This is a genomic window from Bacillus sp. MBGLi79 (assembly GCF_002953915.1).
The window spans coordinates 2,836,238-2,885,980 of sequence record NZ_CP026521.1; the positions used below are offsets into that span (position 1 = coordinate 2,836,238).

The window sequence follows — 49,743 nt, forward strand, 5'->3', positions numbered from 1 at the left end:
ACCCATAATAGTTTATTCGTATCACACGATCCTTAAACCTAAAATTAATCATTTTATCACAATTTTTTATTATAATACAAACTTCGCAAAGAAGCTATTGTTTTTCATTATTCCCTTTTGGCATAGCCAAAAACCCAGGATAGAGCGTCCTGAGTTATAAGTTTTTTGTTTTGAGATGATGGATAATATTCGCTGTTTCTTCAACAGCTTTATTTGAAACATCAACAACCTGGCAGCCGATCCGATCCACAATCTTTTCGAAATACTCCAGTTCCTCTTTGATTCGGTTGATATTTGCATAAATCGCTTTATCATTAAGCCCGAGTGATTTTAAGCGTTCTTTTCTGATATGATTCAGTTTATCAGGGCTAATCTTTAAGCCGATGCATTTTTTCGGATCAACGTTAAAAAGTTCTTCCGGTGGATCAACCTCAGGTACAATCGGAACATTGGCAACCTTCAGGCGCTTGTGTGCGAGATATTGAGACAGCGGTGTTTTAGACGTTCTTGAGACGCCGATCAAAACGATATCAGCTTTTAAAATCCCTCTTGGATCACGTCCATCATCGTATTTAACTGCAAACTCGATGGCCTCCACTTTTTTGAAATAATCTTCATCAAGCTGGCGGACCCGCCCCGGTTCGTATTTCGCTGTTAAACCGTAGGCCGTTTCCATTTTATCAATTAACGGGCCGATAATATCATAATATAAAACATTTGCTTTTTCCGCTTCGGCTATCAAATATTCTCTGATTTCCGGCACTACGAGTGTAAAACAGATAATGCCCCCGTCTGCCTTTGCAAGTGAAATCACTTCATTGATAGTGCCTATATCTTCAACATAAGGAATTCTTCTTACATGTGTATCATCCGCCGATCCGTTAAATTGGCTGAGTGCTGCTTTTACTACCAATTCGGCCGTTTCACCGACGGAATCCGATACAACATAGATGATGCGGTTATTCATATTATCCCCCCGTTAGTTTGCAATCTTATAGGATTTCATTTTCCGATAAACTGACAAGTATTTTTGTCATATTTGTTTTTGTCACTCTGCCGATTACTTCAAAGCCTTTATCGGTATCTTTGATGACAGGCAGCGCATCAATTTGTTTTTCTATTAAGTGCTTTGCAATGTCCATTACATAATCCTCACGTCTGCACACCGTAATGTTCGGCATCCTTGTCATGATGATGTGAACAGGGACCGATGTAAGCTCCTGCTGGCCAATGCTCGCTCTGAGCAAGTCCTTTCGTGAAAGCACCCCGACTAAAACAGCATCGCGGTCCACCACAAACAGAGTACCTACATCTTCTAAAAACATGGTGCAAATCGCATCGTACACAGAAACGTTTTCGTGAATCACTACGGGGATAGATTGAAAGTCTTTCACCTGAAGCTTTTTGAGTTTATCCGCCAAAAGCTGTGTGCCGGTTTTTCCCGTATAGAAATAACCGACTCTCGGGCGCGCCTCGAGGAATCCTGACATGGTGAGTATGGCTAAATCCGGACGCAATGTCGCCCTGGTTAGGTTCAGCTTTTCTGCAATATGCTCCCCTGTAATCGGCCCGTTTTCTTTTACAATCTGCAAAATATGTTCTTGCCGTTTATTTAGTTCGATCGTACTCACCACCTTTTCACTTCATAGCTATGTAAAGAAATAATAATCCATATTATAGCGTAAATATCTTGTAATCAAACAAAAAACTTATAAATGGGGAAAAGACGATTACCGATCACACAGCAACCGCCTTTTCTCTCTTTATTTTACAATAAGGGCATTCATATTCGCAAAGGACTTGATCTCATCCGCCAAGCTTACCATTTGCGCTAAACGATTTGCCTTTAATGCCTCATTATCCGCTATAACCATTGTATGATCGAAGTAAGCATCGATCGGTTCTTTTAAGGCTGCAAGTGAAGCAAGCGCCGCCTCATAATCTTTTTTCCTGAAGTTTTCCTGCAGATTTTGCTTCGCTGTTTGGTAGGCATCAAACAGCTTTGCTTCGTATTCATTTTCAAACAGATCAGGCTGAATGTCTCCGCGGACTCCTTTTTTGCTGATAGAGATCACTCGGCCTAACGCTTCAGCTGTTTCTTTAAAGCCAGGTGCACCAAGCTTTTGTTCCAGTACTTGCGCTTTATGCAGCGCTGAGTATGGCTCAAGCTCAGAGCTTTCCAGCACGGCGTCGATGACATCATGTCTGATTTGTTCAGCATTCAAGACATATTTCAGGCGCTGAGTGAAGAAATCCAGCAGTTCATTTTCTTTATCAGTTTGAACAAAAGTAAGCAGCTCTTCAAATGAAATTCCCCAGTTGCGGTCAAGAAGAATCGCAACAATACCGCTTGCCTGGCGGCGCAGTCCGTAAGGGTCCTGAGAACCGGTCGGAATAACGCCGATTGAGAAGAATGAAGCGATAGTGTCAAGCTTATCCGCCATTGCTACAACAGCTCCTGTAAAAGTAGAAGGCGTTTCTCCGCCAGCTGATCTAGGCATATAATGTTCATTGACTGCCGCAGCCACAGCTTCATCTTCACCAAGCATTCTCGCATACTTTTCGCCCATAATTCCTTGAAGTTCAGGGAATTCATATATCATATGCGTGACAAGGTCGAATTTAGAAATTTCAGCAGCTCGCTTCACATGTTTTAACGTATCTCCATCAGCCTGGAGACGAACGGCAAGCTTCTCTGCGATTGATGTGACTCTTCTAACCTTATCAGCTAGAGAACCAAGCTCTTCATGGAACACAATGTTTTCAAGCTTCTTCACGTTTGCATCAATGTTCAGTTTCTGATCTTCCTTGTAGAAGAATGAAGCATCAGACAAACGCGCGCGCAACACCTTTTCATTGCCTCGGGCCACATTTTCGATCGCGTGGCTGTTGCCGTTTCGGACTGTGATAAAGTGAGGAAGCAAGTCACCGTTTTTGTCTTTGACAGGGAAGTAGCGCTGATGCTCTTTCATTGTCGTGACAAGCACTTCCTCAGGAATTGACAGAAACTCAGATTCAAATGAACCGTAAAGAGCTGTCGGGTATTCTACTAAATGATTCACTTCATCAAGAAGATCTTCGTCAACCGGAATGCTCCAATTGTGTTCTGCAGCCATTGCCTCCAGCTGGGATTGAATCATTCGCTTCCGGGTGGTAGGATCAGCAATAACATGCTGTTCTTTCAGCTGCTTTTCATAAGCTGAAGGTGATTCAATTGACACTTCTTGTCCGAGGAAACGATGTCCCTGTGTTGTCCGTCCAGATTCAACGTTTGTGATCGAAAATGGAATGACATCCTGTCCAAATAATGCGACAATCCATTTGATCGGTCGGATATAACGCAAATCTTCATTTCCCCAGCGCATGTTTTTCGAGAAATGCAAGCTTGTAATTAAACCGCTCAGTTCTGGCAGAAGCGATTTCGTTTCTTGGCCGGCTTGGAATTTTTGCACGAATACATACTCTGTGCCTTTTACTTCTTTGATGTACAGGTCTTCCACATTCGCGCCTTGGCCTTTTGAAAATCCGATTGCCGCTTTTGTCCAGTTTCCGTCTGCATCTTGGGCAATTTTTTTCGCAGGTCCTTTTGCTTCCTCTTTTATATCATCCTGCTTTTCTGCAACATCCTTAACGAAAACAGCAAGACGTCTCGGTGTATTGAAGAGCTTCACTTCACCGTGAGTAATATTTTTTTCTTTAAGCCAGCCTGTCAGCTTCTCGCCAAGCTGAACCATGCTTTCATTCAAAAAGCGCGCCGGCATTTCCTCTAATCCGATCTCTAAAAGTAAATCCTGTTTACTCATGAGAAGAACCCTCCCCTTTAAGCATTGGGAACCCTAGTTTTTCTCGTTCCTCATAATAGGTTTTTGCTACTTTTCTAGCTAAATTCCGCACTCTTGCGATATAGCCCGTCCGCTCGGTAACAGAGATCGCACCTTTGGCGTCAAGAAGATTGAAGGTGTGCGAGCACTTCAGCACATAGTCATATGCAGGATGAACAAGTCCGTTATCCATTTGCTTGATCGCTTCTTTTTCATATGTGCTGAACAGTTGGAACAGCATATCGACGTCTGACGTTTCAAATGTATAAACGGAATGCTCATATTCAGCCATCATGAATAAATCTTTTACTGTAAACCCTGTCGTCCATTCCAAGTCGAAAACATTTTCTTTATCCTGGATATAAGACGCGAGACGCTCGATTCCATACGTAATTTCTACTGAAACCGGTTTACATTCAAGTCCTCCGACCTGCTGGAAATACGTAAATTGTGTAATTTCCATTCCATCAAGCCATACTTCCCAGCCAAGACCCGCACAGCCTAAAGACGGATTCTCCCAGTTGTCTTCAACAAAACGAATATCGTGCTCAAGCGGATCAATTCCGAGAGCCCGCAAGGAATCTAAATACAGCTCTTGAATGTTATCAGGAGACGGTTTGATAATGACCTGGAACTGATGATGCTGATACAATCTGTTTGGGTTCTCCCCGTATCGGCCGTCTGCAGGGCGTCTTGAAGGCTCTACATAAGCCACTTTCCACGGCTCAGGGCCGATGCTGCGCAAAAATGTATACGGGCTCATCGTGCCGGCTCCTTTTTCTACATCGTAAGCCTGCATAAGCACACAGCCCTGACTGGACCAATGCTTTTGCAAGGTAAGAATCATGTCTTGAATATTCATTTCAAGCACCTCCACTTTTCTTTCATAAAATGACTGCGGCAGCAACCAAAAAACTCCCGTCTCTATGCTTGCCTGCCGCAAACATAGGGACGAGAGTTCTCCCGCGGTTCCACCCTAGTTGCTGAGAAGAAAACCCCAGCCTCTTTTTTAAAATTGCTCAAGAATGCCTTTCGTTGCGTGCTCATCCTTAGCTTACACCGCCCTAAGGTCGCTTTCATGAGGTAAACGCAAGTACTTCTTTCTCTCACTGCAACATATTTTATAATAAATGATCATATAAAAAGATGGACCAAATGTCAACTTTTGTTTTCACCCATAAGATGTTTCATGCTTTCCATTTGATCTAAAAAGCGCTTTGATTTTAAATATAACCCTGAATATTCTTCGTAATACAAATCAATCACTTGCTTTAATTCAGCTTTTGTTTCCTCTTTTAAGGACACATTGCCCAGCCTCGACAGATCGAAGTAATAAAAGAGTCTCAACAGCCTTGCTGTTTGCGGTTTAATCGGAATCCTGTAAGGATCTTTTTCAAAACAGCGATGGCATATAAAACCATTATCACGGACAGAAAAATGAAAGGTCCCGTCTTGGCTTTTACAATGCACACAATGATTCAGCTCAGGATACAGCCCCATGACACCGAGCATCTTCATTTGAACAATGAAGGTGATAACATCCGGATCTGTTCCTTCATTCAGCTGTTTTAGTGATTCTAATATAAATTCAAATAAATAAGGATTTGGCTTTCTTTCCTCTGTGCCTCTGTCGACTAATTCAGCAATATATGCGGCATAGGCTGTTAAAAACAAGTCTTCCCTGATGCCTCTCATGCTGAGGATCATTTCCCCCTGCTGAAGCGTTCCGAGGCCTGATGTTTTTTGCATTAAAAATGAACCATACAAAAAGGGCTGGCTGACTGCTGATAAACGGCTGTTCGGTTTTTTGGCGCCTCGTGCCATAACACCTATTTTTCCGTGTTCTCTTGTCAGTAATGTTACGATTTTATTCGTCTCTCCGTAATCATTTGTGCGAAGAACGATCCCTTCACATTTTGTCAGCATTTCCGCACCTTCCTAAAGCAGGAGCGGCCAAGAGGTTTATAAAATTGGATAATCAAATCGGGCTAGCTCATCTTCTAGTTCTTCGGGTCTTTCCATGTTCTCTTTTTCCAGTTCTTTAAAAAGAAGATACGTATCAACATTTCCTGTTTGAGAAAATACGTTCCAGGTAAAATTCAACACAAGAAACCCACCTTTCTGTAGTTAAACTAGCTTACCTAAATTCCAAATTCTTACCTTTATCTTGACCAGATGTCCTCCATTTCATGTTAAACAAAATTTGCTAATGTATCCCTGTTCCTGTGAGATAATGTCCCACACGGCAAGAGATTAATATTCGTCCTCTTTAAAGCCAAAATCGCGAAGCTGGGACATTTTATTGCGCCAATCTTTCTGCACTTTCACCCACAATTCAAGGTAGACACGGGAGCCTAACAGTGCTTCAATATCCGCCCTCGCTCTTTTTCCGACCTCTTTCAGAAGGCTTCCTTTTTTACCAATCACGATGCCTTTCTGGGAATCCCGCTCGACCACAATCGTTGCCGCTACATGCACAGAACCGTTGTCCTGCCCTTTGATGGATTCGATGGCCACCGCAATGCTGTGCGGGATTTCTTCTCTCGTCAAATGCAGCACCTTTTCCCTGATTAATTCAGAAATGATAAATCGCTCTGGGTGGTCGGTGACCTGATCACTCGGATAGAATTGCGGCCCTTCCGGCAAATACGCTTCAATCTGAGCGAGCAATGTTTCGATGTTATTTCCTTCTAGAGCAGAAATCGGAACAATTTCATTAAAAGGATAACGTCCGCGGTATTCGTCAATTAACAAAAGCAATTGGTCGGGATGAATTTTATCAATTTTGTTTACGATTAAAAATACAGGCGTAGACATCTGCTGCAATTTCTCAATGATGAATTCGTCGCCTTTCCCGTAGCCTTCCTCGGCATTGATCATAAACAAGATCAAATCAACTTCTTTTAATGTATTTTGCGCCACTTTCATCATAAAGTCCCCGAGCTTATGCTTAGGTTTATGAATCCCTGGTGTGTCAATAAAAATGGTTTGTGATGTGCCTGTCGTTAATACCCCTTGCACCTTGTTTCTCGTCGTTTGGGGCTTATCGCTCATGATCGCGATTTTTTGCCCTATGACTCTGTTCAAAAATGTAGACTTTCCTACGTTTGGTCTTCCAATAATGGATACAAATCCTGATTTAAAGCTTTCGTTCGTCATGTAAATCCTCCGATGAAAATGCGCCTGGCAGTAATTCTTCCACAGTCATTTCTTTTATTTGTCCTTGTAAATTAGTCAGTACGACAACAACGTCCTTTGTGCAAAGCTCAGAAATCACCTGGCGGCAGGCTCCGCACGGAGATACCGGTCCAGGGGTGTCAGCCGCAACGGCCAGCATCTGAAACTCTGTATCCCCTTCAGAAACAGCTTTAAATAAAGCGGTACGCTCAGCGCAATTGCACATGCTGTATGCAGCGTTCTCAATGTTGCAGCCTCTGTACACTTTTCCATCCTTGGTAAGAAGAGCGGCTCCTACTTGAAACTTGGAATACGGCGCATATGCCATATCACGCGCTTTTAAAGCTTCTGTTATTAATTCTTGTCTGTTCATGTGTACATTCCTCTCTTACCTATAATGGTACCGCTATCACTTTATATTTTACATAATCGCGCGCTTTTTTTCACGCCCATTTCTAAAAATGTAAAATAAATGTAAGAATTTTCAGCCATTACAGCTTTGGCAAAAAAATAAGTAAACCAATGATACACGAAATGACGGCAAAAACGCAAACAGCCCCGGCGGCAGCGTCCTTGGCCGCTTTAGCAAGAGGGTGATGTTTGTCAGTTATTAAATCAACCGTATGTTCAACGGCTGTATTTAAAAGCTCAAGCGAAAACATTCCGCCAATCAAAAGGAATATAATCACCCACTCTATCGTGCTGAGTCCTACAAGGAAGCCGCAAATGAGAACAACGCAGGCGGCTGCGGCATGAAATTGGAAATTCCGCTCCGTCCGCGCTGTTTTCCAGATTCCCCGGCCTGCATGCACGAAGCTTTTGTAGAATCGCTTCAGCTCATTTCTATGATCTCTTGAGTCCATAAGCGTCCAGCAAATCCTTTTGCTTAGTAAACATCTCCTCTTCTTCCTCTTTCGTCATATGGTCATATCCTAAAAGGTGCAGAAATCCGTGTACGGCAAGAAATCCGAGCTCTCTTTTAAAAGAATGATTATACTCCTCTGCCTGCTCTCTTGTGCGATCGGCACTGATGATAATATCACCTAAAACCGGAGGCATCTCCGCGCCCACGATTTCGACCTCGCCTTCTCCCTCTTCTTCAAGAGCAAATGAGATGACATCTGTCGGTGTATCCTTTCCCCGGTATTCTTTGTTAATCTGCTGTATGTCATCATTGGTAACGATCGTGACAGAAACCTCAGCCTGATCCTGAACGCCTTCACGCTCAGCAGCAAATTGAAGCAGATTTTCTACTTCTTTGAGCATCTCTTCTGAGACGCTTCCTGTTTCATCAACGATATCAATCAGTAAACTCATCTATTTCACCTTCTTAGTAGCCTCCGGATATTCAATCCGGGAGTGGAAAATTCCTTTTAATGTTGCACAGAGTGTTTTTGCGATTGTATCCAGCTCTTTAAATGTCAAATCGCATTCACTGAACTGTCCGTCCTGAAGCTTATCGGATATAATACCCCGGACAAGCTTTTCAATTCGTTCAGGATTTGGGTTATGCATGGATCTGACGGCCGCTTCAACACTGTCGGCCACTGATATAATTGCGGCTTCCTTTGACTGCGGCTTCGGCCCCGGATAACGGAACTCTTCCTCTGTAATCTGGTCGCCTTTTTCCTTCGCTTTATAGTAAAAAAACTTTAAAAGCGAGGTTCCATGATGCTGCTCAGCAATATCGACAAGCTCTTTCGGAAATTTATAGCTTCTCAGCATGTTCGCACCGTCAGTCGTATGCGAGATGATAATATTTTTACTCAGCTGAGGAGACAGTTTATCATGCGGATTGTCAATATTCATTTGGTTTTCAATAAAATATTGCGGGCGCTTTGTTTTTCCGAGATCGTGATAATATGCGCCGACTCTTGCAAGCAAACCATTAGCCCCAACCGCTTCACAGGCTGCCTCTGATAAATTGGCGACCATTACACTGTGATGATATGTACCTGGTGTTTCTGTCAGTATTTTGCGCAATAGCGGATGGTTAGGATTAGACAGCTCGAGCAGCCTCATGGTGGATAAAATGCCAAAGCCCGTCTCAAAAAACGGCATCAGGCCGATGATTAATACCGATGAAGCAAACCCCGACACAACCCCCATGAGCATTAACGTGCCGATTTCAAGACCCGAAAGCGCAGTGTTCTGGATCAATAATAAGGATAGAACGACAACCATATTAATAAACGCCACGAAAAGTCCGGTCTGCAAAATTTTTGACCTTGCATTATGTTTTCCTAAAAATAAAACGCCTGAAATACCGCTAATCAAATAATAAATCCCTATGACATAATTGAATGTTCCTGTCACACCCTGATTAAACATCATACTCCCGCAAATCGCAAGAATGATACTTCCCAAAATGGCAATGCGTTCATTCATCAGCAGTTTGATTAAGATGGCGCCGGCCGCAATGGGGACCAGATAGCCGATATTATTATATTCCATCTTCTGAAACAAACTGACAACCTCCATGATCACAAGCAAAAGTGTTGTGATAATAGAGAATAGCAGAATGGATTGGTTTTTAAACTTTAGGTTTTGTTTCTGTTTTTCAAAATAATATACAAGTGTTGCAATGAACAGTCCGATCATAATCAATAGCCCGCTGATCGGCTTAAAGAGATTTGAGTTATTTAATAACCCGGTCAGCTCAAGTTTTCTGTACACTTCCCGATCAATAAGGTCATTTTCTTCCACGAGCACTTGCCCCTGTTTGATTTGAACTTGCTGGACATTGTCTGACGCTTCCTGCCGCTTTGCCTCTGTTGCTTTCGGATCGAAGACGTAATTCGGAATAATAGCAAAACGCCCGATTTCTGTCGCAGCTCCCAAGTATTTAGATGGAATAGAATTGCTCTTTAGCTCTTTTTCTACTTTATCCTTTGCATCAGATAGCTTATCCGAAGGGATTTCACTGCTCATGACCGTATTTACCGCGGTAATGACCGTATCTCTGACAAAAGAAAAGTCTTCACTGTCTGCTTTCAGCAATGTCTTGATGGAGTCCTCGGATATGGAATCATTCACATCTGACGTCAATTTATCCTTTACGGATTTGACCATTGATTTTTCCGATGGGGATTTGCTGCTTTCTTCCGATGATTTTTTCACTTCACTGATACTGTCGAATATTGATGACACAAGGTCTATCCGATTATCTGTGTATTCTTTTTTTAATGTATATTGATCCTCAACCGCGTCCTCAGCGGCTTGCTTTTTTTCCTCCGTGGCTTTTTGATCTTCCACGGTTGCCGGAGCATAAATGGTCTTGTCGCTGACTGAAAACAGGTCTAAATCAAGTGTTTCCGGCTTAACATGTACAAAGAGCAAAGCAAACATAATGGCAGCCAGCAGAAGATACAGCAGTACATGCATGGAGCGGGCATTTTTAAAATTGCTCCATTTTTTTGAGCTGCTTTTGGTCTTAGCCTTCTTTTTCAACACAAGAACCTCCTCTTGAAACATCAAGCCCACAAGCAATCATAAAAATGACCCGATAACGCGCGATCGGGTCATTCAGCATTAATTTTGCTTATCGTATGCTTCAATAATTTTCGCAACAAGCGGATGTCTGACCACGTCTGTCTGGTCTAGCTCAATCATAGAAATGCCGTCTATTCCTTTCAGCATCTCCTTCGCTACTGCAAGTCCCGATTTGACGCCTTTCGGCAGGTCAATTTGGCTAACGTCACCTGTAATGATCATTTTAGAGCCAAAACCCAGTCTCGTCAAAAACATTTTCATTTGAGCAGGCGTGGTATTCTGTGCTTCATCAAGTATAACATAAGCATCATCGAGCGTCCGTCCCCTCATATATGCAAGCGGAGCAATTTCAATGATGCCTCTTTCCATCAGACGTTCTGTATGATCTGCACCAAGCACATCATGGAGAGCGTCATACAGCGGGCGCAAATAAGGATCTACTTTTTCTTTTAGGTCACCTGGGAGAAAACCGAGGCTTTCACCGGCTTCCACGGCAGGCCTTGTTAAAATGATTTTTTTAATATGTCCGTTTTTTAAAGCATGGACTGCTTTTACGACAGCCAGGTACGTTTTCCCGGTTCCCGCCGGACCAATGCCGAATACAAGGTCATTCCGCTTCATAGCGGCCACGTATTCCCGCTGTCCCATTGTTTTTACACGGATTGATTTGCCTTTTGCGTTTTTTGTAATTTCTTCTTCATACATGCTTTCATAGTATTCAAGTTCATTCTTCTTTGCCATTTTGATGGCGTAAATCACATCACGTTCAGAGATCTCTATCCCCTTGCGAATTAAAGCGAGGAGTGATCCCAGCAGCCTGTCTGCAATCTGAAACGATTCATCATCGCCTGAAACATAAATCGTCTCGCCGCGCGTAATGATATTTACATTCAGATCTTTCTCCATCAATTTCAAAAAAGAATCTTGGTTCCCGAAGAGTGAAAGCGCCTCGTCCGGGTTTTTCAGTTTTTGATTCATCGCAAGTAAATGTTCTGTCATTCTTCAGTCTCCCTGACAATAGGTGTGGTTTGAACGATATCTTCTATAACTTGGTAGAGAATAATCAACTTTACTTTACCATTCTCAACAGTCTGGTGCAAAACTTTTTCACTTTTCACCTCGCCGTTTTCGCCTATTTTATCCTCTACATCCTGTTTACCCAATTTAATGCCTTCTTGAACTGCTTCTTCTTTTGTATATTTTCGCAAAGCCTCTTCACTTTCTCTTGTTTGCTCTTTGACATAGGATACAGGGAGCTTAAATCCGAGAAAATGAAGCGAGTGCTTTTCTTGTTCTGTTTTTGGATGCTTCAATTCCTCTTTTTTAAACGTCATCCCCCAGATCGGGATTGCCAACGAGCCAAAAGAAAGCTTGTGCTTTGTCCTTACTTTGCCCGTATAGACGTTAAATAATGTTTCAAGCGGAACTGTCACTTCTGATCTATACCAGGTTTCTCCGTAAATTTCTGCTTTTGAGGCGACTTCCTGCTGATGGTCTTCACTGCCGATCAGCCCAGAAACAAGCAGCTGTCCCTTTTCAACATGGTCGTGTATGGCGGCCATGGGCTGCCCTTTTTGCACAAACATTCTCGTAATCGTTGCTTTCTTTTTGGCGACAATATTGCGCGGGCTAACATACTTTTCTTTTTCGGGCTCATTTTTCTCCACGACTTTCATGTGAATGGTCGTCCCCTTCAGATCAACGCCGACCCAGGTGATATTGTCTATTCCATTGGTTAATGATTTCTGTATTTTTTCGGGTGACATCATTAAAAACTGCAGACGGCCCTTTTTAACGCCGATTTCATTAAGATGCTGCCTCATTTGATGCTCTGTTTCAGGCTTAGCGCCTGTCACATCAATTTTCCACACCATATTGGAAAGCAAAAACGAAAGGATGAAAAAAATCGCAAAACCGATCGTAAACCCTATATTCAGCTTTGATTTCAGCAACAGGAAGGGAAAACCCTTCCGATTGATAAATCGGGCTTTACATTTAAATTTACTTCTCACCCGCCGAAAGGCATGTACATCCTGAAGCTGTATATATAACGATACGGCTTCTTTCTTTTTTTTGACATGAAAGACTGGAATCCCCTGTCTTGTGCATTCATTAAGGAGCCGCTCAATCCCTCTTCCCGTCAATTCAAGCTGGACCTTACCCGAAAAAAAAGACAGCCATTTATTTTTCACAACATTTCCCCCTCGGCTTTATGACTCAACATATCGAACGACATCAATCGTACCCTCCAAAAGTATTTCTTCCGGAAGAATCGCCTTGATGACAAAATTTTTACCAGATATGATGCACTGGCCCTGCTTCAGCATCAGCCTCACTTCATTCTCGCTGAAAAGCAAAAGACCTCTGTGGTTTTCTATGTAGATATGAAGTCTGCCAACCATTGTAATCCTCGGCAAATCCATCATAACGTCCGGGGGAATTTCCAATGCTCTTGTCAGCCAAGCTTTCACACGATTCTTTCTTTGCCCCATACAAAAAGAACCCCCTTTCATCTCATATGTATGATTTGAAAGGAGGTTCTAACACTTTAATTTTTACGGGCCGGGCGCATCGTATGATGAGGTTTTTTCGCCCTTGGAGGTCCGAATACCTCTCCTAGAACGATCCCCTGTACCACGGTGTCTTTATTCACCTGGAGCATTTTTTGTTTTGTGTATACTGCTTTTTGTTTGGCAGCAGTAAGATCTCGTTCCAGCCCTTTCAGATTTCTTTCTGTTTCCCTGCGTCTTTCTTCCGCTTCCCGTCTTGCCTGTTCCATGCGGTTAGGGATAGGTGCAGGAGCTTCTTCTATTGGCTGCTTCTTTTGAGGGGAAGCAGTTTGCACCTGTTGAGGTATTTTTCTTTTTTGGCTGTTTTGCTTTTCTTCTTTGCTCTTTTTGCCGAAAATCGCAGAAATAATTCCGATGATCGCTGCAATAATAAGCGGATTTGTCAGTAGATCTTCCATCAGCTTTCTCCCTTCTTAGAGAGATTATGATTTGCGGTCTTCATCCGACGGGTCTTTCGTCAGCTTGCCGAATGAATCACGCATATCTGTGTCAGCATCAATGTTCTTGATATTCATGTAATCCATGACGCCAATATTCCCTTCACGCAAGGCCTCCGCCATCGCAAGCGGCACTTCTGCCTCGGCTTCTACCACTTTCGCGCGCATTTCTTCTACGCGGGCGCGCATTTCCTGTTCTTGAGCGACAGCCATTGCACGCCGTTCTTCCGCTTTTGCCTGCGCGATGTTTTTATCAGCCTCGGCCTGATCAGTTTGTAAAATCGCACCGATGTTTTTACCGATGTCAACATCAGCAATATCAATCGAGAGAATTTCAAATGCCGTTCCTGAGTCCAATCCTTTTCCTAGTACCGTCTGAGAAATCATGTCGGGGTTTTCAAGCACTTTTTTGTGATTTTCGGATGAACCGATTGTAGAGACGATCCCTTCACCGACACGGGCAACAATGGTTTCTTCCCCCGCTCCCCCGACGAGACGTTCGATATTCGCTCTTACTGTGATTCTCGCTTTCGCTTTCACTTCAATCCCGTCCATGGCAACACCGGCAATAAATGGTGTTTCAATCACCTTAGGATTAACGCTCATTTGAACAGCTTCCAACACGTCCCGGCCTGCAAGATCAATGGCAGCACAACGCTCGAATGTGAGTTCAATGTTAGCTCGCTGAGCGGCGATAAGCGCGTTGACAACTCTGTCAACATTACCTCCGGCCAGGTAGTGGCTTTCTAGCTGATTTGTTCCGACATTAAGTCCCGCTTTATGCGCTTTAATCAGCGGGTTAACAACCCGGTTCGGTATGACGCGGCGAAGCCTCATCCCAACCAGGGTGAAAATGCTGATTTTCACTCCGGCTGCTAAAGCTGAAATCCAAAGCATTACAGGCACAAATGTAAAAAATACAGCCAAAACAATGATCGCGACTGCGACAATTGCCAGAATCATAAATGTTGACGGATCCATATAACTTCTCCTCGTTTCTATTTAAATTTCTCTCACGACAATACGTGAGCCTTCTACTTTAATCACTTTTACTTTCTTATCTTTTTCTGTAAACGATCCCTCCGAAACAACGTCAAGGCGTTCATCGTCAATAATGACGGTACCGGAAGGACGCAGCGGTGTAGAGGTTATACCCACCTTTCCCATTAGGTCCGTCCGCGTTTGATTTGATACGTAGCCGCTCTCCGTATTTGTAGAATCATTTAATATCAATTTTCTAAAGAATTTCATACGCTTTCCCAACACCCTTGTCAGTAAAATAAAAGCTGTAATTGAAACAGCTGTGGCGATCAAGAGAGAAACCGCCATGACAGTGAAGCTCCCCGCGGCTAAAAACAGGCTCACAATAATCGACCCCAAGCCAAGTAAACCAATGATTCCTCCAGGAAGGAAAATCTCAAGCAGGATGAGGATCACCCCTGCGATAAAGAGGAGAACCGTCTCATACCCGGCAAGGCCTGCTGCGAGATGACCGTAGAAAAACAGCAATAACGCAATGAATCCAGCCGTTCCAGGGAGGCCGACACCCGGGGAAAAAAGCTCTACTGTCAGACCTAAAAAAGCGATAGTCAGCAGAATGGGGACAATGACCGGACTCGTCAGCCATCTTGCTGTTTTTTCCGCAAAGCTTTCCTTTGCATAGCTGATCTGCGCTTTTTCGAACCCAAGCTTCTTTACGAGCGCGGATACATTGTCAGCCGTGCCTTCTGAATAGCCTACCTCCATCGCCTTGTCTGCGTTAAGTGTCAGCAGATCTCCCTTAGGCGCGCCGACTTCCTTGGCATCTATATCCGGGTCAGCCATTGCGAGCGCATATTTTGGATCGCGATTATTTTTCACTGCGGCATCTTCCATCTCTGCCAGCCAAAGTGATTCAGCTTTTTGGTCAGCGGCATTGCCTTGGCCATCAATAATCGCGGCGGCTCCCATTTTTCCGCCAGGCGCCATATAAATGTGATCGGCTTGCAGCGCAATGTATGCACCAGCAGACAACGCGCGTTTGTTTACATATGCAGTTACGGGGATCTCGCTTTCGGTGATCACATCCGCCATATCAATAGCAGATTTGACTAATCCCCCCGGTGTATTGATATCAAGAATAATGTGGGCTGCATGTGCATCCTTTGCATCTTGTAACGAACGGGACAAAAACGAGGCGAGATCCTGTTCGACATTTTTCTCAACCGGGATCACATATACAGTTTGTTTTTCTGCTTTTGCGTTCAGCTGTACGCCAAATAAAGAAAGTAAAAATATACTCAAAAGAACAGCACGGAATCCTTTGATTTGAAGCAAGGGCTGTGTATCCCTCCTTCCTTTTATAATAAGTGCCTTCTCTTCATACGTAACAAATGTATCAAAGGTTTCATTTTTTTATGTATAAAAAAAGACATCTCTCTTAGAAAGATGTCCTTTTCTTTGCCATTTAAGACAGTTGACTGCTCACAAGCTTATTAATTAAACTTCCGTCAGCTTTACCTTTTACTTTAGGCATAATTGCCCCCATCACTTTGCCCATGTCCGCTTTTGAGTTCGCACCGACCTCTGCGATGGTTTCATTTACGATTGTACGCAGCTCTTCTTCTGACAGCTGCTCAGGTAAATAAACTTCTAAAATGTCCAGCTCTTTTTGAACTTTATCTACTAAATCTAAACGATTAGCGTTTGAAAATTCCTGGAGGGAGTCTTTACGTTGCTTAAGTTCACGAGAAAGGACAGTGAGTTCCTCATCCTCGGTCAAACTGTCTTTCTTAAGCTTAATTGCTTCATTTTGAAGTGAAGCCTTAACCATTCGAACGACAGTCAGTTTGTCTTTCTCACGGTTTTTCATATACAGCTTCATATCCTGGTTGAGACGCTCAAGAAGACTCATAAATCCACCCTCTTTTAGAATTTGCGTTTTCTAGCAGCTTCAGACTTTTTCTTGCGCTTTACGCTAGGCTTTTCATAAAATTCACGCTTTCTTGCTTCTTGCAAAGTACCTGTCTTTGATACACTGCGTTTGAAGCGACGAAGAGCATCTTCAAGCGATTCGTTTTTTCTAACGACCGTTTTTGACATTCTCTTTCCCTCCCTCCGAATACACCAATCGACTACCTTTAAGTTACACATATAAACATGTACTTTGACATTATAATATAAGCCATCAGTCAGGTCAACTAAGTGAGTTCACTTTTCCGTCATGAGTGAGACTGCCTGTCTATATAATGATGGAAAGGGGTTGGTGAATAGGATGTTGATTCTGATCAGTTTTACAGCTCTTATATTATTCTTTCTCGCAGGCATGAATATGCTTCGAAAAGGCTTAATATCGATGGCGTACTCAAAAATTGAAGACCGTTTGCTATTATTTACGGACCACCCGTTAAAAGCGTTTCTTATCAGCATTGTATTTACGGGGATACTTCAGAGCAGTTCAGCCTTTATGGTCATTGTCATCGGCTTTGTCAGTGCAGGCGTTCTTTCTTTTAAGCGGACGATACCGATGATTCTGGGGACAAATGTTGGCTCTACTTTTACAACTGAATTTATTGCCATCAAAATGGATATTTTGATTTGGGTTCTTTTAATAGGCGGTTTATTGTTTTTTCTGACTGGCAGGTATCCTTTAAAACAGCTGGGAACAAGCTTCCTCGGATTGGGCATCATCTTCTTTTGCATCAGTGGATTCAGCCATCTTGCCGGGCCGCTGACAAAGCTGAAAACGGGAGCCGACGTTTTATACCACGTTAACGATTCAAACTGGTCAGCTTTGCTCATCGGAATGGTGTTAACTGCCATCATTCATTCCAGCTCTGTCTGTATCGGCATTTTAATGAGTTTTATGAATGAAGGGATTATCGGGCTGACACAGGCGATGAGCGTTGTGCTCGGGTCAAATATCGGGACATGCATTACAGCTGTCATGGCGGCTGTATCCGGCGGATATGCGGCGAAACAGACAGCGTATGCCCATGTGGTGTTTAATGTGCTAGGCGTGGCTCTAGTATTGCCTTTTCTGACCGCAGCGACTGGCTTTGTAGAACAGTTATCACCCGATCCCGCCCAAAGGATTGCTCATTTCAGCCTTTTATTTAATGTAGTGACAGCTCTTTTATTTCTTCCGCTTACAAACTTGTTTTACCGATTGATTCACCTTCTTATCCCAGCTAAATAAAAAACCGGGACATTTTAAATGCACCGGTTTTTTTAGGTTAAGAAGACAAACGCATATGTTCAGTTACTTCATCCTCTACAACACGGACAAATTGCCCTTCGTTGTAAGGATAACCTGCTTTTAGGATTTTGACTTTTACAATTTTGCCGATCATATCTTCCGTACCTTTGAAAACAACCTTCATATAATTGTCTGTGTAACCGACAAACATATTTTCTTCTTCTGTTTCCTTAAACGCTTCCTCAGGGATAATCTCAAGCACTTCATTTTCATACTGAGAAGCGTATTCCTTTGCAAGCTGGTCAGAAAGAGCAATCAGGCGGTGCACACGTTCGTTTTTCACGTTTTCATCCACTTGGTCTTCCATTCGCGCAGCTGGTGTTCCTGTACGTTTACTATAAGGGAAAACATGCAGTTCAGAGAATTTATGTTCTTTAATAAAGTTATAGGTTTCCATAAATTCTTCTTCTGTTTCACCAGGGAACCCAACAATAACATCAGAAGTAACGGCTAAGCCTGGCAGTGCTTTTTTCAATTTGTTTAAACGGTCTGCAAAGAATTCCATTGTATATTTGCGTCTCATCCGTTTAAGCACTGTGTTTGAGCCGGATTGGATAGGAATATGCAAATGATTCACTATCTTATCTGAGCGGTCTAAGACTTCGATCACTTCGTCAGTGATTTGGCTGGCTTCGATTGAAGAAATTCTGATCCGTTTCACGCCTTCTACACGAGAGTCTAATTCGCTCAAAAGCTTAGCGAAGTTGTAATCTTTCATATCTTCGCCGTAACCGCCCGTGTGAATACCTGTAAGAACAATTTCTTTATAGCCCGCATTGACAAGCTGCTGCGCTTGTTTAATGACTTCTTCAGGGTCGCGGGAGCGTAGCAGGCCACGCGCCCACGGAATGATACAGAATGTGCAGAAATTATTGCAGCCCTCTTGTATTTTCAATGACGCTCTTGTCCGGTCCGTGAAAGCAGGCACATCGAGCTCTTCATAGACTCTTGCTTTCATGATGTTGCTGACGCCGTTAATCGGCTGGCGTTCTTCACGGTATTGGTCAATGTAGCCAAGCATTTTTTCACGGTCCTGTGTTCCAACTACAATATCGACACCAGGGATCGCCATAATCTCAGCAGGTGAGGTTTGCGCGTAGCAGCCTGTGACACAGATGACACCGTCAGGATTTTGACGAATGGCGCGTCTGATCACTTGGCGGCTTTTTTTATCTCCAGTATTAGTTACTGTACATGTATTAATGACATATACATCAGCTGTTTGTTCAAAGTCTCTTCTTTCATAGCCCGCTTCTTTGAAAAGCTGCCAGATTGCTTCTGTTTCATAATGGTTGACTTTACAGCCAAGCGTATGGAAAGCAACAGTTGCCATTACTGATCACCTCTTAATAACTCTGTTTGATAAGAAATCGCACTCAACGCATATAGCGGAGCGGTTTCTGTCCTTAAAATTCTCGGCCCAAGGCCGCACGGCACACCGTCTTTCTCAGTGAGCCGTTCAACCTCCGCTTCTGTTAAACCGCCTTCGGGACCAAATACGATCAAAAGAGATGATCCTTTCGGAAGGCTGCTTACAACCGCGCTGAATGCGCTTATTTCCCCTTGCTTCGATGACTCCTCGTATGCAACGACACATTTATCGAAATCCTGCATCCTTTGAAGAAGCTGCTGAAAAGAATGGACATCCATCACTTGCGGCACTTCGTTACGGTACGATTGTTCAGCCGCTTCCTTCGCAATTTTCGTCCATCTTTCCCGCTTTTTCTTCGCCTTTTTGTCATCCAGCTTGACAACAGAACGCGCGGCTTGGAAGGGAATAAAGGCATGAGCTCCGAGCTCAGTCCCCTTTTGGATAATCCATTCAAGCTTATCTCCTTTCGGGAGGCCGCTCGCAATATAGATCTTTATCGGAAGCTCTCTGTTTTCATTCGTCCATTCTATCACAAGGCAGGACACTTTATCTTTGGAAACAGATTGAAGTTCACATTTTGCCTCGAAGCCGTCTTGAGAGCAGCAGATGATCTGATCTCCCTCATTCATTCTCATCACGTTTACAATATGATGAACATCTTCGCCGGTAATCGAAAAAGCCGGCGCTACCTCTATTTGCTGCTTCGTGAGCTCGATAAAATATCGTTGCATACGCTGTGACACCTACTAACTGTTATTTTTTCGCAATAATGCTGACCCAATCTTCCATTGAAAGGATTTCTACAATGGTGAAGCCAGCTTGTTCCAATGCTTCTTTTACTTCTTGTTTTTTATGGCCGATGATACCTGACGTAATAAAATGTCCGCCTTCTTTTAACAGACTGTACGCTTGTGAAGTAAAGCGAAGAATGACTTCAGCCAAAATGTTGGCCACAATCACATCATGTTCACCTTCAATCCCGTCTAACAAGTTGTTTTGCTTCACTTGTGCAATATCGCTCACTTTGTTCAGCTTGAGATTGAGGCGTGCACTTTCTACAGCTACAGGGTCAAGATCGTAGGCATGAACCGATTCAGCCTCAAGCATTGCAGCCGCAATACTTAAAATTCCGGAACCTGTACCAACATCAATCACCTTATCACCCTTTTGCACAATGCGTTCAAGCGCCTGAATGCAGAGCACGGTTGTCGGATGTGTCCCTGTGCCGAAAGCCATTCCCGGGTCCATTTCAATAATCAGTTCATCAGTATGGACCGGCGTATATTCCTCCCACGTCGGCACAATCGTAAACTTTTCAGAAATTTTCACAGGATGATAATACTTTTTCCAGGCAGTCGCCCACTCTTCTTCATTTACTTCAGAAATGGTGATGTGATTTCTGCCCAAATCAATATTGTAAAGAAGGAGATTATTAATCGTTTCTTTAATGCCGTCTACAGTTTCGCCTAGAAAACTGTTAACCGGCAGATATGCTTTGACAATGACACCCTCATCAGGATAATCATTGGGGTCGAGCTGGTAGATTTCCCCGTACACATTCTCACGTTCTTTAATTAAATCAAGCGGGTCCTCTATCACAACCCCACTTGCACCAGCTTCATGCAATATATTTGAGATAGGTTCGACCGCTTCATGTGTTGTGTGAATGCTTAATTCGGACCATTTCAAAACTACCAACTCCTCATCCAATAATTAATCGCCTTTAAACGCGCGTTTTACCTTGTCAAAGAAACTCATTTCCTGTTCATCAGGCAGGTTTCCGCTGACCTCGGCAAATTCGCGGATAATGTCTTTTTGTTTATCTGTCAGGTTTGTCGGCGTAACGACGCGGACGACGATATGCTGGTCACCCTGTCCATAGCCCCTGACATTTTGAACGCCTTTTCCTCTTAATCTGAATTTCGTTCCTGTTTGTGTACCGGCTGGAATTTTCAATTTCACTTTTCCATGCAGCGTCGGAACTTCTACCTCATCTCCAAGAGCAGCCTGAGCAAACGTTAACGGCATTTCACAGTAAATATCATCGCCGTCACGCTCGAAGAACTCGTGGGCGCGCACATGGAACACGACAAATAAATCCCCGGCAGGGCCACCGTTTACTCCTGGTTCACCCTGTCCCGAGAGACGAAGCTGCTGTCCGTCATCTACACCGGCTGGAATTGTCACGTTGATTTTTTTGCGTTTTTTGATTTTTCCTTTGCCGCCGCAATCCGCACACTTGTCTTTAATAATTTTGCCCGTACCTTCACAGTGGTGGCAGACCCGTCTGTTCACGACTTTTCCAAACGGCGTGTTTTGCTCCACGTTTAACTGGCCGGAGCCTCCGCAGTGGGAGCACGTTTCCGGGTTTGTTCCAGGTTTCGCACCTGAGCCTTTACATGTGTCGCACGTTTCCTCTCGCGGAATTTCAATCGTTGTTTCTTTACCGAAAGCGGCATCCTCAAACGACAAGGTCATCGTGTATTGCAAATCGGCACCTTGGCGCGGAGCGTTTGGATCTCTTCGTCTTGTGCCTCCGCCGAAAATACTTGAAAAAATATCATCGAAACCAAAACCGCCGAAATCGCCGCCGCCAAAACCACCGCCGCCGAAGCCCTGATTAGGATCAGTATGCCCAAATTGGTCGTAATGCGCACGTTTTTGGTCATCTGACAGCGCTTCGTACGCTTCTTTTACCTCTTTAAATTTTTCATCTGATCCGGCTTCTTTGTTAATATCAGGATGATATTTTTTTGACAGCTTCCGATAAGCTTTTTTAATTTCATCCTTTGAAGCGCTCTTACTTACTCCCAGCACTTCATAGTAATCACGCTTACTCATCTCGCTTCACTCTCCCGAATTTCTCACATAAATTAGATTGTATCATTTTGAATTATGATTTTTCAATTCCTTTTATCCCGGGCAAGAAAAAAAGTCAAAGCCAAGAGATGCCTGACTTTGACTTTCTAATCATTGAATCAGATTATGAAATGTTTTCTTTTCTGTCAGCCCCGGAAGCGGGACTGACTTTAAAAAGAATTTATTTTTTGTTTTGGTCGTCGTTTACTTCTTCGTATTCAGCGTCGACAACGTTGTCATCCGCTTTGCCTTCAGCGTTTGCTCCGCCTTGAGCTTGCTGTGCTTTAGCAGCTTCTTCATAAAGCTTCATAGAAAGCTCTTGGACGATTGCTTGAAGCTCATCTTTTTTCGCTTTGATCTCTTCAAATTCGTTTTTCTCAATCGCCGCTTTTAAAGCGTCTTTGGCATCGTTGGCTTTTTTCACTTGTTCTTCATCCACTTTGCCTTCAAGATCTTTTAATGTTTTCTCAGTTTGGAAAACAAGCTGATCTGCTTCGTTGCGGACTTCGATTTCTTCTTTTTTCTTCGCATCAGCGTCAGCATTTTCTTCCGCTTCTTTTACCATGCGTTCGATCTCATCATCAGAAAGACCTGAAGAAGATTTGATTGTAATGTTTTGCTCTTTTCCTGTGCCTAAGTCTTTTGCTCTTACGTTTACGATACCGTTTTTGTCAATATCGAAAGAAACTTCGATTTGAGGCACGCCGCGTGGTGCTGGCGGGATATCAGTAAGCTGGAAGCGGCCGAGTGTTTTATTGTCGGCAGACATTGGGCGCTCACCTTGAAGAACATGGATGTCAACAGCTGTTTGGTTATCAGCAGCAGTTGAGAACACTTGAGATTTGCTTGTAGGGATCGTCGTATTGCGGTCGATCAGTTTTGTGAACACGCCGCCCATTGTTTCGATACCGAGAGAAAGCGGTGTAACGTCAAGAAGAACCACGTCTTTTACGTCACCTGTGATAACGCCGCCCTGAATCGCAGCACCAAGCGCCACAACTTCATCCGGGTTTACGCCTTTATGTGCTTCTTTTCCGGTTTCTTTTTTGATTGCTTCTTGTACGGCAGGGATACGAGTTGATCCGCCGACAAGGATGACTTTGTCGATTTCGCTTGCAGAAAGCCCTGCATCTTGAAGCGCTTGACGGACAGGACCCATTGTGCGCTCTACTAAATGAGAAGAAAGCTCTTCAAATTTAGCGCGAGTTAATGTAAGTTCAAGGTGAAGCGGTCCTGCTTCTCCAGCTGTGATAAACGGTAAAGAAATTTGCGTAGAAGATACGCCGGAAAGATCTTTTTTCGCTTTTTCAGCTGCGTCTTTCAAACGTTGAAGCGCCATTTTGTCTTTTGACAGATCAATGCCGTTTTCTTTTTTGAATTCAGATACAAGGTGATCGATGATGACTTGGTCAAAATCGTCCCCGCCCAGACGGTTGTCACCTGCAGTTGAACGAACTTCGAATACACCGTCGCCAAGTTCAAGGATTGAAACGTCGAATGTACCGCCGCCAAGGTCGTATACTAGGATCGTTTGATCTTCATCTGTTTTATCAAGTCCGTATGCAAGAGCTGCTGCAGTCGGCTCGTTGATGATACGTTCTACTTCAAGACCTGCAATTTTACCAGCGTCTTTTGTCGCTTGACGCTCAGCATCGTTAAAGTAAGCAGGAACTGTGATAACTGCTTTTGATACTGTTTCGCCAAGATAGCTTTCAGCGCATGATTTAAGGTGTTGAAGGATGATAGCAGACACTTCTTGAGGAGTGTAATCTTTTCCTTCAATTTCCACTTTATAGTCAGTACCCATATGGCGTTTAACAGACATGATTGTGTTAGGGTTTGTGATAGATTGGCGTTTAGCCACTTCCCCTACTTGGCGTTCGCCGTTTTTGAATGCAACAACTGATGGCGTTGTGCGGTTTCCTTCAGCGTTAGCAATAACTTTAGGCTCGCCGCCTTCAAGCACTGCCACACATGAGTTTGTTGTTCCTAAGTCGATTCCGATAACTTTACTCACTTGAATAACCTCCTGCTATGTAATTATTGATTCACTTTGACCATGGAAGGGCGAATGACGCGATCCTTCAGCTTATAGCCTTTTTGCATTTCCTCAACAACAATGTTGGAGCCGTAATTTTCGTCTTCAGCCTGCATAACGGCTTGGTGCAGATTAGGATCAAATTCCTGCCCTACAGCTTCGATGGCTTCGACGCCTTCTTTTTTCAAGGCTTCTACGAGCTGACGGTGGACCATTTCCATTCCCTGGAGCAAACTTTTCGTCTGTTCATTGTCGGTTTCAACCTGCAGCGCTCGTTCAAAGCTGTCAAGAGCCGGCAGCAAATCAGTCACGATATTTTGAGAACGGTATTTTTGGGACGCTTCCATCTCTAAACGGCTGCGTCGTTTATAGTTTTCAAAGTCTGCTTGAACACGCAAAAGTTTGTTTTCTTTTTCCTCAAGCAAACCTTGCAATTCGTTAATTTGATTTTGAAGAAGTTCGCTTTCATTTATTTCTTCCTGCTGTTCATCAGCGGCAGCTTGTTCTTCAATGATTTCTTGCTCTTCTGTTTCGTTTTGTTCAACGGTTTGTTTTTCTTCTGACATTGTGTTCACCTCCCTCAAAGTGTAAGGAGAAGGACAGGTGCTGTCCTTCGATAAAATTTGCCAAAATTCCCTTATTCATCATACAGATTTGTTAATGCTTTTGACAAGTCCGAAGTCACATGCTGAAGCAGGCTGACAACCCTGGAATAATTCATGCGGGTCGGACCGATGATCGCAATTGAGCCGATCTGTTTCTGGTCAACGGAATAAGATGCCGTAATCAGACTGCAGTTTTCCATCTCTTCATAGTCGTTTTCTTTTCCGATTTTAATCGAAATTCCCGTGTGCGGGGATTGAACCAGCTTGAGAACATCCTGTTCCTTCTCAATTAATGAAAGCAGCGACCGAACTCGGGTAATATCATGGAACTCCGGCTGATTTAGCATATTGATTTTTCCGCCAAAAAACAACTTTTCGACGTGATTTGTGGAATGAAAGGTTGATCGAAGCGCATCGAGTATATTGTCATAGTTCTTAATGTGCTGTCTTAGGTACATGACAACTTCCTTAAATATGCGCTCATTCAGTTCATCCATTGGAACGCCGCTTAAACGGTCGTTCAGTATATTTACCAGTTTTTCAATATCAGACAGATCCATTTTGGTCGGAAAGTTAATCGTTTTGTTTTCCACATGCCCCGTATTGGTAACGAGAATTGCTACCGCCATATCAGGCTGAATCGGTATGATTTGAATCTGTTTAAGGTAATTCTCACTCAGCTTCGGCCCGAGTACGATGGATGTGTAATTCGTCAGATCGGACAAAATTTGCGCTGATTTTTGAACTGTCTTCTCCAGCTCGAAAATTTTCTCTTTGAAGATCGAGTGGATTTGGTCCAGGTCGCTTTTCGTCAGTTTAACGGGTGACAGCAAATGATCAACATAGTACCGATACCCTTTTTCTGACGGAACACGCCCTGAGGATGAATGGGTTTTTTCAATAAAGCCCAATTCCTCCAAGTCAGCCATCTCGTTTCTAATTGTTGCAGAGCTAAATGTGATTTCATCTTTTTTCGAAAGAGTTCTCGATCCTACCGGCTGTGCCGATTTAATAAAATCGTTGATTATAACCTGAAGGATCAGCAGCTGACGATTTGTTAACATCATCATCACCTCTGTTAGCACTCTCAATAAGTGAGTGCTAATTCTATAACAAAAGTATCAAACCACAAGAAAAATGTCAATTATAACTCACCCAAAAAAGCGCCAAAAACTTCATTGCCTAATAATTTCCCTTGATGAGTCAAATAAACGGCAGACTCCGAATTGTGAATCAGCCCTTTTTCAGCAAGGTCTTTTAATACGTTTGGGAAAAGTCCATCCAGGGAACGGCCGTATTTTTCTGCGAATCGTTTTTTGCTGACTCCGGCTGTTTTTCTCAAACCTAAAAACATTTCTTCCTCAATCTGTTCTTCTGTTATCACTTCATGTGTATCTCTGTACGGAAAACCCTTTTCAGCAATCAGGTCAATGTAATGCTTAACAGGTCCGACGTTCACTGTTCGTGTGCCGCCGATATATCCATGGGCCCCTGCTCCGAAACCAAAATATTGTTCGTTGCTCCAATACGTCAGATTGTGCTTGGATTCCATGCCCGCCTTAGCAAAGTTGCTGATTTCATATTGATGAATATCGTGAGCTTCCATCCGGCTCATCACCATCTCATACATTTCAGCTTCCTGCTCCTGCGGCGGAAGATGAAGCCGCCCTTTTTGCATCAAATTATAAAATACCGTTTTCGGTTCTACAATAAGGGAGTATACGGAATAATGCTCGGCATCCAGTGATAAAGCAGTGTTTATGGAATGTTCCAGATGCTTGAGGGTTTGCCCCGGGAGCCCGAACATTAGATCAAGACTGATATTCTCAAAACCGATTTCCCGCGCTCTTTCAAAAGAGGCGAATACATCTTTTTGCTTATGCACTCGGCCGATTTTTTCTAACAGATCGTCTTCGAATGTTTGAACACCAAAGCTGAGGCGGTTTACGCCTGCTTCTTTTAATATCTTTAATTTCTCTGCGGACAAGTCGTCCGGATTCGCTTCTACCGCAAATTCCGATAAGTCGCTTGATGGCATCAGCACGCGATTGACCATGTCCATCAGCTTTTTGAGCTGTTCCTCAGACAAGGAGGTCGGCGTGCCTCCTCCGATAAAGATCGTTTTGAGGTCTGGCTGCCCAGTTTTTGCTAATGTATTTATCATTTCCTGTTCGAGTGCGTTTAAATACTCGTCGACAGGCTGACTTTGAATAAAATATTTATTGAAATCGCAGTAGTGGCAAATATGCTCACAAAATGGAATATGGATATAAGCTGATTTCAACGGATTCACCTTCTTTACAGAAAGAAGCCGCAGTACAGGACTGCGGCGGCTTCTATTATTTTTTCGGACTGTCGTCCATTTTCAGGACCGCCATAAATGCTTCTTGCGGCACTTCAACTGAGCCGACCTGCTTCATTCGGCGTTTTCCTTCTTTTTGTTTTTCAAGAAGCTTTCGTTTCCGCGAGATGTCCCCTCCGTAACATTTAGCCAATACGTTTTTACGCATTGCTTTTATGGTAGAGCGGGCCACGATTTTCTGGCCGATCGCCGCTTGAATCGGTACTTCAAAGTGCTGGCGCGGAATGAGCTCTTTCAGTTTTTCTACAATTACTTTTCCGCGTTCGTATGCGTAGTCGCGATGCACGATAAAGGAAAGGGCGTCGATTTTTTCTCCGTTCAGCATAATGTCCATTTTCACAAGCTTGGACGGTTTGTAGCCGATCAGTTCATAATCAAAGGACGCATAGCCTTTTGTGCTTGATTTCAGCTGGTCAAAAAACTCATATACGATTTCCGCTAATGGCATATCATAAATGATGCTGACACGGTTTGCGTCTAAATACTGCATATCAATGAAATTGCCGCGTTTTCCTTGGCAAAGCTCCATTACAGCGCCGACATAGTCATTCGGCACCATCATCGTCGCTTTTACGTATGGCTCCTCAACCCGTTCGATCTTTTGAGGGTCCGGCATGTTGGAAGGGTTGTCGACAACGACCTTTTCGCCGTCTGTCATATACACGTCATAGATAACACTTGGCGCTGTCGTAATCAGGTCGATATTGAACTCACGCTCAATACGCTCCTGAATGATCTCCATGTGGAGCATGCCTAAAAATCCGCAGCGGAACCCGAATCCAAGCGCTTGCGAAGTTTCCGCTTCATATTGAAGGGAGGAATCATTCAGCTCAAGCTTTTCAAGGGCCTCCCTTAAGTCATTGTACTTCGCTGTATCAATCGGATACAAACCACAGTACACCATCGGGTTTAGCTTGCGGTATCCCGGCAGCGCTTCTTCTGCAGGATTGGCAGCGCTCGTTATCGTATCACCGACACGTGTGTCACCGACATTTTTAATTGAGGCAGTCAGGAAGCCTACATCACCGACAGTCAGTTCATTTGTCGGAGTCGCTTTCGGCGTGAACACGCCAACCTCTGTTACTTCGAATTCTTTGCCGGTTGCCATCATTTTGATTTTTTGACCCGGCTTTACCGTTCCTTCTACAACTCTGATATACGCCACGACACCACGGTAGGCGTCATAAAGCGAGTCGAAAATCAGCGCTTTTAGCGGTGCCTCTGGATCTCCGGTCGGAGCGGGCACCTTTTCTACGATTTGCTCTAAAATCTCCTCGATCCCGATTCCTGCTTTTGCGGAAGCAAGCACGGCTTCTGACGCATCAAGGCCGATAACGTCTTCTACCTCTTGGCGTACGCGTTCCGGTTCGGCGCTCGGAAGGTCGATTTTATTGATGACCGGAAGGATTTCAAGATCGTTGTCAAGCGCTAAGTAGACATTGGCGAGCGTCTGCGCTTCAATCCCCTGGGCTGCATCCACGACTAGAATCGCTCCCTCGCAGGCAGCAAGGCTTCGGGATACTTCATACGTGAAGTCGACGTGTCCCGGCGTGTCGATCAGATGAAAAATATATTCCTCTCCGTCTTTTGCTTTATATTTAAGCTGAACAGAGTTTAACTTAATGGTTATGCCCCGCTCACGTTCAAGATCCATAGAATCGAGCAATTGTTCTTTCATTTCTCGTTGAGTGATTGCCGACGTTTTTTCTAAAATACGATCCGCTAAGGTCGATTTTCCGTGGTCAATATGGGCAATGATAGAGAAATTCCGTATTCTCGACTGCCTCTCTAAACGCTTTTCTTTATCTGTCACAATCTATCACTCCTACTATTAAACGCAAAATACACTAGCTTAGATTATATCAATAGGATTGTAAAGATTCAATGTAAAACAAGAAAGAGAAAAGGGCCCCTTCATATCTGGGCTGCTTTTCTCTTCCACATACCTATTGATTCATATCCCGTATCCATTCATACATTGACTGGGCAGTATTGGTTACGGTATCCGAAAGCGCTTTTCCGGCTTTTGAGAACATATTGAATGTTTCCACCTGTTCAAGCTCTTTTTGTTTTTCTTCTAAATCTTTTGCTGTGACTGTTTCTCCTAGAATCGAGGCTTCTTTTTCATTCCCTTTTCCGTCGGTGAGCGTAAACGCCCCCTTCAGTGAAGGGTCATGATAGCCTTTCATACTCAGCATTCCGTTGTTTGCCTGCTGCATGCCAAACAGAACGCCTAAAAACATGATCGTAACAAGCAGTAAGCACTTTCCAAAGTATGCAATCAAATCAACCACCTATTTCTTATTGTTTTTTCGTCTCACCGCTCTTCGCGTTGACCTTTTCAGCATCCCAATACATTTCACTGAATACATCCGCTGCCGCGTTAGCCGCACGCTGCAGCTCTTCGAGATTATTATCTACTCCGCCAAATTCGAGCAAAAGCGCTCTGTCGGTTAAATCTTGATTGTAAACACCGTTATCGCCTGGCGAACCTTTGGAAAAGACACCTGTACTTAGTCCAGGGTATTTTTTCTCCATCAGTTTATGAAGCTTGCTCGCAATTTTATAGTTTTCTTCGAAGTTTTTGCTTTTTTTCCCGACGACAAAGGATACTCTGGCATAGCTTTTCCCTTTAATCGTTGCGGTCGTGTCTTTTTTGCGTCGTGAGTCTCTGTGGATATCAATGATATATTGCAGATTTTTATTTGTAGTGAGAGCGTCTTTCACGACCGGTCTTGATTCATCATAGGACCTTGCATAGTTTAAGCCTTTTTTATTCAATTTCGACTGTATATCGGTTTTATTCACTGTGGCTCCGATACCTTGGGATGCAAGCGCTTTTCCGAACATATCTCCTACAAGCGTGACGTTGGCTTTAGAATGGCGCGCCATATCAGGATTAGTCTCGCCTTTTAATAGAGGGAGATATGATTCCGTATTGTGCGTATGATAGATAAACACGACCTTTTTGTCACCTGTTGTTTGTTTCGGCGGATCTTTTTGCCCATTGTCTGATTGCGTCTGCTGTTTTTCAATCTCTGCCAAATTCGCTTCTCTTTCTTCTTCCATCACCTTAGACGGCGGCGGCGATTCCGCAGGCATATTCGTATAATCCGTACCTTGTCCAGCTAACAGAATCTCGGTATCAAATTGTGCAAACCCCGGCAGCTCCCGGCCGAGAAAGCTCCGCGGATCTTCGAGGTTAATGCTCGTCGCCAGCTTTAAAGATAGACGCGAAAGATGAAATGAGCTGTCGGTTTCAGAAAGGTCAGAAGCAAAATAATGGTTTTCCATCCGCAGCAAGTGTGCAAACACGTCACCCGGCAATTCTTCAGCAATCCCATAAAAAGAGTCGGACGACGGCCTGAGTTCCGGCCGGAGAGACGTCAGCACACCGGATAGAACAAAAATCACGATAAGGCTTACGATAAATAGAAAGATGGCTTTTACCGCTTTCCCGCCATTTACCGCAACAACAATTTGTCTGTTTCTGCGTTTATTTCTCATTGAATCCCTCCAGCGCTTGTCTAGTAATTACTCTATGAACAAGCTAGAGGAAGTAGAACTGTTTAGTGATTGTAGGAGCCTTTGTTTTCTTGTGATACTTTTTCATGAAGCGCTGTGTTTAATCCGTTCGCCAAAACATTTGCCATGTCATCGATAAATGAATCGACTTCCTTCGGCGTAACCATTAAGTTGTGCCCTAAAGGCGAAAGCACCTCGTGAATAAGCTGCCGTTTTTCATCTTCATGAAGGGTTCCGACAATACCCAGAAACGATTGGCGCTGCTTTTCATCTGGAAGATCTTCTTCAGTGAGCACTTTCTTTTTCCCAAACGTCATGCCAGCTGGAACAAGTGATCTTGACGGACTGTTATCCTTCATTTCTCTGCCAAAATGTTTTAATATGTAGTCCACCGTGTCGCTGGCAATTGTCACGGCATCAACTACTGTCGGAACACCGATAGCAATAACCGGAACACCAAGTGTGTCTTTGCTTAAATCTTTTCGTTTATTCCCCACCCCAGATCCTGGGTGAATGCCTGTATCCGATATCTGAATGGTTGTGTTGACCCTTTCCACCGCCCGTGCCGCCAATGCGTCAATAGCAATGACAAAATCAGGCTTCGATTGCTCAATCACACCTTTAATAATGTCGCTTGTCTCGATTCCTGTAATCCCCATGACACCCGGTGCAAATGCACTGACAGGCCTATACCCCTCCTGTACGTTTTCCGGCTGAAGCTTAAATAAGTGCCTTGTTACCAACAGATTTTCTACAGCCATCGGTCCAAGTGCGTCAGGTGTCACGTTCCAGTTGCCGAGCCCAACGATCAAACAGCTCGCATCTTTTGAGATATTAAGGTTTTCAAGAAAAGCCGCGAATTCCTCTGCAAAGACAGCAGAGACCTTTTCCTGCATTTCCGAATCATTCTCCCTGATTCCCTGTGCCTCAAGCGTTAAATAGCGCCCTTCTTTTTTTCCCGAAAGCTCCGCGCCTTCCTTTGTAACATCAACTGTGCGGATTTTAATGCCGCCGTGATCACGCTCTTTTTCAACAAATCCTTTAATTTCTTTTGTCGGCACAGCCTGCTGATTGGCCATTGCTTCCTTCGTTTCCACTGCCAAATCGGTACGTATCAAATACTGATTCACATCCAGCTCACTCTTTTTCATACAGGGGCCTCCTTCACATTAAGTACCTATATTGTTGCCATTTGCTGAATGAATCATGCTAAAAAGAGAGCCTTCAATGAAAAATACTTTACATTTATATTGCAATCTAAAGATGTGTTTGATAGAATACAATTTGTTCTATTGTGAAGAAGATTTAACCTTAAGACACTGTGCTACAGGTTGTATCTTAGGAGGTGAAACACATGCCAAACATTAAATCAGCGATTAAACGTACAAAAACAAACAACGAACGCCGCGTTCATAACGCGACAATCAAATCTGCTATGCGTACTGCAATCAAACAAGTTGAAGCTTCTGTTGCCAACAACGAAGCTGACAAAGCGAAAACTGCTCTTACTGAAGCAGCTAAACGTATTGATAAAGCAGTGAAAACAGGTCTTGTACACAAAAATACCGCAGCTCGATACAAATCAAGACTAGCGAAAAAAGTGAACGGACTTTCTGCATAATATAAAAACGATCCTCAATAATGGGGATCGTTTTTTTCATTTCTTTTTAACAGCTGTAAAAGGAACAGTTCGAGCAGGAGCTGCTTGTCCTTTTTACCGGTTTTCATCTCATAGTCCATGACGGCAAGCTGCTCAATGATAGAACGGAGCTCCTCCTCTGAAAAAAGCCTCGCTTGATCCATCGCCAGCTTTACCCGAAATGGGTGAACTTTTAGATTAGAAGCGATTTGTTTTTGTCCGTACCCCTGTTCCGCAAAGTACTTTGTCTGCAGAATCAGCCGGAACTGGTTCGAAATAAGCGCCATGATCTTGATCGGTTCTTCATTTTGTCTAAGCAAATCATAAAAAATTTGCAGACTCTCAGTTCGTTTTCGGTTGACGATTTTATTGATCAGCTCAAAAATATTTTGTTCAAGGCTTCTAGCAACAAGCATTTTCACATCATCCAGCGTAATTTCTTCACGGTCTCCAATAAACGTGCAGAGCTTTTGAATCTCCTGAAAAATCGATGACAGATGTCCATTCACAAGCAGAACCAAATGCTCCGCCGCTTCAGTGCCAATTGTTTTTTGCTCTGTTTTTGCAAGGTTGACAGTAAAGTCTGTTGTCTCCTTTGCGTTTAATTCCTTCGCCTCCATCATAAACGCGTGCTTCTTTAACGCTTTCGTCAGCTTTTTCCGCTCATCAAGCTTTTCATACGGAGCAAGCAGGACAAAAACTGTATAAGGCGCAGGCGATTGTATATACGATTCAAGCGCACTTATGTTGTGCTCCAGTTTTTCTTTTTTCTTTTCACCTGTTAAAAAATATGGATTTTTCACAATGACAAGACGCCGCTCCCCCATAAACGGAAACGTTTCAGCATCTGCAATCGCTTGATCCAGCGGGTCCTCTTCCAGATCAAAAACAGATAGATTGAAATCCTTTGTCTCCTGATCAACGACCGTCTGTCTGATCCTGCTGACGGTTTCCTGCAGCAGATATGTCTCTTTTCCGTATAAGCAATAAACCGGATGGACATCTCCTTTTTTCAGGCTTTTCCACACATCAAATACCATTGTTGTACGACTTCCTCTCTTTCATCATCCCCTTCTATCCTAAATTGAGTTTACAAAATAGTAAAGAGGAAGCCTGACTGCTGCTTCCCCATTTATATTAAACGCCTGTTCGCAAGCCCCCGGGACAGCTTGTAAAAAGGCGATAATCACCAGAACAGAAAACGTTACCTAAGCTTCTAGATTTTTCAAAACGATTCGATTATACTTAAATCAGTCAGGAGGGATAAAGTTGAATGATTTTGAAAAAAACGTTCAAAGCAAACGAAATGATGCTGTAGACTCAGCTGTTGGTTTTGTTGTGTCCTTCGGATTTTTCGCCTTCTTGTTTGTCATGGCAACGGTTATTCACCTGGTTGGTTCATAACAGCGACTGCCCGGGCTGCTGATTTCTCGGCAGTCTTTTTTTAGTTCGTCTCTGTTATATCTGATGTATCATATGGAGGATAGACAGAAAAGGTTCCAACTCTGTTTTGATATCTATATTGGATCGTTCCGTTTTGATCTGTACGCAGCACACGGATAGAATGTCTTTGTAATATCTGCAGAACTTCTTGATGAGGATGGTGATACCGATTGTTTTTCCCGGCTGAGATAATGGCCGTTTTCGGCTGAAGCTGTTTGATGAATTCTTCACCGGTAGAGCCTTTGCTCCCATGGTGCCCCACCTTTAACACATCTGCTTTTATATTCGGAAACACCTTCATCACCTCTTGTTCCCCTTCTTTCTCCAGATCACCCGTCAAGATCCAGCTCATACCGCCCATTTCCATCCACAGAACGAGAGATGAATTATTTTTGCTTGCCGGATCAGGTGCTCTCGGTGACAGTATATGGAACTGCAAATCCTTTATTTGCAATACATCGCCTCGCTTCACCTCTTCAATTACCACTCCCTCTTCTCTGGCTGCCTGCAGCACTTTTTCATCTTTAGGTTCAGAAACGAACCCTTTCGGAATCACGAGGCGCTTTACTTTATGATGCTTCAGTAAAGTCTCCGCCTCTCCGATATGATCTTGGTCAGCGTGCGTCAGAATTAAAGCATCAAGCTGTTTGATTCCTTTAGCAGTTAAAAACGGAATCAGCACCTTTTCTCCCAGTGAAAACGGATGTTGTTTTTCGCGCCAAGGCTCTGACGAGTAAGACAAAGTGCCGCCAGTATCGATTAAGACATGTCCCCGCTGATGCGGAGCACCTACATACATGCTGTCCCCCTGCCCAATATCAATCATATCCACTTCTCCTTCGGGACTAAGACGCGGAGATGCAAAGAGAAGAAACAGCACCGAGCAGCAAATGCCGCTGGTTACCATCAACTGAGAAAAGGAGCGTTTTTCAATCGACATCAGCAATAGGATGATCGTCACTGTGAATAAAAAGAGAAGAACAGGCGCGGGACGTGCGATGATAAGCGTGAACACATCAATATCTGCGATTTTTGTGATCAGCTTATTGGTCCAGCTCATCAAGAAATCAAACCAACTGAAAAACAATCTGCCAAATGAAGCGGAAAGACTTAATAGAAGAACACCTGCTACAGCCCCCGGCAAAATACAGAACGTATAAAATGGAACCAACAACATATTCATCGGTATGCTGATGATTGAAAACTGATGAAAATGATACAGGAGAATCGGAAGCGATCCGAGCTGGGCGATGAGTGATACAATTGCCAGCTGACCCAAGGAGGTTTTTACCTGCTGAAAAATAGAAGAGGAAAAAATTAATGAAAAACTGACGGCGAACGATAGCTGAAAACCGGCTTCAAAGAGATGATAAGGATTGAAGAGCAGAAGGGCGATATATGAGAGACAGATTGCCGTTGCCGAGCGGACACGCCATTTGACGAGACTTCCAGCTAAGTAAACACCTGACATTAAAACGGCGCGAAGCACTGAAGGAGCAGCGCCGGTCAACATCACATAGAGCGGCAGAAATAATAGCAACAGAATTGACGCCTTTTCTCTTGTTATACCGACACGGATCATGATAAAAAACAATCCCGCTGTCAAAATCCCAACGTGGAGCCCTGAAATCGCCAAGAGATGGACAACACCAAGCTTTTGATACGCGGTAAGCACTTCGTCCTCCACATAAAATCTGTCACCAACTGTAAGTGCCTGTACAATTCCTGCCGAATCAGGAGGCAGCAGGCTGTTTGTGAATGATATGATATGTTTTCTCAAGCTGAGCACCTTATACTTGAAATTTTCAGGTTCGCTGCAGTTTTGGATAGACGTGACAGAGTAGTTCCAATGAATATGCTGCCGATAAAGATACTCGTTATAATCAAATGCACCCGGCACAGTTGCGTGATTCGGTTCTTCCAATGTACCAGTCAACTCACATGACATTCCTGATTCTATGTATAACAGCTTTTCTTTTTCATCAGCAGACTGAATGCGATACGCAGCAGCCCATTTTTCCTTATCAGGTGTCTTAACGATCATAGACATACGGTCGCCGTCAATTTTGGGAATAGTGTCAATCACTGCCTTGAAATGATAGGTTCCCTGCCGATAGGAAGAGACATTCTGAGAATCTGTGACTGCATACAGTACAAAAAACAATATAAAAGAGAAGAAACAAACAATAATGAGAAAAGCGTGCCTCGTTTTGATTAAAATGATGAGGAGAAAGAGGATGAATAGAAAAGTAGCGGGGAAATAAGCGGCGGCAGTAATTCCAGCCGTTGCCGAAGCTGCCGCCAAAGGCAATAACAAACGCGAATTACGCATTCATCACACGTAGCTCGTGAAAAGTGTATTCGCCTGTTCATGTATCTTTTTCAATTCTTCCTCCGCTAAACCGGCATCGGCCAATTTCCCTATAAGACCCGCTACAAATGAAAGCTTTTCCCTGTTTTTCAAATCAACGATCATTTCATCGAGTTCAACCTGTTCAACAGTTACACCCGCCTGTTCAAATAATTCCTGCGCATACGGATTTGTTTTGTAATCCTCAGCATAATAAACCGTTTTGATACCCGCTTGAATAATAGATTTGCAGCATTGAATGCACGGATAATGCGTCACATAAATCTCCGCTCCATCAGTCGGTACCCCAAACTTAGAGCATTGTAGAATCGCATTCATTTCAGCGTGAATCGTTCTTGCACAATGATCATCTATCATTAAGCATCCTTCGTCGGCACAATGCACGCCGCCGGCGATTGACCCGTTATAGCCTCCTGCAATCATGCGTTTGTCTCTGACTATAGTAGCGCCGACAGATAATCTCGGACAGGTGCTGCGCAGCGCCAATAAATGGCTTTGAGCCATAAAGTATTGATTCCATGATATTCGTTCCACGTTGTTCCCTCCAAATGTTGTGTTGCCTGACCTTTAGTTTACCTATCATAATGCATGACCGTCAAATCACTTTACTGAAATGGAAGACTTTATTTTCTCAAATGACTTTTCGCCTATTCCTGAAACCTTCGTGATATCTTCAATAGTCTGGAAACGCCCATTTTCTTCCCGGTATGCAATAATAGCTTCAGCTTTGGATGGCCCAACCCCTGAGATACCTTGTAACTCCTCTACGGTGGCTGTATTGATATTTACCAGCTCCCCCTTCCCTCCACCGCTTTGGACAGCTCCTCCGGCACCCTGTTGCCCTGCTGTTTCCTCCCCTTTTTTCGGGATGTACACCACTGTCCCGTCCTGCAGAATCTCCGCCAAATTCACTTGCACTTCATCTGCTTGCTCATTGGTTCCGCCTGCTTTCTCAATTGCCTGAGATACTCTGTCCCCTGTTCGCATTTCATAAACGCCAGGATGCTGAACAGCACCTTTGATGTCTATCACAATTGCTTCGCTTGACTCATCTTTGACTGCTTCCTGCTTTACCTCCGTATTTACCGTCTCAGTTGGTACAGCCTGCTTCACCGGCTCTTTGTTTCTCCCGCTGGCCAGAAAGATCATAATTGCTGTGAAAACAGCTGCAGAAGCCGCTAAAATCATTGCTTTCTTATGCTGATTCAACCAATTCATCGTGCATGTTCCCCGCTTTCGTCATATTTTATTTTCATAACACATATGGTTTAGAGGATAATAGCTCAAAGGAGGGGAAACCATTGAAGGTAGGCTTTATCGGCACAGGAAATATGGGTACGATCCTTATAGAATCATTTATTGAATCAAAAGCAGCCGATCCCTCAAACATGACAATCACAAACCGCACAATTGAAAAAGCGTTGCACATAAAAAATCGCTACAACAGCATCAACGTTACCGAAAGTCTCGAAAAGCTCGTTTCTGAAAACGAAATGATTTTTATTTGTGTTAAGCCGCTTGATATATATCCTTTATTGGCAAGAGCGTTACCTTATTTAAGAAAAGATCATATTCTCATTTCAATTACAAGCCCCGTTCAAACCGAACAGCTCGAACAATATGTGCCGTGTCAAGTGGCACGAGTGATCCCAAGTATTACGAACAGGGCGCTGGCAGGTGTTTCTCTCGTCACTTTCGGCACAAGCTGCGGCGAATCTGCAAAAGCGAAAATCAATGGGCTGATGCAGCATATTTCTCATCCGCTGCAAATTGAAAGTGACATTACGAGAGTTGCATCAGACATCGTAAGCTGCGGCCCCGCTTTTATGAGCTATCTGATTCAACGGTTTATAGATGCAGCTGTTTCGGAAACGTCAGTGTCTAAACAGGACGCGATTTTGATGTGTAAGGAAATGCTTGTCGGAATGGGAAAACTGTTAGAAACCGAATTGTATACCCTGCCTGCATTACAGGAAAAGGTTTGCGTTAAAGGCGGCGTAACGGGAGAAGGCATTAAAGCGCTGGAAAGCGGTGTGCAGGATATGTTTCATCGGGTATTTCAAAATACTCATATGAAGTACGAGGAGGATATTTCCGCAGTGAAAAAGCAGTTTCATGTGTAGGCGAGTATGTCATACTTTTGTCTGTACTGCAAAAGCATAAAAAAGCATTTTAAAAAACCATCGTTTTAGGAAACGATGGTTTTTGGTTTCTGCGCCTTGAAAAATAGGCGTTCTGATTGTGCTGATGGCTCGGAATCCGTAAAATCAGCTGTCACGTGATGGAGCTGAAAGCCGCAGTTCTTCAGCATTTCTTCGTATTCATCCACTGGGAACGTTCTTTGCTCGTGTGTCTCATCAAAGCGGTCATATGCTTCTCCGTTCCAAACAAAAAACGACATATCATGAATGACAGAAAGCTCTTCACTTCCAGCAAAGCTCTGCCAAATATAGCTGATATCTTCGTCCTGGTCAGCAAATGTGCTATCCGGAAAAACTTCCGCAATTTTATAAGATGAATGAACATCAAACAGCAAAATGCCTCCGGACTTTAACACCCGAAACACACTTTTAAAGGTTTGGATTACATCATTTTTTGTTTTTAAATAATTTAATGAGTCACAGCATATCGCAACAGCATCAAACTGACCGTCAAAGCCGGAAATCTCTCTCATATCCTGCTGAAGAAATAGAATAGGCTGGCTACTAGATACCTTTTGCTGGGCGAAGGAAAGCATCTCCTCGCTGAGATCGATGCCTGTAACCTCGAAGCCTTTTTCGGCAAGCCGGATGGAGATTTCTCCCGTGCCGCATGCAAGATCAAGAACACGGCCTTTTTCCGGGAGAGATGCATCAATCCATTTTGTCCATTGATCATAAGGCGCGTGTGACATCAACTCGTCATACACGCTTGCAAAGCCTTGATAAATCATTGGTTCATTCCAAGGTCAAGATCTGCGAGCGGAGCGTCTCCCCACAGCTTTTCAAGGTTATAGTAGCTTCTTTCGTCCTTGTGGAAGACATGAACAATCACATCGCCAAGGTCAACGAGCACCCATCTTGCTTCATCAAAGCCTTCCATCTTTTTGACTTGAATGCCGTTTTCATCAGCCTGATCCTTGATTTCACGGGCAATCGCCTGCACTTGTTTATCTGAATTTCCGTGGCAGATCAAAAAATAATCAGCAACTAGAGAAATGCCTTCCATATCCAGTGCTAAAATATCCTCTGCCCGTTTATCATCGCATGCCGCAGCTGCGAGCTTTAAAATGGCCTTTTGGTTCATTCACAAATTCCTCCTGTTCAGTTGCCAGACACAAGCCAGTTATATGTTAAAAATGTGTCTGGAAAAACCGGTTGATTTTTTTTCATAAGAAAAACCATTGTATTTTTAATGGACTGAATCAGCGCTTGATTCAAATCAGTCTCAGCAAGCTTACGCACCTCATCGACACCGGGAAATGCCCGATTAGGCTCAATGTAATCGGCAACGTAAATGACTTTTTCTAAAAGTGTCATGCCAGGGCGCCCTGAGGTATGATACCTGATGGCGTGAAGAATGTCTTCATCTTGGACACCCGCTTCTCTTTGGACCAAATACGCGCCGACCGGAGCGTGCCAGAGCTCCGGATTATGATCCAATAAATGCGCAGGCATTTTTTCTCGCGCAATAATTTGTTTCATTTCTTCTTTTGGGCGGAATTTGGCATAATCATGAAAGATCGCCGCTGTTTCCGCTTTTTTAGAATCGGCTCCAAAACGCTCCGCAAGTTCGATCGCCGTGTTCATCACGCCAATCGTGTGGATATATCGGTGTTCGGTCAATTGCTGCTTCACGCATGCAAGTGCCTCCTCACGATTCATATAAACCATTCTCCTCTACATACTTCTTCACTTTATCAGGGATTAAGTAGTCAGTGGGCTTCTTGCTTTTAAACCGTTCCCTTATCATAGTTGATGATACCTCAAATTCCGGAACGTCTGCAAAGAGAAGCGGATAAGGGGTTTCAACATGAAAACCGGGGCGCTTTACTCCAATAAATTGAATGAGGTTCAGCAGCTCGTCCAGCTTATACCATTTCGGCAAATATTCAATCATATCAGCACCGATAATAAAGAACAGCTGATCATTTGGATAACGCTGCTTCAATAAAGAAACGGTATCAAAGGTATATGATGGCCCTTCTCTTTCCATTTCAACAAGCTCCAGCTTAAAGGACGGATTGGATTGAATCGCAAGCTTCAGCATTTCCACGCGATGAAAGCTGTCGGTATAGTCTTCGTCCTGTTTATGCGGCGGAATTTGATTGGGCATAAACCAAATTTCATCAAGCCCCGCCTGGTACAGCACCTCATTCGCCATTAAGAGGTGACCATTATGCGGAGGATCAAACGTGCCTCCGAAAATTCCGATTTTCTTCATTTCAACCACCTTTAAGGAAGCTCGATTTGTTTATTTTCCTTTGATTCCTTATATAACACAATTGTATTGCCGATTGTCTGCACCAATTGAGAGCGGCTTCCTTTTACAAGAGCGTCCGCCACATCATTTTTATCCTCTTCGCAATTCTGGAGAACACTGACTTTAATCAGCTCTCTCGCTTCAAGTGCCTCAGCAATTTGTTTAATCATGTTGTCGTTTACTCCGCCTTTACCTACTTGAAAAATCGGCGTTAAATGATGCGCTTTTGAACGCAAAAAACGTTTTTGTTTACCTGTTAACATTCTGTTCCTCCTAATTTTCCTATTACAATTGATCTCATTTTTTCAATATCAGGCTCTTGTCCAGTCCATAATTGAAAGGATAATGCCGCCTGTTCAACAAACATGCCCACACCATCGAGTGTTTTTAAGCCTTTTTGGCTTGCTTCTTTTAAAAGGGCCGTCTGAATTGGATTATACACGATATCACATACGACAGCACTGCTTGCGGCACGCTGTAATGAAAGCGGCACTTCGTCCACGTTCGGATACATGCCCACTGACGTTGTATGGATAATCACATCATACTGCTCAAGACGTTCTTCTGCTTCTTTTAAGCTTAACACTTCTTTATTGTGAAACGAGGGAGTGGATTCTGTAAGCCGCTTTGCTTTTTCCAGCGTCCGGTTGCAAATGTCAAATTTTTTCGGACTATTACGGACAATTGTTGTAAAGATGGCTCTCGCCGCTCCGCCCGCGCCGATCATTAAAAATGACAGTTCAGAGATGGGCTTGTCTAATACCTTCATTAATGACTTCACAAAGCCTTCCCCGTCGGTATTGTATCCGACAAGATTGTCTCCCTCTCTTCTGACCGTGTTTACGGCACCAAGCACTTTTGCACTCTCATCAATATGATCCAAATAATCCATAATAGAAACCTTGTGCGGGACAGTCACATTGATTCCTTGTACGCCTAGAGCTTTTATTCCCTTTACCGCATCCTCCAGATCATTCTCTTCCACCTTGAAGGCATGATAATGCCCGTCAAGCCCAAGATCTTTCAATGATGCGTTATGAATATCAGGTGACATGGAATGGCCAATCGGATTTCCGATAACCCCGTACAGCTTTTTCATACTCCTCTCCCCTTTTCTTAAATTAATGAGCGCCGAACAAATACATGAACGCCTTTTGGAGCGTATGCAGTTACCTTTTTATCGGCGTCATGGACAGTAACCCAGCCTAACCCAGAGAAAACGATATCTGTCTTTTTGTCTTTTATCGTAAACGTATGGGCGACCAATTCCGGAAACTCATCCATTTCATCTTTACCCGGAGGCGTGAGCAATTCCCCTGCATGCTTTTCATAAAGCGCATCTGCATTTTCAAGTTTTGTTCTATGAATCATCAGCTCATTTGGCATATAGCAAATAAAAGGAGATCTTTCCCCAGACACATAATCGAACCTTGCAAGTCCGCCAAAATACAGTGTTTGCTGATCATTAAGCTGGAAAGTGCGAGGCTTCAGCTCTTTTTTAGGGGATAGTATTTTCAGATCCTTCTTATTGACAAAATGCGCCATTTGATGGTTGTTGATAATTCCCGGAGTATCATAAAGCGCTGAGCCGTCATCCAGCGGAATTTCAATCGCATCAAGGGTTGTGCCAGGAAATTGGGATGTTGTAATAATATCTTCTTCACCTGACACTTCTTTAATAATCCGGTTAATAAAGGTGGACTTCCCTACATTTGTACATCCGACAACATAGACATCTTTGCCGTTGCGGTAATGCTCAATCGCATCAATGACTTCTTTGATTCCCTGGCCGCGTCCCGCACTGACCAAAAATACGTCAACAGGTTTTAAGCCAAGCTCTTTCGCTTCACGTTTCATCCATTGGATCAGACGCTCTCTTTTCAGTGACTTAGGCAAAATATCCGCTTTATTGCCAACTAATAAGATAGGGTTCCCCCCCACCAAGCGCTGCAGCCCATTAATCCAGCTGCCGTTAAAATCAAAAATATCAACTATTTTTACGACAAGAGAGTCCGTTTCCCCAATACCGTGAAGGATGTTCAAAAAATCATCATCCGTTAAGGAAACGTCTTGTATTTCATTGTAGTTTTTCAGTCTGAAGCAACGCTGGCAAATCACATTTTCTTTCGTAAGCGATGCAGGCGGAGCGTACCCCAGACCTGTTTTGTCCTCGGTTTGGATTGCAACTCCGCATCCGATACAAACAACCTTTTCCATTTCTTACTCCTCCCACTGAATGTGCCCTTTTCGTTTGAGAGCACTCAGTATTCTGCGTTCAACCTGGCGATTAAAGCGCGTAATGAATCCGTCAGAGGAAGCGACAGGCACGACCAAAATCGTATGGTAGCCGTTTCGGTTTCCCCCAAGTACGTCGGTCAGCAGCTGGTCTCCGATGACAACGCAGTCCTCTTTTTTCAGCTCCATATTGCGCACCGCTCTATTAAAGGCTTTACCCATCGGTTTTCTTGCTTTATAAATGAATGGGATTCCAAGCGGTTCAGAGAAAAGTTTCACTCTTCTTTCATTATTATTAGAGACGATTGTCACTTTAATGCCGTGTTCCTTCATTTCTTCAAACCACTCGATCAAGCGCGGCGTCGCGTTCGGCCTGTCCCATTCAACAAGCGTATTATCCAGATCAGTAATAATCCCTTTTACATTTCGTTCCTTTAATTTTTCAGGTGTAATATGAAAAATATTTTTTACAAACTCGTCAGGTAAAAAAAACTTTTTTAACAAAACCCGCACCCTTCCCTTTTCTTTCTCCTTAATATGATTGTCGAAAAAAATCGAACTTGCGCCTAAAGAAGAACTGAGCAAAAAAATTTCGACAAAAATTGGGTTTCTTCACCAGGTGTGGATAAATTTACACACACTATCCACTCTTATTACATCACTCTTTAGACAAATTATAAACACGATACTCACAAGTTATCCACTTTTTGGTGTGGATAACAGAACGATTGTTCTTATATTCATTTCATGGTAGATTAAAGATAACTTCAACCTCAGATAAACGCAACTTATCATTATATGCGTTAAGATCATGAATGATTCCAACTTTTAAGGAGGTGCCTCTCCCATTAATTGGGTTCCTAGCATGAGAAAACTGTCTGATGAATTACTAATAGAATCTTATTTCAAAGCCACCGAGATGAATTTAAACCGTGACTTTATCGAGTTAATTGAAAACGAAATAAAAAGAAGATCGCTCGGACATATTATTTCCGTATCTTCTTAATAAGAATTTGTCTATTTTTTCCGGGCGTATTTCCTTTTTTTACTCAGATGACTGATATTATATCACTTCGGCTGCGCGCTTTACTACTATTTTCAGCAAAAAACACCCCTAAAAAGAGGTGTTTTAAAGGGCTGGTTATTATGCTAACCAGTATATGCCGCCCACAACCAGGAGAACAACAACTAAAACAACAATAAAAGCGTATCCATATGCTCTGCCTGCGCCATACATGTGAAGCGCCTCCTTAATAAGGTTTTATAACAGCCTATGTAGGAGAAATAAATCGGACTAGGCGGTTGTCCGGCTCAACGCTGCAGAATCTGCCCATCTTGTATTCCTTCATATACGATCCTTGCCCCTTTAGGTGTCATATGATTGCCTGAAGGATCTATAAGACCGGATTGGATAAGCGCTTCATCAGTTGCTTTTCCGCCGTCTGCTTCTATAAAATGCTTCCAGTTATCTACAAGAGGGACATTCAGGCGCTTCGACACATCTCTTGTAATATCGTTGTATGAGTCGTGCCATTTCCTTGCTCCGCCTTTTGGTTCAAAAGCAGCTGCTTTATATCTGGAATAATAAAACAGATGATGCTTCCCATTACCTTCTATAATTGGGATACACGTCATTAAGATTGGCTTGATCCCGTGTTTTCTGCTTTCTTCAATAAAATAAACCAGATTTTCTCTAAAACGCTGCTTCGACACTCTCGGTTTTCCCTCAGTCAGTATGGCGGCGTCATTTGTGCCGAACATAATAAACAAATACTTCGGTTTTTGATCCAGCACATCTGTCTGAAACCGAAGACGGGCATCCTCTGTCGTCTGTCCTCCGATTCCCGCATTGAGTATATCAAGGTTACCGCGTTCAGCTGTTTTAAGTATATTGACCCACTGCTGTGCTTTTGGATAATCGCGATAATCCCAATTAGAGCCACGCGTATTGCTGTCACCAAATGCTACAACGTCTTCGTATCCCATTCCCTCGCACCCTGCTGTAACGAACAACAGAAGGAAAAGGATGATAAAATGTTTCATCTTTACACCCCCAAAAGCCTCACCTTAATGTTATACCTCTGTTTCTCTTCGTTCAACGAAGAGTTTTTTCGCTAACACTGTTTTTTCCTATAGTTAACGTGTCCCCCTCAGTGAATATCATTCTGCTTTCATTGCGGCGCAGCAGATGACTTTTTATTTTTAAATTCCCTTCTCTCTAATCTGAAAAACACACAAACCAAAGGAAATAAATACGCTAAGATACAGCTTATCCCTTAAGGTTATGGTTACCCTTTCTATCTCCCCTATGTTAAGAAAACAGAGAGATAGACGGACAGCCTTTTTTATGAACTAAAAAGAATTGTGTTCTCAACCTGGTTTTCAGTTGAACCGCTGAAATGGCACCAGTTATACTAATTTAGATGACGGAGGTTTTGGCTCCTGACATCACCTAAGTTGGGAGTGACCATAGACATGTTAAAAAAAGTAATAGGTATACTTGTGATTATCGCTATCATTGCAGTCGGTTTTTTTCAGAAAGAAGCTTGGCTTGATGCAATCAAAGCAGGAGGGATGTTTTCCGTTTTATTTAGTATGCTGCTGATTGCTGCCGATGTTTTTTTCCCAATAGTGCCGTTTGCTTTGGTTGCTGCTTTAAATGGCGCAGTGTTCGGGACTGCAAATGGAATTTGGATTACACTGACCGGCTCAATGCTTGGTACTATATTGCTGTTTTTTCTCGCCAGGTACAGTTTTAGAGATTGGGCCAGAAAAAAAGTTCAGGCCTATCCTGCCATACAGAGCTACGAGGCTTCCTTCAACAAAAACGCTTTTACCGCTGTTTTATTAGGAAGGCTGATACCGATCATACCTTCCCTTATAATGAACGTGATCTGCGGACTGAGTCAGGTTCGCTGGCATGTTTTTTTCTTTGCATCTTTCATAGGGAAAATCCCCAATATTGTTGTTGTCACCATTGCAGGTGCCAACTTCACCAGCAATAAATTATTGTCTATCAGCATTTACGGTGCGTATATTCTGATCATCATGCTGGTCATATATAAAAAGTTCCCTCATCTTCTGAAGGTGCCAAAAAAATAAGGAGGCTTGTTCGCCCCCCTTACTTTTTTTCCGTCGCATGGCCTCCAAATTCATTTCGAAGAGCAGCGACATGCGACCACAGGAGTTGCGGTCTGCAGATCAAGCGCGGCTCCCGACGGCGGTGTCCCGAAAAAACAGTTCTACAATCTCCCATGCTTTATGATCACACCCCACCATAAAACAGGCTCCATGCCATGCGCCTTCATTCCGCCCGCCGTACCGGCATCGAGATAATGGATACCGCTTCTTTCATTTAATTGTAGCGGTGATCGATTCTTTTTAATGAGAGTTTCCAGCTTCGATAATCATATCGACTTTTCTTAATAAAGGTCAAACATCACGCAAAACTGCCCCACCAACCTTGATTTATATCATATCCAACCGCTTGATGATTGCGGCCTATGAATTGCTTTCCTATATTTATGCCCATTTTCCCTAAGCCGATTAATCCGATTTCATGCCTATTCCTCCTGATTGTCAAAAGCCTTTACTTTTTATGTTCCCTTTGTATTTGATACGCAGGAAAATAAATGAAACTACATCTTCTGCCCATTTTAATATGTTTTTCATGACCGGCTGTACCTGCCAGTTCCATTTCGGAACCCTCTTAAATCCATAATTTTTACTTTATCCTTGATTTACCATCTCGTTGAGTTAAAATATGGGAAGAGAATTTTCAGTAAAAGAAGGTGTCATGTTGCAGAATCAATCTCATACTCTTATTGGTGTTACGAAAACCGCTATATTCTTTTTATACGCTGCATTTGCAATGATCGGTCTTACCATCGGGTATTTTATCCCGCAGATTGCGGAATGGGCATTATCCCTTCCGTGGATTCCTTTTGAAGGACCGCTTCGGCTCATCACCTCTTTTCAGGGATCAACAGCTGCATTTATCACTGCTCTTCTCGGTATGTGTGCGGGGATTTGGTTCGCTCATTCTGTTAGTGCAATGCTGCTGTCTGTCAAGATTACAGATCACACAGTGGAATTCATGAAAGGAAAAAAAGTGCAAACAATTCATTCCGGTGACATCGCTCTCGTATTTATGGATCACAAACGGCTTGTCCTCCTAGGAACAGCCGGATATGAATTGGTACGGGAAGAAATTGATGAAAAACCAGTAAACGTTGAGAAGGCCTTTAGACAGCATCATTACGAATGGGCAGCAGATGGTGATCCGTTTACAGATCAATTTCGCCGATGGATTCCTGATGCACCTGACCTATCGCAAGGCGCCCATGCCTTATTAAAAGCTCGTCACAAAGCGCTGGAGGACGAACAAAAAGACGATATTGAAGAATTCCGTCTCGAACTGGCACAGCTGGGCATTGTTGTACGGGACGAAGGCACACGCCAATATTGGCGAAAAGCAGAAACCTATCCCCCGAACATTCAGCACGGCGAAGGGTTGTAACAACAGAGGCTCAAGAAAGAGCCTCTTCTTTACTACTGCACAATAAACAGCACTCTGGTGCCGTCAGGATAGCTGCTCATTTGATTCCCTACCCATGAGCCGGCCCCGCGATTATCAGAAGGCGTCACATATCGGACATCAGCTCCTGCACCGCCTTCCTCGCAAACCGCCATCGGCCATTCATCCCGGTCATAGCCCGGCTTCGTCGGGATACCCTTTAATGATTCCTCCCGCCTTTTGTCTGCTCCATCTCTATCAATGGTGCAAATCTCAGAATGTCCCTCTGCAATCGCATCTCTAATATGATCGCCTGTTTCCGGATAACGAGACAGCGGAAAATATAACACTTTGTCATACAAAGAAGCGCCTTGGATCTGCTGCGGAACCATTACACAAAGAAGAACTGCTGCAGCAAGAAACAGGCCTGCCATCCATTTTTTCATTCCCATCCCCCCATACATTTGTTCATTTCAATGTATGGGCGCATGATAAAAATTATTGTTAACATTTGAAGTTAATATGCTGTTTACAAAAGCCCAGGCTCCCCTGCGAGAAATTTCCCGGTACAGACACAGACAGCCTCCCGCCCACATACATTTACATATAGGCTTTTGCCTACATACTTTTGTGGAGGTGACGATGGTGACAGGTGTTTTCGCAGCGCTCGGCTTTGTTGTTAAAGAGCTTGTCTTTTTAGTATCTTACGTGAAAAACAATGCCTTTCCACAACCGCTCTCAAGCAGCGAGGAAAAAAAATACTTAGAGCTCATGGCTAAAGGGGATGAACATGCCAGAAACATGCTGATTGAGCATAATCTTCGCTTGGTCGCCCATATTGTGAAAAAATTTGAAAATACAGGTGAGGATGCAGAGGACTTAATCTCCATCGGAACGATCGGGCTGATTAAAGGAATTGAAAGCTATTCCGCTGGTAAAGGGACAAAGCTGGCGACGTATGCTGCGAGGTGTATTGAAAATGAGATTGTAATTACAAAAGGGGGGTGCATACACCCCTCTTTAATACGTTTCAATATATATGGTGTCAGAATCCACAATGGTAACTTCTTTCACGATAAAGTTAACAATTGTTTTTTTATCTTCAAGAGTTAAGTTATCTGCACCGATTGATTGAAAGTAGTCGATGGCTCTCTTTAGAGCATTTTCACTTGAGCTTGTATCATCTAGGACTTTCATTTTTGATTGAATTTCGTTACACTTTTCAGTAAGCTGGTTTTGCTTTTTTTGCAGTTCAATAATTTGTGCTTTGATTTCATCAATATCTAAATCATCGTCATCGCTTAGGCTGATTAGCGTTAAAAGACGCTTACGGCCTTTTTTTGTTTTCTCTATCTCTTTTTGAATAAGTTCTAATTCGTCAGATAGGTGATTTGATTGTTCAATCTCTTTAAAAGACGCATACTTTTGAGGATTTGTGATGAATTTAAAAATCTCACCCCATACATGCCGGTTTAATTTATTCTCAGACATTTCTTTTCCGCAACCGCGGTCCTTTGCTCCAGAATAATTTTTCCGGCAAGTATACACATAGTAGTCTTTACCGTGTGATTTTCTTTTCTTCCCTGTCATGGTATTTCCGCATTTCCCGCATCTAACCAAACCCGATAACAAGTAATTGTGAGGGCTAATACTCAAGTGTTTTCTTTTACTTTGACCTAAGAGTTCTTGAGCATAATCCCATTGTTCAGCTGGAACAATTGCTGGAATTGCCACAGTGATTTGCTCTTCTTCAGGCCTTATTTTAATTATAGATTTGTTTCCTGCCTGTTTTGAAACATAAGAACCCTCAGTGTCATATTTATACTGCTTATGTTCACCCTTATAAGAAGAGTTCATTAATATCTGTCGAACAACCTGCCTGTGCCATACTTTGGCGCCTTTTTTTGTTTTAACTCCCATTTGGGTTAAATGTAGAGCGATACCATTTACTCTGCCAAAAAAAGGGCTCTTATGATCAGTGAAGTAGTTGAAAATCATCCGAATAATTTTTGCTTCCTCTTCTAATATCTCAAGAGTTCTTTTCTCTTTAACAAATTTATAGCCATATAGTTTGGAATCTTTAATAATCATGCCTTTTTTCATTTTTTGAAGTCGGCCGCTTGATGTCCGTTCTTTGATTTTGGCTTTTTCAAATTCTGAGATTGCTCCACGCATTGCGAAAAATAATTGACCTTCTGGAGAATTGGCGTATTCACCATTTACAAAAATCAAGGGTATATTTCGCTTTCGCAGTTCATCATCAATGATAAGCTGATTCATTAATTTCCGAGAAAGACGGTCAGGATCGTAGCAGATGACTTGACTTATAAGTCCCTTGCTTGCATCCTCCCTCAAGCGATTCAAAGCCGGCCGTTCTAAAAGTTCTCCAGAAAATCCTTCATCGGCATACTTCAGCACATCCTTAGTCCCTGCTTTCTTTATGCAGGCCTCGATCTGGCTGTCGATGCTCGATCCCTTGATCGCTTGTTCCTCGGTCGATACCCTTACATATATTGCTATCACCCTGGATCTCCTTCCTATAAAGTTTTATTAAATAATGATAGCAATCGTTAATGCATTTGT

General features: G+C 43.2%; 54 protein-coding genes and 2 pseudogenes. 8 read left to right on the forward strand and 48 right to left on the reverse strand.

Annotation, left to right across the window (positions count from 1 at the left end):
- Positions 1-154: 154 nt before the first annotated feature.
- The 19 genes from C1T29_RS14320 to rpsU form a co-directional block, all read right to left on the reverse strand.
- Positions 155-967 (reverse strand): pyruvate, water dikinase regulatory protein, encoded by an 813-nt coding sequence (locus C1T29_RS14320; RefSeq protein WP_014664641.1) that lies wholly within the window; start codon positions 965-967, stop codon positions 155-157.
- Positions 968-992: 25 nt separating this feature from the next.
- On the reverse strand, positions 993-1,631 hold the full coding sequence (ccpN, locus tag C1T29_RS14325; RefSeq protein WP_003237058.1) for a transcriptional regulator CcpN: 639 nt from the start codon (positions 1,629-1,631) through the stop codon (positions 993-995).
- 132 nt (positions 1,632-1,763) lie between these two features.
- Positions 1,764-3,803 (reverse strand): glycine--tRNA ligase subunit beta, encoded by a 2,040-nt coding sequence (glyS, locus tag C1T29_RS14330; RefSeq protein ID WP_103749568.1) that lies wholly within the window; start codon positions 3,801-3,803, stop codon positions 1,764-1,766.
- Positions 3,796-4,683 (reverse strand): glycine--tRNA ligase subunit alpha, encoded by an 888-nt coding sequence (glyQ, locus tag C1T29_RS14335; RefSeq protein WP_040083765.1) that lies wholly within the window; start codon positions 4,681-4,683, stop codon positions 3,796-3,798. Before glyQ ends, glyS begins: the two co-directional genes overlap by 8 nt.
- A gap of 296 nt (positions 4,684-4,979) precedes the next feature.
- Complete coding sequence (recO, locus tag C1T29_RS14340) at positions 4,980-5,747, reverse strand: DNA repair protein RecO (RefSeq protein WP_014664644.1); 768 nt, start codon at positions 5,745-5,747, stop codon at positions 4,980-4,982.
- A 36-nt stretch (positions 5,748-5,783) separates the two neighbouring features.
- Positions 5,784-5,927, reverse strand: a complete 144-nt coding sequence (locus C1T29_RS14345) for a YqzL family protein (RefSeq protein ID WP_003230053.1) — start codon at positions 5,925-5,927, stop codon at positions 5,784-5,786.
- 147 nt (positions 5,928-6,074) lie between these two features.
- Complete coding sequence (era, locus tag C1T29_RS14350; protein WP_103749567.1) at positions 6,075-6,980, reverse strand: GTPase Era; 906 nt, start codon at positions 6,978-6,980, stop codon at positions 6,075-6,077.
- Entirely contained in the window at positions 6,961-7,371 is a 411-nt protein-coding gene (locus tag C1T29_RS14355; RefSeq protein WP_014664646.1) for a cytidine deaminase, read from the reverse strand. Before C1T29_RS14355 ends, era begins: the two co-directional genes overlap by 20 nt.
- A 118-nt stretch (positions 7,372-7,489) precedes the next feature.
- Positions 7,490-7,861 (reverse strand): diacylglycerol kinase family protein, encoded by a 372-nt coding sequence (locus tag C1T29_RS14360; protein WP_069149890.1) that lies wholly within the window; start codon positions 7,859-7,861, stop codon positions 7,490-7,492.
- The gene (gene ybeY, locus C1T29_RS14365; protein WP_014664648.1) at positions 7,842-8,315 is read right to left on the reverse strand and encodes an rRNA maturation RNase YbeY; all 474 of its coding nucleotides are present in this window, start codon (positions 8,313-8,315) and stop codon (positions 7,842-7,844) included. The genes C1T29_RS14360 and ybeY overlap by 20 nt, the downstream gene beginning before the upstream one ends.
- On the reverse strand, positions 8,316-10,451 hold the full coding sequence (gene pgpH / locus C1T29_RS14370; protein ID WP_080488017.1) for a cyclic-di-AMP phosphodiesterase PgpH: 2,136 nt from the start codon (positions 10,449-10,451) through the stop codon (positions 8,316-8,318). It abuts the gene before it with no gap.
- 78 nt (positions 10,452-10,529) lie between these two features.
- Positions 10,530-11,489 (reverse strand): PhoH family protein, encoded by a 960-nt coding sequence (locus C1T29_RS14375; protein ID WP_103749566.1) that lies wholly within the window; start codon positions 11,487-11,489, stop codon positions 10,530-10,532.
- Complete coding sequence (gene yqfD / locus C1T29_RS14380) at positions 11,486-12,682, reverse strand: sporulation protein YqfD (RefSeq protein WP_103749565.1); 1,197 nt, start codon at positions 12,680-12,682, stop codon at positions 11,486-11,488. The genes C1T29_RS14375 and yqfD overlap by 4 nt, the downstream gene beginning before the upstream one ends.
- A gap of 18 nt (positions 12,683-12,700) precedes the next feature.
- Complete coding sequence (yqfC, locus tag C1T29_RS14385) at positions 12,701-12,982, reverse strand: sporulation protein YqfC (protein ID WP_003237082.1); 282 nt, start codon at positions 12,980-12,982, stop codon at positions 12,701-12,703.
- 56 nt (positions 12,983-13,038) lie between these two features.
- On the reverse strand, positions 13,039-13,458 hold the full coding sequence (locus tag C1T29_RS14390) for a hypothetical protein (protein ID WP_103749564.1): 420 nt from the start codon (positions 13,456-13,458) through the stop codon (positions 13,039-13,041).
- A 24-nt stretch (positions 13,459-13,482) separates the two neighbouring features.
- Complete coding sequence (gene floA / locus C1T29_RS14395) at positions 13,483-14,478, reverse strand: flotillin-like protein FloA (protein ID WP_014664652.1); 996 nt, start codon at positions 14,476-14,478, stop codon at positions 13,483-13,485.
- A 21-nt stretch (positions 14,479-14,499) separates the two neighbouring features.
- A complete protein-coding gene (locus tag C1T29_RS14400) occupies positions 14,500-15,813 on the reverse strand; it encodes an NfeD family protein (protein WP_103749563.1) in 1,314 nt (437 codons plus the stop codon).
- Between the two features lie 130 nt (positions 15,814-15,943).
- A complete protein-coding gene (locus C1T29_RS14405) occupies positions 15,944-16,390 on the reverse strand; it encodes a GatB/YqeY domain-containing protein (protein WP_095431716.1) in 447 nt (148 codons plus the stop codon).
- Between the two features lie 14 nt (positions 16,391-16,404).
- The gene (rpsU, locus tag C1T29_RS14410; protein WP_003152957.1) at positions 16,405-16,578 is read right to left on the reverse strand and encodes a 30S ribosomal protein S21; all 174 of its coding nucleotides are present in this window, start codon (positions 16,576-16,578) and stop codon (positions 16,405-16,407) included.
- Positions 16,579-16,750: 172 nt separating this feature from the next.
- Between rpsU and C1T29_RS14415 the strand changes: the two genes are divergently transcribed.
- The gene (locus C1T29_RS14415) at positions 16,751-17,674 is read left to right on the forward strand and encodes a Na/Pi symporter (RefSeq protein WP_014664654.1); all 924 of its coding nucleotides are present in this window, start codon (positions 16,751-16,753) and stop codon (positions 17,672-17,674) included.
- 37 nt (positions 17,675-17,711) lie between these two features.
- Here the strand turns inward: C1T29_RS14415 and mtaB are convergent, their stop codons facing one another.
- From mtaB to gpr, 12 genes are all read right to left on the reverse strand, one after another.
- The gene (gene mtaB / locus C1T29_RS14420) at positions 17,712-19,067 is read right to left on the reverse strand and encodes a tRNA (N(6)-L-threonylcarbamoyladenosine(37)-C(2))-methylthiotransferase MtaB (protein ID WP_095431717.1); all 1,356 of its coding nucleotides are present in this window, start codon (positions 19,065-19,067) and stop codon (positions 17,712-17,714) included.
- On the reverse strand, positions 19,067-19,837 hold the full coding sequence (locus tag C1T29_RS14425) for a 16S rRNA (uracil(1498)-N(3))-methyltransferase (RefSeq protein WP_103749562.1): 771 nt from the start codon (positions 19,835-19,837) through the stop codon (positions 19,067-19,069). Before C1T29_RS14425 ends, mtaB begins: the two co-directional genes overlap by 1 nt.
- A gap of 22 nt (positions 19,838-19,859) precedes the next feature.
- On the reverse strand, positions 19,860-20,795 hold the full coding sequence (prmA, locus tag C1T29_RS14430) for a 50S ribosomal protein L11 methyltransferase (RefSeq protein ID WP_069149894.1): 936 nt from the start codon (positions 20,793-20,795) through the stop codon (positions 19,860-19,862).
- Positions 20,796-20,819: 24 nt separating this feature from the next.
- A complete protein-coding gene (gene dnaJ, locus C1T29_RS14435; RefSeq protein WP_014114461.1) occupies positions 20,820-21,947 on the reverse strand; it encodes a molecular chaperone DnaJ in 1,128 nt (375 codons plus the stop codon).
- 199 nt (positions 21,948-22,146) lie between these two features.
- Positions 22,147-23,982 (reverse strand): molecular chaperone DnaK, encoded by a 1,836-nt coding sequence (gene dnaK, locus C1T29_RS14440; RefSeq protein WP_103749561.1) that lies wholly within the window; start codon positions 23,980-23,982, stop codon positions 22,147-22,149.
- A 23-nt stretch (positions 23,983-24,005) separates the two neighbouring features.
- Complete coding sequence (gene grpE, locus C1T29_RS14445) at positions 24,006-24,569, reverse strand: nucleotide exchange factor GrpE (protein ID WP_095431718.1); 564 nt, start codon at positions 24,567-24,569, stop codon at positions 24,006-24,008.
- Between the two features lie 71 nt (positions 24,570-24,640).
- Positions 24,641-25,672 (reverse strand): heat-inducible transcriptional repressor HrcA, encoded by a 1,032-nt coding sequence (hrcA, locus tag C1T29_RS14450; protein WP_040082581.1) that lies wholly within the window; start codon positions 25,670-25,672, stop codon positions 24,641-24,643.
- An 80-nt stretch (positions 25,673-25,752) separates the two neighbouring features.
- On the reverse strand, positions 25,753-26,892 hold the full coding sequence (gene hemW, locus C1T29_RS14455; protein ID WP_095431719.1) for a radical SAM family heme chaperone HemW: 1,140 nt from the start codon (positions 26,890-26,892) through the stop codon (positions 25,753-25,755).
- 55 nt (positions 26,893-26,947) lie between these two features.
- A complete protein-coding gene (lepA, locus tag C1T29_RS14460; RefSeq protein WP_014664662.1) occupies positions 26,948-28,783 on the reverse strand; it encodes a translation elongation factor 4 in 1,836 nt (611 codons plus the stop codon).
- Between the two features lie 133 nt (positions 28,784-28,916).
- Positions 28,917-29,255, reverse strand: a complete 339-nt coding sequence (locus tag C1T29_RS14465) for a YqxA family protein (protein ID WP_014664663.1) — start codon at positions 29,253-29,255, stop codon at positions 28,917-28,919.
- 16 nt (positions 29,256-29,271) lie between these two features.
- On the reverse strand, positions 29,272-30,477 hold the full coding sequence (gene spoIIP / locus C1T29_RS14470; protein WP_103749560.1) for a spore autolysin SpoIIP: 1,206 nt from the start codon (positions 30,475-30,477) through the stop codon (positions 29,272-29,274).
- Between the two features lie 62 nt (positions 30,478-30,539).
- Entirely contained in the window at positions 30,540-31,646 is a 1,107-nt protein-coding gene (gene gpr / locus C1T29_RS14475; protein ID WP_103749559.1) for a GPR endopeptidase, read from the reverse strand.
- A 203-nt stretch (positions 31,647-31,849) separates the two neighbouring features.
- Here gpr and rpsT point away from each other — a divergent pair, with 203 nt between their 5' ends.
- The gene (gene rpsT / locus C1T29_RS14480) at positions 31,850-32,116 is read left to right on the forward strand and encodes a 30S ribosomal protein S20 (RefSeq protein ID WP_003229989.1); all 267 of its coding nucleotides are present in this window, start codon (positions 31,850-31,852) and stop codon (positions 32,114-32,116) included.
- Between the two features lie 14 nt (positions 32,117-32,130).
- On the opposite strand, the gene holA is transcribed toward rpsT, so the two are convergent.
- Both holA and C1T29_RS14490 read right to left on the reverse strand, forming a co-directional pair.
- Positions 32,131-33,174 carry a DNA polymerase III subunit delta gene (gene holA, locus C1T29_RS14485; RefSeq protein WP_103749558.1) on the reverse strand — a complete coding sequence of 348 codons (1,044 nt, stop codon included), beginning with the start codon at positions 33,172-33,174 and terminating at the stop codon, positions 32,131-32,133.
- Positions 33,175-33,213: 39 nt separating this feature from the next.
- Complete coding sequence (locus C1T29_RS14490) at positions 33,214-33,327, reverse strand: hypothetical protein (protein WP_134975484.1); 114 nt, start codon at positions 33,325-33,327, stop codon at positions 33,214-33,216.
- Between the two features lie 76 nt (positions 33,328-33,403).
- Here C1T29_RS14490 and C1T29_RS14495 point away from each other — a divergent pair, with 76 nt between their 5' ends.
- Positions 33,404-33,538, forward strand: coding sequence for a YqzM family protein (locus C1T29_RS14495; protein ID WP_003229983.1), 135 nt, complete (start codon positions 33,404-33,406; stop codon positions 33,536-33,538).
- Between the two features lie 40 nt (positions 33,539-33,578).
- Here C1T29_RS14495 and C1T29_RS14500 read toward each other — a convergent pair whose 3' ends face one another.
- The 3 genes from C1T29_RS14500 to C1T29_RS14510 all read right to left on the reverse strand — a co-directional run bounded on the left by C1T29_RS14500 (position 33,579) and on the right by C1T29_RS14510 (position 37,166).
- Positions 33,579-35,909, reverse strand: a complete 2,331-nt coding sequence (locus C1T29_RS14500; protein ID WP_103749557.1) for a DNA internalization-related competence protein ComEC/Rec2 — start codon at positions 35,907-35,909, stop codon at positions 33,579-33,581.
- A gap of 3 nt (positions 35,910-35,912) precedes the next feature.
- Positions 35,913-36,482 (reverse strand): ComE operon protein 2, encoded by a 570-nt coding sequence (locus tag C1T29_RS14505; protein ID WP_014664668.1) that lies wholly within the window; start codon positions 36,480-36,482, stop codon positions 35,913-35,915.
- Between the two features lie 66 nt (positions 36,483-36,548).
- The gene (locus C1T29_RS14510; RefSeq protein ID WP_069839520.1) at positions 36,549-37,166 is read right to left on the reverse strand and encodes a helix-hairpin-helix domain-containing protein; all 618 of its coding nucleotides are present in this window, start codon (positions 37,164-37,166) and stop codon (positions 36,549-36,551) included.
- A gap of 83 nt (positions 37,167-37,249) precedes the next feature.
- Between C1T29_RS14510 and comER the strand changes: the two genes are divergently transcribed.
- Positions 37,250-38,071, forward strand: a complete 822-nt coding sequence (comER, locus tag C1T29_RS14515; RefSeq protein WP_103749556.1) for a late competence protein ComER — start codon at positions 37,250-37,252, stop codon at positions 38,069-38,071.
- Between the two features lie 65 nt (positions 38,072-38,136).
- On the opposite strand, the gene C1T29_RS14520 is transcribed toward comER, so the two are convergent.
- The 8 genes from C1T29_RS14520 to C1T29_RS14555 are packed head-to-tail and all read right to left on the reverse strand — an operon-like array spanning position 38,137 to position 43,148.
- Positions 38,137-38,880, reverse strand: coding sequence for a class I SAM-dependent DNA methyltransferase (locus C1T29_RS14520; protein WP_103749555.1), 744 nt, complete (start codon positions 38,878-38,880; stop codon positions 38,137-38,139).
- A complete protein-coding gene (rsfS, locus tag C1T29_RS14525; protein ID WP_014664671.1) occupies positions 38,877-39,233 on the reverse strand; it encodes a ribosome silencing factor in 357 nt (118 codons plus the stop codon). The genes C1T29_RS14520 and rsfS overlap by 4 nt, the downstream gene beginning before the upstream one ends.
- Positions 39,234-39,250: 17 nt before the next feature.
- The gene (yqeK, locus tag C1T29_RS14530; protein ID WP_103749554.1) at positions 39,251-39,811 is read right to left on the reverse strand and encodes a bis(5'-nucleosyl)-tetraphosphatase (symmetrical) YqeK; all 561 of its coding nucleotides are present in this window, start codon (positions 39,809-39,811) and stop codon (positions 39,251-39,253) included.
- Positions 39,801-40,370 (reverse strand): nicotinate-nucleotide adenylyltransferase, encoded by a 570-nt coding sequence (locus C1T29_RS14535; protein WP_014477393.1) that lies wholly within the window; start codon positions 40,368-40,370, stop codon positions 39,801-39,803. The genes yqeK and C1T29_RS14535 overlap by 11 nt, the downstream gene beginning before the upstream one ends.
- A gap of 11 nt (positions 40,371-40,381) precedes the next feature.
- Positions 40,382-40,672 carry a ribosome assembly RNA-binding protein YhbY gene (yhbY, locus tag C1T29_RS14540; RefSeq protein WP_014664674.1) on the reverse strand — a complete coding sequence of 97 codons (291 nt, stop codon included), beginning with the start codon at positions 40,670-40,672 and terminating at the stop codon, positions 40,382-40,384.
- Positions 40,666-41,508 carry a shikimate dehydrogenase gene (aroE, locus tag C1T29_RS14545; protein ID WP_103749553.1) on the reverse strand — a complete coding sequence of 281 codons (843 nt, stop codon included), beginning with the start codon at positions 41,506-41,508 and terminating at the stop codon, positions 40,666-40,668. Before aroE ends, yhbY begins: the two co-directional genes overlap by 7 nt.
- 17 nt (positions 41,509-41,525) lie before the next feature.
- Complete coding sequence (gene yqeH / locus C1T29_RS14550) at positions 41,526-42,626, reverse strand: ribosome biogenesis GTPase YqeH (RefSeq protein WP_095431727.1); 1,101 nt, start codon at positions 42,624-42,626, stop codon at positions 41,526-41,528.
- Positions 42,627-42,629: 3 nt separating this feature from the next.
- On the reverse strand, positions 42,630-43,148 hold the full coding sequence (locus tag C1T29_RS14555; RefSeq protein WP_003226126.1) for a YqeG family HAD IIIA-type phosphatase: 519 nt from the start codon (positions 43,146-43,148) through the stop codon (positions 42,630-42,632).
- A gap of 361 nt (positions 43,149-43,509) precedes the next feature.
- Here C1T29_RS14555 and C1T29_RS14560 point away from each other — a divergent pair, with 361 nt between their 5' ends.
- The gene (locus tag C1T29_RS14560) at positions 43,510-43,650 is read left to right on the forward strand and encodes a sporulation histidine kinase inhibitor Sda (RefSeq protein ID WP_003226124.1); all 141 of its coding nucleotides are present in this window, start codon (positions 43,510-43,512) and stop codon (positions 43,648-43,650) included.
- Positions 43,651-43,955: 305 nt separating this feature from the next.
- On the opposite strand, the gene C1T29_RS14565 is transcribed toward C1T29_RS14560, so the two are convergent.
- Positions 43,956-44,687, reverse strand: a complete 732-nt coding sequence (locus C1T29_RS14565; RefSeq protein WP_014664678.1) for an SGNH/GDSL hydrolase family protein — start codon at positions 44,685-44,687, stop codon at positions 43,956-43,958.
- A gap of 432 nt (positions 44,688-45,119) precedes the next feature.
- Between C1T29_RS14565 and C1T29_RS14570 the strand changes: the two genes are divergently transcribed.
- On the forward strand, positions 45,120-45,746 hold the full coding sequence (locus C1T29_RS14570) for a TVP38/TMEM64 family protein (protein WP_103749552.1): 627 nt from the start codon (positions 45,120-45,122) through the stop codon (positions 45,744-45,746).
- A 114-nt stretch (positions 45,747-45,860) separates the two neighbouring features.
- On the opposite strand, the pseudogene C1T29_RS14575 reads toward C1T29_RS14570, so the two are convergent.
- Positions 45,861-46,176: pseudogene (locus C1T29_RS14575) on the reverse strand (NAD(P)-binding domain-containing protein); the annotation flags it as partial.
- A 264-nt stretch (positions 46,177-46,440) separates the two neighbouring features.
- Here C1T29_RS14575 and C1T29_RS14580 point away from each other — a divergent pair.
- A complete protein-coding gene (locus C1T29_RS14580) occupies positions 46,441-47,163 on the forward strand; it encodes a YqeB family protein (RefSeq protein WP_103749691.1) in 723 nt (240 codons plus the stop codon).
- A 32-nt stretch (positions 47,164-47,195) separates the two neighbouring features.
- Here C1T29_RS14580 and nucB read toward each other — a convergent pair whose 3' ends face one another.
- Positions 47,196-47,606 carry a sporulation-specific Dnase NucB gene (gene nucB, locus C1T29_RS14585; protein WP_069149902.1) on the reverse strand — a complete coding sequence of 137 codons (411 nt, stop codon included), beginning with the start codon at positions 47,604-47,606 and terminating at the stop codon, positions 47,196-47,198.
- Positions 47,607-47,802: 196 nt separating this feature from the next.
- On the opposite strand from nucB, the pseudogene C1T29_RS14590 reads away from it, so the two are divergent.
- Positions 47,803-48,150 (forward strand): annotated as a pseudogene (locus C1T29_RS14590) (sigma-70 family RNA polymerase sigma factor); the annotation flags it as partial.
- A 30-nt stretch (positions 48,151-48,180) separates the two neighbouring features.
- On the opposite strand, the gene spoIVCA reads toward C1T29_RS14590, so the two are convergent.
- Positions 48,181-49,683, reverse strand: coding sequence for a site-specific DNA recombinase SpoIVCA (gene spoIVCA / locus C1T29_RS14595; RefSeq protein ID WP_103750592.1), 1,503 nt, complete (start codon positions 49,681-49,683; stop codon positions 48,181-48,183).
- Between the last annotated feature and the right edge of the window lie 60 nt (positions 49,684-49,743).

Bases quoted from the DNA above. Each gene is read 5' to 3' on its own strand.
- C1T29_RS14320 (WP_014664641.1), bottom strand. From the start codon at position 967: ATGAATAACCGCATCATCTATGTTGTATCGGATTCCGTCGGTGAAACG.
- hrcA (WP_040082581.1), bottom strand. From the start codon at position 25,672: ATGTTAACAAATCGTCAGCTGCTGATCCTTCAGGTTATAATCAACGAT.
- rsfS (WP_014664671.1), bottom strand. From the start codon at position 39,233: ATGAACCAAAAGGCCATTTTAAAGCTCGCAGCTGCGGCATGCGATGAT.
- yqeH (WP_095431727.1), bottom strand. From the start codon at position 42,626: ATGGAAAAGGTTGTTTGTATCGGATGCGGAGTTGCAATCCAAACCGAG.
- C1T29_RS14535 (WP_014477393.1), bottom strand. From the start codon at position 40,370: ATGAAGAAAATCGGAATTTTCGGAGGCACGTTTGATCCTCCGCATAAT.
- recO (WP_014664644.1), bottom strand. From the start codon at position 5,747: ATGCTGACAAAATGTGAAGGGATCGTTCTTCGCACAAATGATTACGGA.
- C1T29_RS14415 (WP_014664654.1), top strand. From the start codon at position 16,751: ATGTTGATTCTGATCAGTTTTACAGCTCTTATATTATTCTTTCTCGCA.
- nucB (WP_069149902.1), bottom strand. From the start codon at position 47,606: ATGAAAAAATGGATGGCAGGCCTGTTTCTTGCTGCAGCAGTTCTTCTT.
- C1T29_RS14360 (WP_069149890.1), bottom strand. From the start codon at position 7,861: ATGGACTCAAGAGATCATAGAAATGAGCTGAAGCGATTCTACAAAAGC.
- yqeK (WP_103749554.1), bottom strand. From the start codon at position 39,811: ATGAATCGTGAGGAGGCACTTGCATGCGTGAAGCAGCAATTGACCGAA.
- C1T29_RS14565 (WP_014664678.1), bottom strand. From the start codon at position 44,687: ATGAAACATTTTATCATCCTTTTCCTTCTGTTGTTCGTTACAGCAGGG.
- era (WP_103749567.1), bottom strand. From the start codon at position 6,980: ATGACGAACGAAAGCTTTAAATCAGGATTTGTATCCATTATTGGAAGA.
- dnaJ (WP_014114461.1), bottom strand. From the start codon at position 21,947: ATGAGTAAGCGTGATTACTATGAAGTGCTGGGAGTAAGTAAGAGCGCT.
- yqfC (WP_003237082.1), bottom strand. From the start codon at position 12,982: ATGGGGCAAAGAAAGAATCGTGTGAAAGCTTGGCTGACAAGAGCATTG.
- C1T29_RS14500 (WP_103749557.1), bottom strand. From the start codon at position 35,909: ATGCGTAATTCGCGTTTGTTATTGCCTTTGGCGGCAGCTTCGGCAACG.
- holA (WP_103749558.1), bottom strand. From the start codon at position 33,174: ATGGTATTTGATGTGTGGAAAAGCCTGAAAAAAGGAGATGTCCATCCG.
- C1T29_RS14560 (WP_003226124.1), top strand. From the start codon at position 43,510: ATGAGAAAACTGTCTGATGAATTACTAATAGAATCTTATTTCAAAGCC.
- ybeY (WP_014664648.1), bottom strand. From the start codon at position 8,315: ATGAGTTTACTGATTGATATCGTTGATGAAACAGGAAGCGTCTCAGAA.
- grpE (WP_095431718.1), bottom strand. From the start codon at position 24,569: ATGTCAGAAGAAAAACAAACCGTTGAACAAAACGAAACAGAAGAGCAA.
- C1T29_RS14580 (WP_103749691.1), top strand. From the start codon at position 46,441: ATGTTGCAGAATCAATCTCATACTCTTATTGGTGTTACGAAAACCGCT.
- C1T29_RS14570 (WP_103749552.1), top strand. From the start codon at position 45,120: ATGTTAAAAAAAGTAATAGGTATACTTGTGATTATCGCTATCATTGCA.
- C1T29_RS14355 (WP_014664646.1), bottom strand. From the start codon at position 7,371: ATGAACAGACAAGAATTAATAACAGAAGCTTTAAAAGCGCGTGATATG.
- spoIIP (WP_103749560.1), bottom strand. From the start codon at position 30,477: ATGAGAAATAAACGCAGAAACAGACAAATTGTTGTTGCGGTAAATGGC.
- glyS (WP_103749568.1), bottom strand. From the start codon at position 3,803: ATGAGTAAACAGGATTTACTTTTAGAGATCGGATTAGAGGAAATGCCG.
- C1T29_RS14375 (WP_103749566.1), bottom strand. From the start codon at position 11,489: ATGACAGAACATTTACTTGCGATGAATCAAAAACTGAAAAACCCGGAC.
- C1T29_RS14520 (WP_103749555.1), bottom strand. From the start codon at position 38,880: ATGATTTATCAAGGCTTTGCAAGCGTGTATGACGAGTTGATGTCACAC.
- C1T29_RS14405 (WP_095431716.1), bottom strand. From the start codon at position 16,390: ATGAGTCTTCTTGAGCGTCTCAACCAGGATATGAAGCTGTATATGAAA.
- C1T29_RS14425 (WP_103749562.1), bottom strand. From the start codon at position 19,837: ATGCAACGATATTTTATCGAGCTCACGAAGCAGCAAATAGAGGTAGCG.
- rpsT (WP_003229989.1), top strand. From the start codon at position 31,850: ATGCCAAACATTAAATCAGCGATTAAACGTACAAAAACAAACAACGAA.
- C1T29_RS14510 (WP_069839520.1), bottom strand. From the start codon at position 37,166: ATGAATTGGTTGAATCAGCATAAGAAAGCAATGATTTTAGCGGCTTCT.
- mtaB (WP_095431717.1), bottom strand. From the start codon at position 19,067: ATGGCAACTGTTGCTTTCCATACGCTTGGCTGTAAAGTCAACCATTAT.
- C1T29_RS14390 (WP_103749564.1), bottom strand. From the start codon at position 13,458: ATGGAAGATCTACTGACAAATCCGCTTATTATTGCAGCGATCATCGGA.
- glyQ (WP_040083765.1), bottom strand. From the start codon at position 4,683: ATGAATATTCAAGACATGATTCTTACCTTGCAAAAGCATTGGTCCAGT.
- rpsU (WP_003152957.1), bottom strand. From the start codon at position 16,578: ATGTCAAAAACGGTCGTTAGAAAAAACGAATCGCTTGAAGATGCTCTT.
- gpr (WP_103749559.1), bottom strand. From the start codon at position 31,646: ATGAAAAAGAGTGAGCTGGATGTGAATCAGTATTTGATACGTACCGAT.
- yhbY (WP_014664674.1), bottom strand. From the start codon at position 40,672: ATGTTAACAGGTAAACAAAAACGTTTTTTGCGTTCAAAAGCGCATCAT.
- aroE (WP_103749553.1), bottom strand. From the start codon at position 41,508: ATGAAAAAGCTGTACGGGGTTATCGGAAATCCGATTGGCCATTCCATG.
- floA (WP_014664652.1), bottom strand. From the start codon at position 14,478: ATGGATCCGTCAACATTTATGATTCTGGCAATTGTCGCAGTCGCGATC.